Annotated in this window: 31 protein-coding genes, 1 tRNA gene and 4 pseudogenes; 22 read left to right on the forward strand and 14 right to left on the reverse strand. The window is 68.6% G+C overall.

The features are described 5' to 3' along the window. Positions 1-48: 48 nt before the first annotated feature. Positions 49-780: a PIG-L deacetylase family protein gene (locus E0D90_RS02410; RefSeq protein WP_130796416.1), complete on the forward strand. Its 732-nt coding sequence runs from the start codon at positions 49-51 to the stop codon at positions 778-780. Positions 781-906: 126 nt separating this feature from the next. Further along, on the forward strand, positions 907-1,719 hold the full coding sequence (locus E0D90_RS02415) for a cyclase family protein (protein WP_130796417.1): 813 nt from the start codon (positions 907-909) through the stop codon (positions 1,717-1,719). A 28-nt stretch (positions 1,720-1,747) separates the two neighbouring features. Here the strand turns inward: E0D90_RS02415 and E0D90_RS02420 are convergent, their stop codons facing one another. Beyond that, complete coding sequence (locus E0D90_RS02420; protein WP_227869939.1) at positions 1,748-2,302, reverse strand: hypothetical protein; 555 nt, start codon at positions 2,300-2,302, stop codon at positions 1,748-1,750. A 101-nt stretch (positions 2,303-2,403) separates the two neighbouring features. Next, positions 2,404-3,180 (reverse strand): helix-turn-helix domain-containing protein, encoded by a 777-nt coding sequence (locus E0D90_RS02425; protein WP_130796418.1) that lies wholly within the window; start codon positions 3,178-3,180, stop codon positions 2,404-2,406. A gap of 255 nt (positions 3,181-3,435) precedes the next feature. Between E0D90_RS02425 and E0D90_RS02430 the strand changes: the two genes are divergently transcribed. The 3 genes from E0D90_RS02430 (at position 3,436) to E0D90_RS02440 (ending at position 7,293) form a co-directional block, all read left to right on the forward strand. After that, positions 3,436-5,031: an alpha/beta hydrolase gene (locus tag E0D90_RS02430; RefSeq protein WP_130796419.1), complete on the forward strand. Its 1,596-nt coding sequence runs from the start codon at positions 3,436-3,438 to the stop codon at positions 5,029-5,031. Positions 5,032-5,114: 83 nt separating this feature from the next. Continuing rightward, positions 5,115-5,708, forward strand: a complete 594-nt coding sequence (locus tag E0D90_RS02435; RefSeq protein WP_157996798.1) for an HAD domain-containing protein — start codon at positions 5,115-5,117, stop codon at positions 5,706-5,708. 868 nt (positions 5,709-6,576) lie between these two features. Beyond that, positions 6,577-7,293, forward strand: coding sequence for a GIY-YIG nuclease family protein (locus E0D90_RS02440; RefSeq protein WP_130796420.1), 717 nt, complete (start codon positions 6,577-6,579; stop codon positions 7,291-7,293). A 799-nt stretch (positions 7,294-8,092) separates the two neighbouring features. Here E0D90_RS02440 and E0D90_RS02445 read toward each other — a convergent pair. The 6 genes and pseudogenes from E0D90_RS02445 to drmD all read right to left on the reverse strand — a co-directional run. After that, positions 8,093-8,749: pseudogene (locus E0D90_RS02445) on the reverse strand (transposase); the annotation flags it as partial. Between the two features lie 21 nt (positions 8,750-8,770). Continuing rightward, complete coding sequence (drmC, locus tag E0D90_RS02450; RefSeq protein ID WP_130796421.1) at positions 8,771-9,505, reverse strand: DISARM system phospholipase D-like protein DrmC; 735 nt, start codon at positions 9,503-9,505, stop codon at positions 8,771-8,773. Continuing rightward, positions 9,498-11,531, reverse strand: a complete 2,034-nt coding sequence (drmB, locus tag E0D90_RS02455; protein ID WP_130796422.1) for a DUF1998 domain-containing protein — start codon at positions 11,529-11,531, stop codon at positions 9,498-9,500. Before drmB ends, drmC begins: the two co-directional genes overlap by 8 nt. After that, complete coding sequence (gene drmA, locus E0D90_RS02460; protein ID WP_265415932.1) at positions 11,528-15,166, reverse strand: DISARM system helicase DrmA; 3,639 nt, start codon at positions 15,164-15,166, stop codon at positions 11,528-11,530. The genes drmB and drmA overlap by 4 nt, the downstream gene beginning before the upstream one ends. Positions 15,167-15,282: 116 nt before the next feature. Further along, a complete protein-coding gene (locus E0D90_RS02465; protein WP_130796424.1) occupies positions 15,283-19,329 on the reverse strand; it encodes an Eco57I restriction-modification methylase domain-containing protein in 4,047 nt (1,348 codons plus the stop codon). Beyond that, positions 19,326-22,529 (reverse strand): DISARM system SNF2-like helicase DrmD, encoded by a 3,204-nt coding sequence (gene drmD / locus E0D90_RS02470; RefSeq protein WP_130796425.1) that lies wholly within the window; start codon positions 22,527-22,529, stop codon positions 19,326-19,328. The genes E0D90_RS02465 and drmD overlap by 4 nt, the downstream gene beginning before the upstream one ends. 399 nt (positions 22,530-22,928) lie before the next feature. Here drmD and E0D90_RS02475 point away from each other — a divergent pair, with 399 nt between their 5' ends. Further along, a complete protein-coding gene (locus E0D90_RS02475) occupies positions 22,929-24,137 on the forward strand; it encodes an ISAs1 family transposase (protein WP_227869940.1) in 1,209 nt (402 codons plus the stop codon). A gap of 104 nt (positions 24,138-24,241) precedes the next feature. Here the strand turns inward: E0D90_RS02475 and E0D90_RS02480 are convergent, their stop codons facing one another. After that, a complete protein-coding gene (locus E0D90_RS02480) occupies positions 24,242-25,000 on the reverse strand; it encodes a DNA-methyltransferase (RefSeq protein ID WP_130796426.1) in 759 nt (252 codons plus the stop codon). A gap of 545 nt (positions 25,001-25,545) precedes the next feature. On the opposite strand from E0D90_RS02480, the gene E0D90_RS02485 reads away from it, so the two are divergent. The 12 genes and pseudogenes from E0D90_RS02485 to E0D90_RS28680 form a co-directional block, all read left to right on the forward strand. Continuing rightward, complete coding sequence (locus E0D90_RS02485) at positions 25,546-26,676, forward strand: C40 family peptidase (RefSeq protein ID WP_130796427.1); 1,131 nt, start codon at positions 25,546-25,548, stop codon at positions 26,674-26,676. Between the two features lie 83 nt (positions 26,677-26,759). Continuing rightward, a complete protein-coding gene (locus E0D90_RS02490; RefSeq protein ID WP_130796428.1) occupies positions 26,760-27,068 on the forward strand; it encodes a DUF6112 family protein in 309 nt (102 codons plus the stop codon). After that, the gene (locus E0D90_RS02495; RefSeq protein ID WP_130796429.1) at positions 27,068-27,769 is read left to right on the forward strand and encodes a prolipoprotein diacylglyceryl transferase; all 702 of its coding nucleotides are present in this window, start codon (positions 27,068-27,070) and stop codon (positions 27,767-27,769) included. The genes E0D90_RS02490 and E0D90_RS02495 overlap by 1 nt, the downstream gene beginning before the upstream one ends. 31 nt (positions 27,770-27,800) lie before the next feature. Beyond that, a complete protein-coding gene (locus E0D90_RS02500; RefSeq protein WP_130796430.1) occupies positions 27,801-29,198 on the forward strand; it encodes an SCO6881 family protein in 1,398 nt (465 codons plus the stop codon). A gap of 118 nt (positions 29,199-29,316) precedes the next feature. Beyond that, positions 29,317-30,780: an SCO6880 family protein gene (locus E0D90_RS02505; RefSeq protein WP_130796431.1), complete on the forward strand. Its 1,464-nt coding sequence runs from the start codon at positions 29,317-29,319 to the stop codon at positions 30,778-30,780. A 50-nt stretch (positions 30,781-30,830) separates the two neighbouring features. Beyond that, positions 30,831-31,241 (forward strand): DUF6238 family protein, encoded by a 411-nt coding sequence (locus E0D90_RS02510; protein ID WP_130796432.1) that lies wholly within the window; start codon positions 30,831-30,833, stop codon positions 31,239-31,241. 18 nt (positions 31,242-31,259) lie between these two features. Continuing rightward, positions 31,260-32,816 (forward strand): putative type IV secretion/conjugal transfer ATPase, encoded by a 1,557-nt coding sequence (locus E0D90_RS02515; protein ID WP_227869941.1) that lies wholly within the window; start codon positions 31,260-31,262, stop codon positions 32,814-32,816. A 57-nt stretch (positions 32,817-32,873) separates the two neighbouring features. Next, on the forward strand, positions 32,874-33,536 hold the full coding sequence (locus E0D90_RS02520; protein ID WP_130796433.1) for a hypothetical protein: 663 nt from the start codon (positions 32,874-32,876) through the stop codon (positions 33,534-33,536). After that, positions 33,511-33,933: a hypothetical protein gene (locus E0D90_RS02525; protein ID WP_130796434.1), complete on the forward strand. Its 423-nt coding sequence runs from the start codon at positions 33,511-33,513 to the stop codon at positions 33,931-33,933. The genes E0D90_RS02520 and E0D90_RS02525 overlap by 26 nt, the downstream gene beginning before the upstream one ends. A gap of 76 nt (positions 33,934-34,009) precedes the next feature. Beyond that, entirely contained in the window at positions 34,010-34,231 is a 222-nt protein-coding gene (locus tag E0D90_RS02530; protein WP_103502148.1) for a hypothetical protein, read from the forward strand. 194 nt (positions 34,232-34,425) lie between these two features. Next, positions 34,426-35,295, forward strand: a pseudogene (locus tag E0D90_RS02535) (AAA family ATPase); the annotation flags it as partial. 585 nt (positions 35,296-35,880) lie between these two features. Beyond that, positions 35,881-36,117 (forward strand): annotated as a pseudogene (locus E0D90_RS28680) (tyrosine-type recombinase/integrase); the annotation flags it as partial. Positions 36,118-36,119: 2 nt separating this feature from the next. Here the strand turns inward: E0D90_RS28680 and E0D90_RS28685 are convergent. Together E0D90_RS28685 and E0D90_RS27590 are read right to left on the reverse strand one after the other, a co-directional pair. Then, entirely contained in the window at positions 36,120-36,512 is a 393-nt protein-coding gene (locus E0D90_RS28685) for a DUF6615 family protein (protein ID WP_498072956.1), read from the reverse strand. Positions 36,513-36,548: 36 nt separating this feature from the next. After that, positions 36,549-36,671, reverse strand: a pseudogene (locus E0D90_RS27590) (IS5 family transposase); the annotation flags it as partial. 476 nt (positions 36,672-37,147) lie between these two features. Between E0D90_RS27590 and E0D90_RS02555 the strand changes: the two are divergent. Genes E0D90_RS02555 through E0D90_RS02570 form a run of 4 tightly spaced genes read left to right on the forward strand, consistent with a single transcriptional unit; the run spans position 37,148 to position 41,697 of the window. Continuing rightward, on the forward strand, positions 37,148-38,842 hold the full coding sequence (locus tag E0D90_RS02555; RefSeq protein WP_157996799.1) for a KAP family P-loop NTPase fold protein: 1,695 nt from the start codon (positions 37,148-37,150) through the stop codon (positions 38,840-38,842). Beyond that, positions 38,842-39,681: a hypothetical protein gene (locus E0D90_RS02560; protein ID WP_130796437.1), complete on the forward strand. Its 840-nt coding sequence runs from the start codon at positions 38,842-38,844 to the stop codon at positions 39,679-39,681. The genes E0D90_RS02555 and E0D90_RS02560 overlap by 1 nt, the downstream gene beginning before the upstream one ends. Continuing rightward, a complete protein-coding gene (locus E0D90_RS02565; RefSeq protein ID WP_130796438.1) occupies positions 39,678-40,949 on the forward strand; it encodes a queuosine biosynthesis protein queC in 1,272 nt (423 codons plus the stop codon). The genes E0D90_RS02560 and E0D90_RS02565 overlap by 4 nt, the downstream gene beginning before the upstream one ends. Next, positions 40,933-41,697 (forward strand): TatD family hydrolase, encoded by a 765-nt coding sequence (locus tag E0D90_RS02570; protein ID WP_130796439.1) that lies wholly within the window; start codon positions 40,933-40,935, stop codon positions 41,695-41,697. The genes E0D90_RS02565 and E0D90_RS02570 overlap by 17 nt, the downstream gene beginning before the upstream one ends. Before the next feature lie 55 nt (positions 41,698-41,752). Here the strand turns inward: E0D90_RS02570 and E0D90_RS02575 are convergent, their stop codons facing one another. From E0D90_RS02575 to E0D90_RS02585, 3 genes are all read right to left on the reverse strand, one after another. Continuing rightward, on the reverse strand, positions 41,753-42,421 hold the full coding sequence (locus E0D90_RS02575) for a pentapeptide repeat-containing protein (protein ID WP_157996800.1): 669 nt from the start codon (positions 42,419-42,421) through the stop codon (positions 41,753-41,755). Positions 42,422-43,139: 718 nt separating this feature from the next. Next, the gene (locus E0D90_RS02580; protein WP_130796441.1) at positions 43,140-43,775 is read right to left on the reverse strand and encodes a hypothetical protein; all 636 of its coding nucleotides are present in this window, start codon (positions 43,773-43,775) and stop codon (positions 43,140-43,142) included. Positions 43,776-44,030: 255 nt separating this feature from the next. Continuing rightward, positions 44,031-44,104, reverse strand: a tRNA-Thr gene (locus E0D90_RS02585). Between the last annotated feature and the right edge of the window lie 49 nt (positions 44,105-44,153).

Consider the following 44,153-nt stretch of genomic DNA (forward strand, 5'->3'; position numbering starts at 1 on the left):
CGCCCCACCCCCGAACCTGCGACGCCCGAACCCACCACGCCCGGAACGGTGGTCCTCTCACCGCACTTCGACGACGCGGTGCTCTCGCTGGCCGGGCTGCTGCCCCGGCTTCCCGGGCCGGTCACCGTGGTCACCGTGTACGGCGGACCGCCACCCCCGCAGGCGACGGCGTCCTGGTGGGACTCCGCCTGCGGCTTCGCCGACCCGGCCGAGGCGCACACCGCGCGCGACGCGGAGGACACCCGAGCCTGCGCGCTCCTCGGCGCCGCACGCGTGCCGCTGGCCCACCCCGACGGGCCCTACGGCGACGGCCCCGACGTCACCCGGCTCGGCCAACTGACTGCGTACCTCGCAGCGTTGCCCAGCGGCACGACGGTGCTTGTCCCGGTCGGCACCAACCAGCCCGACCACCGAGCCGTCCGCGAACGCGCCCTCGCCGACCTCGCCGACCTTCCGTCCCTGACCACCCTCCTCTACGCCGACCTCCCCTACACCGGCCACCTCCCGGAGTGGGCCACCACCGACGCCGAAGCGGCGCTCGCCCGCAGCGAGAAGTGGGGCACCGCCTTCCAGGAGGTCCAGGGCCGCTTCGACATCGCGCCGCTCCACCGGCTGCACGTCACCGGCGCCGACTGGTCCCGCAAGCGTGAAGCCGTGCTCTGCTACGGATCACAGCTGGCCCCGGTAGCCCTGGACCACGGCCCGTTCCTCGCCACCTCCGGGCCCCTGACCACCGAACGAGTCTGGTCCCTGACCCCGAAACCGGCCACGGCGCCGTAGCGCTCGGCGCCCGAGTCCTGTCGGCGCGCCACCGGGCTCCCGGCGGCGGAATCGGCCACCGTGGACCACTGCGACCGCCACCCCACGCGCGCGACGCCGAGACACGACAGGAACAGGGCCGACGCCATGGACAGCACCAGCACCAGCAGTAGCAGCACGAGAAGCACCAGCAGCAGCGCCCGTCCCGAGCCCCGACTGTGGACCGCCTACCGCGAACTGGCCGCGACCACCGTCCGCACCGACCTCACCCACGCCTTCCACCCCGGACAGCCCCACTACCCCGGCTTCCCCGACGAACAGCGCGCGGCCACCTTCGACATGGACCAGGGCGACCCGTTCACCACGCACCGGTACAGCCTGGTCGGCCAGTGGGGAACGCACGTCGACCCGCCCTCGCACTTCGTCCCCGGTGCCCGCACCCTGGACCGCATCCCGGTGACGGAGATGATCCTCCCGCTGGTGGTGCTGGACATCACGGAGAGGGTGGCCGACGACCCGGACGCCGTGCCGACGCTCGACGACATCGCCACCTGGGAGGCGCGGAACGGCCGTGTGCCACACGGGTCGTTCGTGGCGCTGCGTACCGGCTGGGGCCGGCGCTGGCCCGACCCCGTCGCCATGGCCAACCGGGACGCGGCCGGTGTCTCCCACACTCCCGGCTGGTCGGGCGAGGTGCTCCGCCACCTCATCGAGGAGGCCGGCGTCACGGCCGTCGGCCACGAACAGACCGACACCGACCCCGGAACGGCCACCTCCGCCGGAGACCTCAGCCTGGAGCGCTACATCCTGGGGCGCGACCGCTGGCAGATCGAGCTGCTCGGCAACCTCCACCTCGTCCCGGAGGCGGGCGCCCTCGTCGTCGCCACCTGGCCCAAGCCGGAGGGTGGTTCGGGGTTCCCGGCGCGGGTGTTCGCCCTGCACCAGCCCGATGCCGACTGAAGCGGGCGAGCGTCCTCGCGCAGACCCGCTACGCCTCCGTGCGGTCCGTGTCGGCCGTGCGGTCCGTGCGGTCCGTGTCGCCCGTGCCGTCGATGTCGTCCCTGTCGTCCCGGGTGGTCCACGGCAGCGGGGGCCGGCGCTTGTCCGACCCCGACCCCTGGCCGGGACGGCTGTTCCACATCAGCAGCAGGTCACGCGCGTGGAAGAGAGCCCGCGGGTACCACTGTTGACCGTCGACGGTGGGCGGAAGGGTGTCCGGCCGGTCGTCCTTGATCTGCGACACGCTCCGGCCGTCCACCCCGATCAGCCGGGCGAAGCCCCCCAGCGTGACGTCACGGTCCAGGTCCTCCTCGCTCAACTCGACGGGGCTGGGTCGCCGGGGACGGAACGGTTCCAGCCCGGCCGGGTCGTACAGCGCTGAGCCGCCGCCACCGCCCTTGGCCGTCACCCCGCGTCGCGGACGCACCGGCGCCGGGAAGCCCGGATAGTGGCGTGGCATCACGTGCACCACATAGCGGTGGCTGTAGCCCACCTCTGCGGCCCATTCCTTCAACGACACCAGACGCAGCGCCGGTTCGGACACGACCCGCTCCCCTCTCCCCGGTGCCGCGCCTTCCGCGCCGCGCCACTCCCGCTTGGAGGTGGTACCCCGTGAGCGCGGCCGGGCAACCGCGTCGAGACGCGTCAGCCGGGCCCCTCCCCGTCCCCGCTTCCGTCCCCGCTCCTGGCGTCGTCCGAGCCGGATTCCGCGGCCAGCGCGAGGTGTACGCGGTAGAGGACGTCGAGCTGCGCGGGGTTGTACAGATCGACGATGGCCTTGCCGATGACGCGCTCGGCGAAGGCCGTGCCACGCAGCGCGTGTGCCCCGGGATCCCCGAGCCAGGGGTGCCGGGCCATCAGGGCCCGGATGTACGGCGTCAGGACCGTCGCCAGCTGCTGGCGCGCCTCCTCGTCCGCGTCGGCCGGCAGAGCGTCGAACTCCGCGTCGCCCGGGCCGCGGCGGAAGTCCAGCAGCATCTCGTGCAGCTCCCGCATCCGTTCCGGGGCGAACAGCCGCGAGTAGACCAGGATGAGCGACCGGTCGGCGTCCGACAGGTCGCCGGCGACCTGGCTGAACCCCGGCGGCAGGTCGGTCGGCGCCCGATGGCGGAGGATCATCGCGAGTTCGGCCCGGACCCGTTGCAGCCGTTCGATGCTCGCGGCCAGCTCGGCGTCCAGCACGCGCAGCGCCTCCTCCGGATGCTCGTCGGCGTCCCCCATGGCGGCGATCCCGGACAGCGGCACACCGAGGTCCACCAGCCGCTTGATCCGCAGCAGCCGGACCAGGTGATCGACGCCGTAGCGCTTGTACCCGTTGGGTGCCCGCTCCGGCTCCTCCAGCAGGCCGACCTCGTGGTAGTGCCGGACGGCCTTGAGCGTCGTGCCCGCGAGTTCGGCGACCTCGCGCGTGCTCCACGTCACGGTCGGCTCCTTGTCACGGTAGGGCGTACGGGGGCGCCGGGGCGTTCGGCCGTCGTGGGTGGCCGCCGGGCGCCCGTGCGGTGCGGACTCCACTGCAGACCGTGCCCCAAGGGCATGGTCAAGGCCACCACCGCGGCTGTGACCCATGCCACACGCGGGGGTCGTTGAGTGTGCCCCTGGGGCCGAGTGTCTCCTGGTCGCCCGCCGACGAACCGTGGACCAGGGCGCGCCGCGCCCCGAGGAGCGAGGAGCACCATGCCGACCCGTACCACCCGTCCCCGTGCGCTGGCCCTCATCGCGGCCGTGCCCCTGCTGCTGACCGTGGCCTGCGGCGGTGAGTCGCCCTCCCCGGACAGCGAGAGCCAGGACCGTGCCGGGGCCGAGAGCGACATACCGGCCGAGCTGCAGCGCTTCTACGACCAGGAGCTGTCGTTCGAGGGATGTGCCGACTACGCCACCACCGGGGACGAGGAGGCCATCCTCACCTCCGACGAATCGTTCGAATGTGCCCGGATGGAAGTGCCGCTCGACTACGAACTCCCCGACGGCGACACGGCACAGATCGCGCTGATGCGCGTACCGGCGCGAGGCGAGCCCATCGGTTCGCTGGTGCTCAACGGAGGCGGACCGGGCGGCTCCGGGCTCGTCCAGGCCGCGGTCACCGGACCGGCACTCGCCGAGAGCCCGATGACCGAACGCTTCGACCTCGTGGGCTTCGACCCGCGCGGAGTCGGAGCCTCCGTGCCGGCCGTCGACTGCTACTCCGACGCCGAGGCCGAAAGCGGCGACAGCACCCTGTCGTACCTGGGCACCGTCGTCGAGTGGACCGAGGAGGACACCCGCCGCCTCGCCGAGCGCTGCGCCGAGGGCACCGGCGGCGACGAGGCGCTGGCGAGCCTCGGCACGCGCGACGTCGCCCGCGACATGGACATGCTGCGCGCCCTCCTCGGAGACGACGGCCTCAGCTACCTCGGGCAGAGCTACGGCACCCGGCTCGGTGCCGTCTACGCCGAGATGTTCCCCGACCGGGTGCGCGCCATGGTCCTCGACGGCGCCGTCGACCCGCGACAGGACACCGCCGGACTCCGCGTGGGCGCCTACAGTGCGTTCCAACGTTCCTTCGAGCAGATGGCGGAGTTCTGCGCCGCCGACTCCGACTGCCCGCTCGGCACCGAACCGGACCGCGCCACCGAGGAGTTCCAGAACCTGATCCGCCCGCTGCTGGAGGAGACCGTGCCCGCCGGCGACGACGGAGAACTCGACTTCGACACGGCCACCGGCGGAGTCGTCGTCGGCCTCTACTCGGAGGAAGCCTGGCCGGCCGTCATCCAGGGCATCGCCGAACTCAAGAACGACGGCCGGGGCGACACACTCCGAGCGCTGGTCAACTCCTTCGGCGGACGCGCCGCCGACGGCAGGTGGAACAACTTCTCCGAGGCCAACTTCGCCATCAACTGCATGGACGAGGACCGCAAGACGCCCGCCGAAGCCGCCGACCTGCGCGCCGCCGTCTTCGACGCGGCGCCCTTCATGGACCCCGGAACCGACCTGAGCGACGGCAGCCGTGACGGCTGCGAGTTCTGGCCCGCCGAGCCCACGCTCGGCTACCCGTACGCGGACGGCGTCGAAGGACTGCCCCAGACCCTGACCGTCTCCATCACCGGCGACCCCAGCACCCCGTACGAGAGCGGCACCAGCCTCGCCGACGCGCTCGGCGGCACCATGCTCACCGTCGAGGGCGAACAGCACACGATCGTCGCGACCGGCACCAACGCGTGCGTCGACGAGATCGCCTCCGCCTACCTGATCGACCTGAAGACACCGGAGGACGACGCCGTCTGCCAGCTGTGACGTGCTGGAGGCCCGGTGGTGACCCCGGGTGGGTGACCGAGTTACCCGGTCGGGGCACCAGCCGGTTCACGGGCAAGGAGTAGATGAACGACCGTCGCCACTATCGTGCAGCGGTGACCGGATCTGCCGCACAGCGTCCAGTGCTCTATCTCGATGTCGACGGGCCACTCATTCCGTTCGGACCACCGCCGCCGGAGTATCCCGACGGTCACCCGACGTACGAGACGGGTCCCGAACCACCGGGCAGCGACTCCAACCCACTTCTCACCAGGATCAATCCCGACCACGGCCCCCGACTGGCCGCGCTACCGTGCGATCTGGTCTGGGCCACGACATGGACGGCCGACGCGAACACGTACATCGCGCCACGAATCGGCCTGCCGCGACTGCCAGTGGTCGCATGGCCGGAGCCCTCGGAAGAGGACGAGCGAGCCGAACGGGCCGGACTGCACTGGAAGACCCGCACGCTCGTCGTCCGGGCAGCGAGGCACCCCTTCGTCTGGGTCGACGACGAGATCACGGACACCGATCGCGCCTGGGTCTCCGCACACCACCAGGGCCAAGCCCTCCTCCACCGTGTCGACCCACGACGCGGCCTCACGGACGCCGACTACATCGCGCTCAACGACTGGTTGCACCAGGTTCGGGGGACAGCCGACCCGCAGAGCACAGCCTGAAGCTGCCCGAGCACCAGGTCCACCCACTCGCGACGCCGTCTCATCCGCACCTTCCACGCCGGGCGACGGCGACCCGACTTCCGACCTCCGGCCCCGTCCTGGTCGTGGGGAGGTACCGGCATGCTCACGGGAGTGGTGCGCGGACCCGCTGAAGCCCGCCCTTGTCCAAGCGCGCGAGAAAGGCCAGGTCAGACAGTGTCTGACCTGGCCTTTTCAACGAGCCGCCTAAGGGAATCGAACCCTTGACCTACGCATTACGAGCACGGAAGCGATCGTGCCGGGCCGTTCTCCTGCTATGCACCAGATCCCGTTTTCCCAGATCAGAGCTCATGCCGTCGTCCCGCTGCTCACCTCTCATGCTGCACCGTCCAACGGCGTCCGCGCTCCCCTTGCGCTCCCCTGGCCGCCGCCCATGAGGCGTCGGCGTCAGACGACGGTCTGCGTCTCGAGCACGAATCCGGCTTGTCGGCCTCGAACAAGACAGTTAGCCTTTTCCAACCTCCCGGGCTGGGCGACTAGGAGCTGTCCTGCCGATCTTGGGGGCCCGCCACGCCTGGCACGCACGATCACGGCGTTGCCGGATCTTGCGAGTGCGGACAAGTACGAGCTGCGATCTGGCGCCTTGCGATTGCACGCGCCAGAGGCCGCGGGCTGGACCTCATGTGAGATCACTCCGGGCACCCAGTGTCGCAGATCATCCGCGAACGCACAGCTCAGTGGGGTGCAACCTCGGTTACCCCATGCCCGACGTCTGTCAGCCGTGGCCACCCTCGCACGGCTCGGAGACGGCCCAGGCGCCACGCAGTCTCAGTCCCGTTTGATCTTGCACAACTGTGACGATGTCTGCGCGACGTGCTAAGAACGCGTCATGGCAGCAGACGAAGCCAACAAGGCGGGATACGTATACATCCTGGTCAATTCCTCACTTCCAGGACTCGTGAAAATCGGGTTGACTAGAGGAACGACAAAGCGACGCGCCGCCGAACTGTCCCATCACACCGGAATTCCAACACCATTCGTGATTGCCTATGAGCAGTTGGTTGCCGACTGCTCAGCCGTAGAAAAGTCGCTGCACGAAAGATTTGCCAACTCTAGAGAGAGTGCACGCAGGGAATTCTTTCGCATAACCCCGAAAGAAGCCATTGACGGTCTCCAGAGGGCGGCACGATTCTCACCATTCGTCGATGACGAAGATGTGACACGAATCGACGTCCTGCCGATCTTTGATGCTCGCTGTCGCCGCTGGTTGCGAAGTGATCTCGTGGGTCTGAGCTACCTGCAAACACCCACACTCTGCGCCTTGGAGACGACCACGCAGGAAGATTTCAGGTGTAGCAACTTTACAATTGAGCGCATGGATTTGGACTTTATTTGCTATCACGAAGACGGCCTATTCAAGCCCGTTATTGAACCGGAAGAAAATGCACGCCGTCTGGTCGCGCTGGACAGCTATACTTTGATCATGTGCTTCGATTTCATCGACAGGGAGGTAGGGGGTTGGCTAGATGAGCGGTATCACAAGGATGGCGATGCCCCCTACTCGGCGCGAGCGTCCGACGCAACGTGGCAAATTCGGAGCAGTTGACGACGCATTTACCTTTTCTCAGTGAGAGTGATTTTTGCTGCTGGTTGAGGACGAGTGCGGCACGGGCTATGTACCGGCACGTTTGTCATTCGGGCGCAGGCGTAACCCCACCAGTGTCGTAGATCACCTAGCCGACACAGGTGAGCTGGGTAGGGCCTCGGTCACCCCTTGCCGTCATCTGTCACCGTTGCCAGTCTCGCACGGCCCGCAGACGGCCCAGAGCCTATTGATGAGAAACCCTTCCAGTTCTCACTTTCAAGCTGCTGACCTGCGGCGACGATCTGGCAGTGATGAGAGCAGGAGAGTTTCTCATCAAATAGACTTCACTTCGCTTGTCGATAACCGTCCGTCGTTTGTTTGGCCAACTTCGAGACAAAGACAGGTCGTTGCGTCGTGCTTGCAGGATGGGTGACCTGAACGAGGCTGACGACTTGTCGCGGCAGGTGTCGATACCCGAGTGCGCGAGGATCGCAGGCGGACTGCGGCCGAGCGGGAGAAACGGGCACGGTGACGATGGTCGATACATCGGGCACGTGACCCGTGAACCGGTCTAGATAGCAAGCCCCGGGCCGCTGGCCTGGGGGTTTGACGTGGAGCGGGCGACGAGAATCGAATGCATATATGGCAGATGGACCTGGTCGGCGGGGTTCCGCTGGCCGACGGCCGGGCACGCCGCAAGAGGTCCGTGATCCTTCCTCTCACCGTAGCCAGGAGTCTCCACAGGGGACGTTCCCAGCGCCTATGGGGAGTGTCTAATCAACGGGTCTGGCCCGTAGTCGGTGGTGACGCTGTGTATCTGTCAGTGCAGGAGTATGCGGTGGCGGAGGAGGTCGAATCCGGCGCGGCCGTGCATCTGCCTCATGATCCGTTTCGTTCGGGTGTTTACTCCTTCGGTGCGGCCGTTGTGGTAGGGCAGGGTGAAGCCGGCGTTCACGGCGGCGCGGTCGAGTTCGATGCCGTTGGCGAAGCTGTGCAGGTGAGGCAGGGCCGCGGCGCGGGCGGCACTGATCCATTTGGTGAGTGTGCGGTCGTTGCCCTCGGCCGGGGCCAGCAGTGTGGCGAAGTCGCGCACGAGGTCGGAGAGTTCGGTCATCTCCGGGCATGCTGAGGTGATCTTCTCCAGCAGTGAGGTCTGTTTCGGCCGTAGGTTCTGCGGGGCGGTCAGGAGGAGCCGTGCGGCCCGGCGCGGCGTGGTCACGGGGCGGTCTCGTTCGGCGCGGCCCTGGTTGAGGTACTTGTGCAGGTTGTTGAGGCTGCCGGTGTAGCCGAGTTCCTTGATCTCGTGGAAGAGGTGAAGGACGGGGACGCCCGGTTGTTCGTTACGGCGTCGGTGCAGGTGTTCGCGATAGGGGTCGAGGAGCGAGGGTCGGTAGGCCGGTGCGATGCGCAGGCCGCTGGGCTCGGGCATGCGCGCGTAGCGCTTGACGGTGTTCAGGGCCAGGCCGAGGCGGCGGGAGCCGGACTCAGCTGGGTTCCGTCAGGAGAGCTGTTCGTATATCGCGCCTTCTGCCGCTCGTAGCTCGCGCTCGACGGCTTCGGTGAGGTTCGGGTTATCGATGAGGACGCCGAACTCGACGTTGTTGTGCTCTGCGCTCCGGGAGAAGTTCGCGCTGGTCACCAGTAGGAGGTGGTGATCGATGGCAAGGAACTTGGCGTGATTGCGAACGTACCTGCCATCGAATTTCTTGGTTCGCCACACCTCGGCCGGAGCCAAGTGTGCGGCCACCTCTGAGGTCGACGGGGACCAGCGTTGTTCGCTGCCGTCGGCGGCTCGGGTGTCCATGTAGACGCGGACGGCAACGCCGTCGCGCTGGGCGGCCTCCTGCAGCGACGTCCAGAGCGCCGAGCTGCGTTGGAAGTTGAAGGTCGAGCAGGTGATCGCGTGCCGTGCGCTGTCCACGAGGCGGGTCACCGAGCTGGTGAGCGGACCACTCTGGGCGAGGTGTCCGGGCATGGTCCACAGCGGTGACAGCGCGGTGGGCAGTGCCCGTGCCCCCTCGATCGCCCGCAAGACCAACACCTGCTGGTACGTCGCTCCGGCGTCTCGTCCCACCGCCTCTAGCAGCCGCCGGATCTCTGCCCGGTGGCCGACCGCGACGACCTTGAGCGCGGCGGTCAGGGTGTCGCCGTCGGCCAGGCGGTCCGCGATGCCTTTGGCCTCGGTCCCGGTCAGGAGCTGACCGAGCTTCCGTGGCGCGCCCGCGTCACTCATGGGGCTGGAAGAAGCCGAGGTCGCTGCCGGGTAGGTCGAGGAGGAACCGGCGGTCGAGAAAGCGGTTGGCGCGCTCGCAGGAGGTCTCCGAGGCCATAACGCAGCAGTGGCAGGCGGCGCCGTGCAGGAAGTCCTCGGGCTTCTGCGGGGTGCGCTTGGAACAGATGGGGTCTGAGGAGCAGCGTGCGGCCTTGCGCAGCGCGCTGCGGACGACCTGTTGGAGGCGCGCTGGCTCGCTGAGCTGTACGAGGCCGCCAAGGGTGCCGTCGCTGTCCGAGGCGGTGGTGCAGATGAGGAGACCGGCAGCTGGGTCGCGGCCTTCGGCGGCGGGCCATGCGTAGAGGCGTTCGCTGAGGCTGGCGGCCGAGTATCCACAGGTCAGGGCGAGTTCGCGGATGAGGATGTGTGCGAAGGTGTGGACGAGCCAGTAGCGTGGGGGCTTCAGGCGGCTGTCGGGATGGACCTGGTCGGCGGTCTCGGAGAAGCGGCGTTTGAAGTTTCTTTCGTGTGATGCGCGGTGGAGTTCCCAGAGGTCGGTGTCCAGGACGTGTTTCTCCCATGCGGCGACGGCGTTCTCGTCGAGCTGGAGGAAGATGCCCTCGCCCCGGTCCTCGGTGGCCACGGTCCAGGCGGGTCGCGACGTACGAGTCAGGGGGGCCAAGCGACGCGGGAGGTCGCCGACTCGGTCCATGTCGTCGATGCGGGTGAAGCCGACCAGGGCGTTGACTTTGCGGAGGCGTTCGACCGCGAGTACGCGGGTGATCTCTGGTTGCAGGGCGTCGCCCCTGGCGCGGGTGGTTAGGGTGAGTCCGCTCTTGGGGTCCTCGACGCGCGTGCCGACGATGTCGCGCAGCAGGTAACGCCATTCGGGAACGAGAAGGTCGACTGGGTCCCAGTCGCGCAGCTTCTCTTCGTGTTCCTCGGGGGTGTCGGTCGGTGCGGAGGCAGCCTGCAGGACGTGTTCCAGGTCGTGGTCGGACAGGCCGGTGATGTCGACGCCGCCGTCCATGCCGAGCAGGTCTCTGATCAGGTCGAGGTTATCGCGGTACTTGGCAAGCTTGTCGTCTAGCGCGGTGCGGATCCGGTCGGCCAGGTCGCTGGCCTCCTCCTCCTGGGACTCCGGCATGACGATGATCGACTGGGTGGCGGGGAACCACAGGTTGGAGGCGCCTACCAGCATCAGCTTGGTGTCCTTGCCGCAGCCCTTGGGCTCGAAGGCGTCCAGATGCGGGTGCCGTCCACGGCACTTTGGCAGCTTGTCCTTGCCTGCTTCGCCCTGGGCCTCGTTCATGGGGCGCTTCATGTCGCAGGACGCGCAGCGGATGACGGCCGAGGCGCCCTTGCCGGCGGTCCGGTCGGCCATCTTCAGGGCAGGCAGTTCTGCTTTGCTGCACGGCTGCCCGTGGTGCACCCACAGGTCGTACGGGAACTCGTCCAAGTGCCCGTCGACGCAGACCAGCAGATACCGAGCCGGGATCGCGGTACGTCGCATCGCTTTGCGAATGCGGGCGCCCGAGCGGCCCGTGCACTTGGCGTGCTCGAAGACGGCCAGGTCGGTGCGGAAGGGGTGCGTGTTGCGGTAGTCGAACTGAGCGAGCAATCCGAGCATGTCGCAACCCGTGCACCGCAACCATTGCGGGAAGACCCGGGAGGGCACTCCGAGGTCGTTGCCTTCGGCGGACCGGCTGTGCTTCTTCGGTTGCCAGGGATACGGCCGCAACTGCACGTCGGGGGAACGCAACATCATTCGGACCACATCACGGAGGCGCGGGGCATGGATCTGCGGGGGCGCTGAGTCGCGGCGCGTCCAGATGCGGTCCCAGTCGTCCAGGCCAGTGGGCATGATCGTGAACTGCGGCAGGTCCATGATCGCGCCGGGACCGTAGGTGTACAGCAGGGAGGAGGGGCGAGCCGAGCCGACCTTGGCGCGGTTGTGCTTGGTCGCCTTTTCTGCCTCCTGGTCCAGATCGCCCAGCGGGTCGACGGCGCGGGCGACGTCGTAGACGAAGCGCGTCTCGTCACTCACGAGTGGTCCTCCGGCATCTTCCACTGAGGGGCATGGTCGGGTGCGCGGTACACCAGCCGTTCCTTGATCGGGCTCACCAGGAGGTTGATCTCCGGCTGCACCTCGCGCATCGAGTTCGCCACGATGAACGGCGGAGCGTCGCGGGTGTCGCTGCCCGCCTTGGCGTTCTCCGCGCTCATCATCAGCGCGTCGTGCCGACCGTCGTCCAGAACCCTCTCGTACACCAGCGACTTGCGGTCCTCCATGAGGCTCTTGCGTCGCTTGCCCCACTGGTCGAGCCGATTCTCCAGCCGCAGGCGGGCGCGGTTGGCCGCGTCCTCGTCACCGGCCCGCGCGATCCGGCGCACGAGGGCATCAAGGAGCTCACTGGCGAAGTGCTGCTCGGCCTCGATATGGGCTGCCCCACCCTCCGGGGACAGCCCTTGCCCGTGGCTCGCCTTTGCGGCCTGCAGGACACGGGCGGCGCTGACCAGCACGCCGTCCAGGCCGCGCTCCAGGGAGGTCACCGAGAACGGGGTCACCGACAGGGCTTCCACCTGGGCGTAGAAGGTCTCGTGGTAGTGGCGGAACTGCTCGAAGTGGGAGAGGTCCCTGGGCCGCGCCCAGTTCCCGAGCGCGACCACCAGACCGGGACGGTCCGCGGTCCGGCCGACACGGGAGGACGCCTGAATGTACTCGGCGGTGTTCTTCGGTTGTCCGACGACGAGCATCAGGCCGAGGCGGGGCACGTCCACGCCCACCTGGAGCATGGAGGTGGCCAGGACCACGTCGTACGGATTGGCCTCACGCGTGGGCTCGGGCCTTTTCGCCTCCCGCAGCGCGCGCCGGTTGCCCTTGCCCGCGGTGGAGTCGAAGACCGGGTCGAACGCCGTCGCCATCTGGTCCAAGGTCGCGGTGATCTCCGCGCTGGCCACGCGCGAGGTCAGCTCGGCGACGTGCAGCGAACCGTAGTCGGTGCCGGTGCGGCGGGGAAGCTTCGACCAGGGGCGGCCCTTGGCGAGCGCGGTCTGGATATCGTCGCTCATGTATCGCGCCATGCCCGCGAGTTCACGGGTGGCGCTGAAGTAGCCGACCAGGCTCAGGTATGGGTCGGCCACGCGGCCGGAGCGGTCGAGAAGCAGTTGCCCGCCGGCCAGGAGCACCTCGGCGACCCGGATCTCCGCCGTGGTCAAGCGCACCCCGGTCGTGCTGATCCCGACGTACCGGCGTCCCGGGTTCTTCTCCGAGACTGGGATCTCCTTGGAGAAGTAGGTGTTCCCGGCGTCCAGGACCTGCGGCGGGAAGATGGTGACGTCGCGCCCGTACAGCGCACGCACCTGGTCCGACGCGTTGCGGGCGGTGGCCGTGGAGGCGACAAGCAGCGGACGCACCGGGCGCCCGTCCTTCGTCCGCCAGTCGGTCATCACGTCGATGGCCACCTCGAACAGGCCCACCGTCGTGCCGAGTGCCCCGGTGATCAGGTGCAACTCGTCCTGGATGACCAGGTCCGGGGGCCGCAGCCGCGTGGCACGGTGAACGGAGGCCGCCGGCCAGCCGTCCTTCTTGGGATGCCTGCTGCCATCCTTGATGTCGCACTGCTGATAGTCGGGATGCACGAAGCCGTGCCGGTCGCAGCGCCGCGAGACATGCCCGAACAGCGAGGCCGCCTCGCCCTCCCGCGCCAGGCGGGCGAACTTGTCCACGGTGGCGATGACGAATGCCGGCGCGAGCCGGTAGATCTCCTCGTCCACCGTGAGCACCGGCAGGCCGTCCGGGACCGCACCGCCGTCGGCGAACGGGCAGTCGGCCAGCTCATCCCCGCAGTACACATACACCCGGCGTAGCGCGGGCTCCGTCCGCACATCGCGCGCTTCGACCCGCGTCCCGCACCACGGGCAGCGCTGGATCTGCAGCACCGTCAGCCGATGGCCACGGCCCCCGTGGGCTTTCTGCAACTGCTCGGCGGCCTCGTCGTACCGCTTCGGGCTCACATCGGTGCCGACCCACAGCCCGATCCGGAACGGCTCATCCCCCCACGTCGCCACGTCATCGCGCCGCGCCAGCTCCGCCGCGCACACCAAGGCGGTGGCGCGCTGGAACTGCTGGGCGGTGAGCAGGCGCAGCGTGTACCGCATGAGGACGGCGACCCCGGCCTGCCCGTCCAGCGGACCGTCGAAGGCATCCACGATGCCTTGGCGGCGACGGATCGCAAACGTGTAGGCGGCCAGACCCAGATACGCTTCCGTCTTGCCACCACCGGTCGGGAAGAACAGCAGCTGCGCCTTGGCCAGATCCCCCGAGCGCTTCTCGGCCGCCGGGTCGGACAGCAACGGCAACTGCATGAGCACAAAGGCGAGCTGGAAAGTACGCCAGGAATGCGCCCGATCCTTCTTGTCCTCGAGAATCGCCTCGCGAGCCTCGTCGATGCTCTCCTCCGGCCGACTCGCCCGCCGCTCCGCGACCTGGGACTGCACACGCTGATCGGCCATCACCCGGTTCATGAACCGGAAGCAGCGCAACGCCTCCTCGTCCCCTAGGAGATGCTCCAGACCCTCCTCAAGCTGGCGTTGCACCCGGCGCGCCTCGGTGACTGCGTCCAGACCCTCGGACCGCAGATGCTCGGGGAGTGCCTTGGCCCGCTGCTCCTCGCCGTTCAGCCAGGCCGTGTAGCCAGCGACGATTGGCTCAAGACCCGTACGCAGTTCGTCGGGCGACACCTCCTGGAGCTTGCGCATGTCCAGCAGGGCCGCCCTGATCTCCTCGGCGGCCGTCTGCGGCGTCTCACTCACCGGCAGCCATGTCGTCCAGACCTCACTGGCCTTGCGCGCTCCCTTGGCTACCTCCCAGTCCACCGAGCAGGTCCGGCCATGGGCGAACTCCAGACGGTTACGGTACTGAAGCCGCAGCCGCCGCAGCTCGTCGTCCGGCTCCTCACGCGTGTCCAGGAGCACGTCATTGACCGGCAGGAACGCCTCAGTGCCACCGGCCGACACCACCAGCTTGGTCTGGTACAGCCACGCCTCGACGGGGATCTTGCGAGGCGTCTCCCGGTCATTGCACAACGCCACTTCGATCAGTCGGCAGCCACGCTCGGAGTCGTCGTAACGATCCATCCGAAGCAGGACCTTGTCCTTGAGTACGATCTCGGTCGTACGGGACGGCTTCAGGTCGGCAACCTTGATCGCCTTCGGGATGGCGTGCGGGGTGCGCTGGAAACGGCGGAGAGCCAGAGCGGACGCCGCTCCCTCGCCCACTTCGGTACCCTCGCCCCGCTTCTCCTTCACCGGCTCGTACGTTCCCCACGAGGCGGTCACCGTGAACTCGTCCAGATCGTCAGGGATCTGGAATCGCAACCCCATCGACGCCGGGATCATCAGCCCACGCTTCTGCGGCTGGTCCTCGACCTCGTCCTCGTCCGAGCTCGCGCTGCTGTCGTCCACCGCGGTGAGCGGCACGCCCCGGCTCTCGGCGGCGTCCACAGCGTCGCCCACGTCGGTCGCGGCGTCGTCCGATCCAGCCTCGCCGGGGTCATCCTGGCCGCCAGTGAGGCGCACGGGCGCGATCCGGCCGATCAGGTACGCCGAGTCTGGAACGCCGTCGAGGATCTCGTCCGGACCGTTGGCCGGGCCGAGGAGCTCACGCTCCAGGATGTCCACCAGGTTCTCCCGGGCGGTCCAGGACCGGCCATCGGGTTCGAGGGCGAGGCGGTAGGCCGGTGCCTGGGGAGCGTTGGGCGTCGTTGCGGACCTGGCTCCGTCGCGCCGGGGGGTGGTCACTCGTCGCCCTCCTCTTCCTCGGTCGCCTCATTGTCGCCGGGGGCACTGACATCGCCCTGCAGGGCGGCGCGCCGGTGGTTCTCTTCGAGGAGCCGATCGAGGATCTCCACCCGGGCGGCAGGGCTCACCGTCCAGCGCTGCATCTGCCGGTAGGTGTGGAAGCCGTGCTCCAGCGGGACGTCATCCCAGCCGTAGGCAGCCATGACGGCGTGGTCGAGCTCGACGTGGATCTGGCGGAGGCGGGCGACATCGGGGTCAGGGGCGTCGGTGATGGCAGGGTCGTTGACTAGGTTGTAGAGCTTGGTAAGGCCAAGGTCGCGGCGGAGCATGATCTCGCGGCGGTCGGTGTCGAGTAGCTCGCCGATCTCGGCCAGCTGTTGGTTTCCTCCCAGGCGCGGAAAGGTTTCAAAGATAGTCGATGGCGTGTACGTCGGGTCGATCCGCATGGTGGTGCCGTATTTGATCGACCACAGCTGATGTGGACTACTCGACAAGACGGCCAGGTCCGTGAATGCTCCCTTGGCGAAGACAACCAGCTTCTCGTGGAAGACCTGTCGTGTTGACACGCGAAGAGGCATTACAGTCTTGCTGACCCGTGCGATGACCAACACTTCGTCCAAGCCAGCAGTGGCGATCGCCTCCCGCATAGCGGGTCGGCTTCGCAAGAAGCACCACCATGGTGCCTCTCTAACCGCTTTCGCCTTCTTGGCTCTCTCCGGCTTCACGGTATCAAATACGCGTTGATAGGGCAGCGCGTATTCCTGCGCCTGACGTTCCGAGCGATCATTGAAGTCAATAACCCATCGTGAGGGTGAGTTGTCAGGGCGGGAATTTAGGTCCTCCCCATTAATGTACGGGAAGAGAACATCGGCGTTTCGTGGATCTGCCTCGATCCATGCCGCAGCCTCGTCGGGATCCAATACGAAGCCCATGCCCAGTACGTAGCAGCCAATGAATGCAATTCCTGCATTCTCCGCAAGTTGAGTCGGGTCACCTGCCACCCGGCCGCCCGGTTCCAGCAGGGTTGAGACCCGCTTAACCTCAATGTCGCCTTCGGTCTCGGCGACGATCCGCGGCACCGCCGAGTTGATCTTAGTTCGGCTTCCCCATACTGCCGCGTACTCCAGGTTGGCACTTGCCGCAGGCCATGACCGGCTCTGGATCGCGCGAGTGATCGTAAATCCTTTCGACGCCAGCTGGTCGAGGCCGATCTGGCGGGTGTCGCCCTGAGCAACCGTATTCGTTGCGATTAGGCCGAGCCCACCATGGCGTGTGAGCAGCTCGTGGGCGCGGAGGAAGAAATATGCTACAAGATCTGCGAGCCCCTTCTTGTTATCCGCCAGTACGTTAACGAACCAGTCGCGGATGTTGGTTCCTACCGAACCGGTGAGCTTCTGACTACCCAGGAATGGCGGGTTCCCAATGACCGCGTCGAACCCACCACGCTCCATCACATCCGGCACCGCCAGGATCCAGTGCAACGGCTTCCACCGCTTGTAGTCCGTCGTCACCGTCGGTGTGAGCCCGGCCTCTTTGATGCCGTCAAGCATCACCCGGTCAGCCTCCCCGCCCCCAACCGGGTATGCCTTTTCCACCGCGATGCGCAGATCCTCATACGCTGCCTTCAGCTGCTTCCCCGGCTTCCCGCCCCACCGCAGCCCCGTCGCGATCACCCCGTCCGCGACGTCGGAGAGCTGTGCGGTCAGCTCCTGGTACCGGCGGAATTGCCGCCGCTTGGAGGCGGCGGACCGCTGCGGGTCGCTGTCATCGACCTCGGTGGCGAGCTGGCGACGCAGGCGGGCGGCCTGGTCCAGGATGTCGTCCACGTTGAGGGCGAAGAGGCTGAGCTGGTCGCGGGCCGCGGCGGGGTCGATGTGGAGGCGGCGCAGCTGGTCGGCGTCGGTCAGGCCGAGCAGGGAGTTGCCGTGCAGCACCTTGTCATCAACGAAGGAGAACGGAAGCTTCGGGTCCAGGGAGACCAGCCACAGCGACAGCTTGCACATTTCCACGGCCATGCCGTTGATGTCGGCGCCGTACAGGCAGGTCGCGACGACGGTCCTTATCGCATGGACGCGAAGGTCGTGCGGCGACCTCCCGTACGCTGCGTCATCGCGTTGCCAGGCTTCGACGAGCCGGTCGGCGAGGTAGCGTGCCGCGGCGACGAGGAAGGCGCCCGAGCCGCAGGCGATGTCGGCGATACGCAGATCGAGGATCTGGTCGGCTTCGATGAGCCGCCACGCGTCCTGGTCCGCGGTCTGGTGCGGTCCGGGCGAGAAGACCAGAGGCTCCAGCGCGTACCGGACGACCTCCTCGGCCAGCGAGCGGGGCGTGTAGTGCGCGCCCGCCGAGGCGCGCGAGGGGGTCTCCACCAGCAGAACGCCGCCGGGCTCGACCACCAGTGGCTGGTTGCGCAGGTCGCGGCGGATGATGCCGATGAACGGTCGGAGCCGGTCGCGCAGTTCGGGGTCGTCGGTGACGTCGCGCAGGGCGGTTTCGGTGTCGTCGAGGGTGTCGCCGGCCTTCAGCGCCTTGGTGAGGGCGGCCTTGCTGGACGGCTTCGCGGCTGGCTGGTGCTGTTTGACCCAGGCGAGGATCGCGTCGGCCAGCGCGGTCTCGGTGTGCTTGGCCTGGCGGAGTTGTTCGAGGGTGGCGAGGGGGATCTCGGGTTCGGAGCCCGCGCTGCCGGTGAGGCCGACGGTGATCTCTTCGGCGGGTTCGCAGGAGTAGCCGAGCAGGCCCTCGTAGATGTAGCCGATCTGTTCGACGTCGATGTCGCGGAAGGAGATCCGTCGTGCTTCGCCGGGCAGTTGGGCGATCTGGACGGCACGCAGGACTTCGAGCATGACGCGGTCGCTGACCGTGATAGCCAGGGTGTTCTGGGAGTTGCAGGTGGTGAGGAAGGGGTAGCGTGCTGGGTCGAAGAGGGAGCCGCCGTACTCGGGCAGACGCAGGTCCTCGAAGCTCGCGCCCCGGTACAGAGCCTGTGAGGTGGCGAGCATCCGGTGCCAGGTCAGGAAGGTGGCGTCGAGGGACTGTTCGCCCTCCTCCTTCTCGCGGGCGTCGAGGAGGTCGAGTTCGTCGCTGATGCCGTATCCCATGGCGAAGAGGCGGCTCTGGGGCAGCAGCCCGCGTTCTTCGGCGAAGAGGAGGAAGACTACGCGCATCATGACGGTGACGGCAGCTTCGTAGACCTCGCTCCTTTCCGCTGGCAGTGGGTCGGGCTCGCCTCGTCGCTGTGCGTCCAGGGCGCCTTCGGACAGGGCCTGGACGATGAGTTCGACGGCGCGGCGGACCTGGGTGCCGAGCGCTTCGGTGATTTTTTCGGCGGCGGTGACGGACTCGCCGAAGAGTTCCGTCAGCCGGTCCTGTTGCTTGCCGCCGACCAGGCGGCGGCGCTGGAGGAGTTCGATGAAGGCGTTGCGGGTCTGGGGTTCTTCGATCCAGGTCTGGGCGTCCACGATGCCGGAGGCGACCATGGTCTGCGGGCGGGCGCTGACGATGGCCCACCAGCGGCCGTCGGTGACGACGCCGATGGGGACGGTGGAGGCGCGTAGCAGCTCTTCCATGCGGTCGATGGGGCTGGCTGACCAGCCGTCGGTGAGCGGGTCGCGCAGGGAGTCGACGGGGTCGATGACCAAGACGAGGGCCCCGGTGGTGTCGCCATGGACGAGGGCTCCGCTGGCGCGCTCGGTGACGGTGTAGTCGGGTGAGCGGATCTCGGCGGCGGCCGGGGCGGGCACGGTGTAGGAGGAGCCCCAGCGCAGGCCCTGGCGCAGGACGAGGTCGACCCAGGTGTCGCGGGCTTCGCGGTACAGGTCGAGGGCGGCTTCGTCGTCCGGGTGCTCGTCCCAGTTCTCCCACGCCTTCTCGAAGGCGGGCTTGGCGTCTTTGATGGCGTTGAGTGCCCGGGAGTCGGGCTGGGGGATGCCCTGGGGGTAGACGCGTTCCAGGGCGGGGACGGCGAGGAAGGGGCCGTCGGCGTCGACGAGTTCGAGCCAGGCGCGGTGCAGTTCGGCGGCGGTCGGGGGGTAGCGGCGGCTCATGCCTTGACCATTCCGTTCTCCGCGTCTTCGGGGGTGAGGGCGAATACGACCGCGGCGGCGGACACATAGGGCTTGATGTCGCTGTAGCGCTCCTGGATCGACGCGATCTCGCGCGCCTCCTCGTCGTCCAGGCTGTCCAGGCGCTCGTTCATGTGGTGCAGGTCCCGGCGCCGCTGCTTCTGCTGGTCGTCGGTGAACAGCAACTCGTCCTCGGCGCGGATGGCTTGCTCCAGGCGGTCACGGGACTCTTGCAGGTTGAGCCGGAAGGCGCCGAAGATCTCATGGGCGCGCTTGATGTCGGAGTCCCGGCGCTGTGTGAGCGCCTCGGTGACCTTCTCCTGGCGGCTGGCGCTCTTGCGATCCATCGCGGTCAGCAGGCGTGTGCGCAGCCGGGCACCGTCTTCGTTCCACTGCTCGGCGAGGTGGGCACGGACCTTCTCGTCGGCCGGGAGGAGATCTTCGGAGTCGAGGGTTGCGTCGAGGACCTGCTCGACTTTGGCCTCGGCAAGGGTCTGGCCGCGTAGCCGGACGCCGGTGAGGAACACCTCCTCGTGCAGCCGCAGCCCGCCGCGTCCGACCAGGACGAGCCGGGAGACGGCGGCGACACAGGACTCGGGCAGCTCGGGGGCGATGACGGCGGTGACCCGATGGACCGGGGACTCCGTGCTGAACAGCGCGGAGCGCAGCGTACGGGTGGCGCGCTGCATCAGGGCGTGCCCGAGGTGGATATGGACGAGGTCGGTACGATGCTGCGCCGCCTGGTCGTCGAAGGTGACGGGACGTGGCACACCTGGCTCCAGGCGGGTGTCCAGGCCACGGAGCGCCGGCTGCCAGGAGCGGCCGAGGTTTGGGATCTCGAAGACCTGCGCATCGGTGCGGTCGTCGCCGATCTCGATGAGCGGGGGTTGAGCGGTGAGGGCAAGCGCGGTGTCCACGACCCGTCGGGCGTTGGCGGGCGTGAGATGCATGGCGGCCTTGTGCTCGCCATAGTTCTCCGACAGCTGGGTGAGCTGGCGGTTCAGCTCCATCCCGCCGGCCAGCACGCGCGTGATCACTTCGTTGCCGTCGTCCGGCGCGGTCGGCCGGGCCTTACGCGTCCTACGGGTGGGAGCGAAGTGCTCCTGCACCTCCACGTCGATGACCTGGTTGACCTTGCCGAGATCTTCGGTGGCCTGCCCGACCTTGGTCGCGATGATCCCCATGAACTTCATGTCCGCTTCGTACGTCGTGGAGCCGGAGACCGGCACGAAGTGGAAGATCTTCGGGTCCTTCGTCTGCCCGTACCGGTCGATCCGGCCGATGCGCTGTTCCAGGCGGGATGGGTTGAAGGGGATGTCGAAGTTGATGAGGCGATGGCAGTGGGTCTGCAGGTCGATTCCCTCGCCCGCGGAGTCAGTGGCGAGGAGGACGCGGACCGGGTGCTTGTCCGGGCTCTCGGTGAATCTGGCGCGGATCTTCTCCCGCTCCTCGGTCGGGGTCGAGCCCTGAATGACCTCCAGCACGTCGTCGTAACCACGCTGCCGCAGGATGCGTTCGATCCATTCGAGGGTGGCCGCGTACTCCGTGAACACCACGACCCGCTCGTTGGACCAGTGGGTGCCGTCCGGACGGCAGACCGCGTTGAGGAACTTCAGCAGTTCTTCCAGCCGGGAGTCCGGCTTGTGCTCATAGCGGCGCCCCCACTCGATGAGCGAGGTGATCTCGCTCCTGGTGGCCGCCACCAGGGGGTCCGAGCCCTTGGAATGACGCAGCGCGGTGAACTCGGGGTGCTCGGCCGCGCCCTCCTCCTCGTCCGACTGACCGCTGCCCAGCACCTCCGTGTAGTACTCGTCCTCGTCGTCCACCCGAAGCTGCCGGTCGCCGCCGTCCGCACCCTCGTAAAGCTCAAGGGTGCGGGCGAACGACCATGGGCTGGACAGGAAACGCTTCTTCAGCAGTATCGCGACGATGTCGCCGCCCGAGCCCTTACCGTTCGCTCGGGCACTTTCCGCCAGCAGGCGCTCCAGCCGCTCGAACTGCCGCTGCTCCTCCTCAGACGGCGTGAACGGGAGGGTCCCCAGCTTCCGGGCCCTGAATCCCTTGTCCGGCAGATCGGTCTTCAGCCACCTCACCATCACCTCCTTGAGCGCCTGCTCATCTATGCTCGCGCCGCGCGTGAACCGACGGCCGTCGATCATCTCCAGGAGGGCGGTGAACGACTCCGAATAGCCGTTGTGCGGCGTGGCGCTCAAGAACAGCCGGTGCTCACATGCCTCCGCGAGCTTCTTCGTCGCCGTAGTCCGCTTGCTGTCCACCGCGTAGCCGCGCTGCCCCGGTGCCGTCGTCGGGCTGGCCGGCGCCACGTGGTGTGCCTCGTCGACCACCAGCACGTCGAACGCGTACCGCCTGGCCGTCGCCGAGCTGCGCACATCGGTCAGGACGTCGCGCAGCAGACGCTGCGCGCGCAGCGACGGCAGCCACGCCATGCTCACGATTACGCGGGGGAAGAGCCGGAACGGGTTGGCGTTCAGCCCGTGGCTCCGCCGCACCTTGGCCATGAGTTCGCTGTTGACGATGACGAAGTCGAGGCCGAACTTCTCCCGCATCTCGTCCTGCCACTTCAGCGACAGGCTCGGCGGGCAGACGATCACCACGGACCGCGCACGGTGCCGCAGCAACAGCTCCTGCACGACCAGGCCGGCCTCGATGGTCTTGCCGAGGCCGACGTCGTCCGCGAGCAGCAGGTTCGTACGCGACGACTTCAGGGCCCGGCTCAGGGGTACCAGCTGGTATGCCTCCACGTTGGCCCCGCTCCGGAAAGGGGCCTGATACTTGTTGGCGTCCGCCGAGGTGACCGCACCCCAGCGGACCGCGTCGACGAAAGCGGCGAGCGTGTTCGGATCGTCGAACGTCTCGGCCCGCACAGTCTCCGGGAGGCCCTGGTTCGGTGCGACGGTGTGCCCGACCTCCAGCTCCCAGACCACCGTCAGTTCCTGCCCGAGCCGGTCCTCGTCCAGCGACTGCAGGCTGACCACATGCGTAAGCCCCGGCACGCCCTCGTCGGCGGGGCTACGGGGAAGGCCCTGCTTCTGGATGTCGGACACAGCCCAGGTGGAGCCCCGGACCTTGACGACCTGGCCCGGCTCCGGGACAGGAGGAATCGCCACCGTGTTCGGGGTGCTGCTCGCCGGTCCCTGCGGATGCTCTGTCGCGGTCGCCACCTGGGCAGGCTCCTTCACCAATGCCATTTCTGCCGGAACGTGACCATCTCGGCACAATGCATTGCGGACTGGCCGGGAGCGCCACGGAAGGATCAGTATCCCTAACCCGAGCACGGCCCGCTGCAGATCTTGGGCTTGTTGCCCAGGGAATCTTTCTGCGGCCACCGCCGGGGCGGAGGAGTTCGACATCACGTCGCGCTTCCGGTGGGTGGAGGTGCGTCTTGGCCGTGGCGGTTGCGGTCAGGGCGGTTGCAAGTTCCGGGGTCGTGCGGCTGGTCGGGGTGTGACCGGTTGGGGTGCGTAACAGAGCAGGCACGGGCTTCGTGATCATTGTGGTGTCTAAGCCCGATGATCACGAGGTGGCCCGTGCCTGCCGCTGTATCTTCTCCCATCTCTGCCGTGCTGGTGAAACTGGGACCGCTGGACACCAGCCGGATCGCCGACCTGCGCCCCTACTTCGACTCGGTGCCCGACCCGCGCGCACGGCGGGGCCGGTGGTACTCGCTGATAGCGATCCTGCTGGTGAGTGCCTGCGCGGTCGTCTCGGGAGCAAGGAGTATCGATGAACTCGCCGAGTGGGGCCAGCGTGCCTCGAACACACTCCTGACAGTGATCGGGATCCGCCGCCACCTCCTCAGATGGCGGCGCTCTCCGGCGGCGGCCACGATCGGCCGTGTGCTTGCCGCTGTTGACGGTGACGCCCTGGACCGGGCAGTGGGCGCCTACCTGGCCGACCGGCACCGTGCCGCCACCGAGCCCGCCCAGGCGCCGTCGCCCTCCGCGTCCGGGCGGCCGAGCGTGATCGCTGTCGACGGCAAAGCACTCAAGGGATCAGCCCGTCTCACCGCGACGCGCCGGCATCTGCTCTCCGCGGTCACGCACGGCATTGTCGTGACCCTCGCCCAGGTGGAGGTCGGCGCGAAGACGAACGAAACCACACACTTCCAACCGCTCCTGGCGCCGCTGGACCTGGCCGGCGCCGTTGTCACCTTCGACGCCCTGCACTCGGTCAAGGCGAACATCTCCTGGCTGGTCGAGACCAAGAAGGCCCACTACATCGCCGTGATCAAGACCAACCAGCCCACCGCCCACGCTCAACTCGCCGCCCTGCCCTGGCCGTCCATCGCAGTCCAGCACACCACCTCCGGGACGGGGCACGGACGCCGCGAGTCCCGCTCGATCAAAACCTGCGGGATCGCGGACGAACTCGGCGGCATCGCCTTCCCCCACGCCCGCCTGGCCATCCGCGTCCACCGCCGCCGCAAGCCCACCGGCAAGCGCGAGACCCGTGAGAGCGTCTACGCCGTCACCAGCCTCGACGCCCACCAGGCCGGGCCCGCCGACCTGGCCACCGCGATCCGCGGGCACTGGGGAGTGGAGAACTCCTCGCACCACATCAGGGACGTCACCTTCGCCGAGGACGCCTCCACCGTCCACACCGGGACCGCACCACGGGCCATGGCCGCCCTCCGCAACCTCGCCATCGGCGTGCTGAAAACCCTCGGAGCCGACAACATCGCCAAGACCACCCGAGCGATCCGCGACGAGCCCCAACGAGCACTCCCCATCCTGGGCATCACCAACGATCCGGACACCTACGGAACTTGATCAAGCCCTGACCTCGTAGCGTGCCGAAGGGTGGGTGGGGCGCCGGGGGACGGCGCCCCACCCACCCTTTGTGAGCTCGGGAGCGGGGGACGGGGCGGCCGGTCTCACTTCTCAGGCCCAGCGAGGTCGTAGCCGTCTTGGCTTCCCACCTGTTGCGCCGTCTGCAACAGTCGCTGTTCTGCGACGTCCGCGTAGTGGTCGGACAGCTCGATGCCGACAAAGCGCCTGCCTTCGCGCAGGGCGGCGACTCCGGTAGATCCGGAGCCGGCGAAGGGGTCGAGTACCGTGCCGCCTTCGGGGCAGACCTGGACGAGCTGCTGCATGACCTCGACGGGCTTCTGGGTGATGTGGACGCGGTCCTTGCGGGGCTGGGAGGCGCTGAAGTCGCCGGGGAGGTAGAGGTCGCGGGTGTTGTCGAGGGTGCCCTTGACGCCCCACAGGATGTACTCGGTGGACTGCTTGAAGCCGCCCTTGCGGGGGCGTGAGGCGGGCTTGATCCAGGCGATCTTGCCCTGCCAGGTCCAGCCGGCCATCTGAAGAGCGTCGCTGGTAGTGGGGCACTGGCGCCAGTCGCTGAACACCAGGGCGACGGCGTGTTCGCGGGCGGCGCGGTAGGACTCGGTGAGGATCTCGGCGAGCCAGGCGCGGTAGGAGCGCTGGTCGCGGTTCTCGCCGGGGAAGTTGGCCAGGTCGTGGGCGGCGTCGCCGCTGGTGTACTTCGCCCTCGCGGTCCGGGAGGTGCGGTCGGAGCTGGTCCGGCCCCCGGAGTTGTAGGGCGGATCGGTGATCACGCAGTCGATGCTCTCCTCGGGAAGGGACTTGAGGATCGTGAGCGCATCGCCACGGTGCAGGACATAAGACAAAGCGGTTCTTCCTTTCCGTGAGCTGCCCGCCATGGACGTAGCGAGCCACCGGCAGGACGAGTGCCTCGGGGCGGCGGGTGTGCTGGATGGTAACGGCGCATTCCGGCCGCACCAATTTCGTGGATCTTGGTTGGCGGCTCGTTTGGTGCGGCCGGGATCTGCCTCTACAGTCTGGGCGTGTTCGCAGGCCAGGGACTCAACCCGGGTTCTGTTGAACGGTGCTGAGACGTGCTTTTCCGTCCACCCGGGAGAGTCGTTGAAGCGTGCCGGAGACCGACTGGCCCGGGAATGCGAGGTGTTCTTCGTGTGGCGTGTCAGATTAGGAGCGCGGCTTGCTGCCGCGTTTCGATAAGCGGTCCGTTGATGGCGTGTTAGCAGCGCGCGGTATCGGTCCGTACTGCCCTTGACGGGGTTGCGATTCATTTCGACCGGTGTGGCGCCGGTGACCTTTTCGACGAGAACGCCGGCGCCACACTGCCTACGAGCAAGGAGCTGCTGATGCGGCATGCCCACATACCGATGTCCGCCCGCTGTGGTGGTCGGCGATGAAGAAGGTGGTGCTCGCGGCCACCGCGGTGGCCGCGAGTCCGCTGCTGTTGATCGTTCCGGTGGTCGCCATCTCCGCCGGTTCGGCCGGTGCGAACGTCGCCGCGAACTGCGAGGACAACGCCCCGGGTGTCGATGCTGCGGCGGTGGCCGAGCAGGTGGAGTCGATCCTGAACGGCGCAGACGGCGAGGGTGCCGAGGTCGGTCCGCTGCTGGATCCGCAGGAGCAGATTCCCAATGCCCGGACGATCCAGGCGACCGGTGTGGCCATGGGCGTACCGGTGCGCGGGCAGGTCGTCGCGCTGGCGACCGCGATGCAGGAGTCGTCGCTGCGCAACATCGACTATGGCGACCGGGACTCGGTGGGGTTGTTCCAGCAGCGCCCCAGCCAGGGGTGGGGCACGGTCGAGCAGATCATGGATCCGGTCTACAGCTCGCGGAAGTTCTATGAGGGTCTGTTGGCGGTGGCGGGCTGGGAGTCGCTGACGGTCACCCAGGCCGCGCAGGCGGTGCAGCGCTCGGCTTACCCGGACGCGTACGCGAAGTGGGAACCGCTGGCACGGGCGCTACAGGAAGCGATCGCCCCGACCCTCGACGACGAGGACGGCCGGGCCGGCGACGAGGACGCCGATCCGGGAGACCCCCGCACCGGTGGGTGCGAGCAGGAGGGGGACGGCTCCGGGTACGGCCCGATTCCCGAGGGCACGCTCCCGGAGGGCTACGAGGTCCCCGAGGACGCACCGGGTCCGGTTCAGGTGGCGATCCGCTGGGCGCTGGGACAGCTCGGGACGCCGTACCAGTGGGGTGGCTCGTGTACGGCCGCGCATGGCGAGGATCCGCTGGGCCGCTGCGACTGTTCCTCGTTGATGCGGCAGGCATACAAGGCCGCCGGCATCGACATCAGCCGGACGACCTACACCCAGATCAAGGACGGCAAGTCCGTCGATCTCGATGATCTCGAACCGGGCGACCTGGTGTTCAACCGCGGGACGACGGCTCAGCCGGAACACGTGGGGATGGTCATCGGCCACGGTCTGGTGATCAACGCACCGCGCACCGGAGCGGTGGTCCGGGTCGAGCCGCTGGCCGACTGGAAGCCCCAGATCTTCGCCGCGCGCCGGGTCACCTGACCGTAGCCGCGCCCCTTACCTCTTCCCCCTCTTCTGCCACCGGCGGGCTTTACCCTGCCCGCACTTCGAACTGGAGTCTTCCGTTGACGTTCCTTGAACGCGTGCAGTACCTGGCCTATGACCCAGGGGTCACGCCGGCCGAGGGCGGTCTGCCCGGCCTCAGCGTGCTGCGCACCGTCATCAACTCGTTGAATCTGTTCGCGATCATCGCCGTGGTCGGCGCCCTGGCGGTGTCCGCGCTGATCTGGGCCTGGGGCCATCACTCGGGCGGTCACCAGGCGGAGGCCAACGGGAAGAAGGGCACGGTCGTTGCCGCTGCCTGCGCTCTGCTGTTGGGGGCGGCGAACGGGATCGTGGCGTTCTTCTCCGCCCTCGGAACGCAGGTGCAGTGATGAAGAAGCACTATTCGCCTGCCGGCGTGGGCTCGCCGTCCGTCGCGGTGCGGCGGTCCCTGCTCGGGGGCGCGGTCCTGCTGGTGCTGACCGCCCTGGCCGGGCTCCTGGCCTTCCATACCCGGGACGGGGCACCGCCGGCCGGCGAAGGAAAGCCGGAAGCGTCCGCGCAGCCCGAACCGCCTGCCCCTTCGGCGTCCGAGGCGCCACCGGAAGACCCGGACCCGGGCGCGGACGCTCCGGGCAGCGGGGGGCGGTCGCGTTCGGGTGATCCGGTGGAGTTCGCGAAGGCGGCGGCCGTGGCGCTGTGGTCCTACGACACCCGTTCCGCCTCTCACAAGGAGCACCTGGCCGGGCTGAAGGAGTGGATGACCGGCGAGAGCCGGTACGCGGACTGGGCGTCGGTGAACAAGCAGCTGCCGGACGGCGCGCTATGGGAGCGGATGGCGGAGAACAAGCAGCGCGCGTCCGCCGAGGCGGCCCAGGGCCGGTTCCCGCAGGCGTTCCTGGATGCGATGGCGAGCGAGCCCGGGGCGATCACCGAGGCGTATGTCTACGTCGTCACCGTGCACGGCAAGCAGACCCTGGCCTGGACCGGCTCCGGCGCGGGTGCCGAGGCCCGCTCGGTGACCTTGGCCGTGCAGTGCCGTCCCGATCAGGCGTGTGCGCTGGCCGGCGTGCTGCCGCAGGTGCTGCCGTGACGTCCGCTGAAGCGAAGGAAGGGCGGTAGCCATGCCGGACATCTGCAACATCCCCCTGGTCGACAAAGTCTGCGACGTCGTTGACGCCATCGACTTCGTCACCGATCCGGGCGGCGCCATCACGGATGGCATCGGTGCCTGGATCGCCAGGAGCGCCGGTGAACTCGCGGCGAGTGCAGCGGAGTTGGCGGCGCGGGCGGTGGATGCCACCACCCGGGTTGATCTGACCGCGTCCTGGTTCAAGGACAACTACGAGCTGCTGCTGCCGATCGGCCTCACCTTGACGGTAGCGACGTTCATTCTCCAGCTGGTGCGGGCCGCGTGGCGCAGGGATGAGCGGGCGCTGGTGCAGGCGGCTTCGGGGACGATGATCGGGGTGCTGTTCGCGTTCAGCGCGATCGCGCTCACCACGGTCGCGCTGACGGTGGTGGACGCCCTGTCCGCCGGGCTGTTCCAGGCCGCCAACTCCTCGGTGGACGACGCGATCCGGCGGGTCGTCCAGGTCTCGCAGTACGGGGCGATGTTCGAACTCGGCTGGCTGGTCCCGACGTTCGTTGCCATCGGCGCCGCGATCGGAGCGTTCTTGTACTGGGCGGTGATGGTGGCCCGCAAGGTCGGCATCCTGATCCTGGTGAGCCTGGCCGTGTTCGCCGGGGCCGGCGGCGGCTGGGAGGTCGCACGGAAGTGGCGGCGGGGCTGGATCGAGGCGACGGCAACCCTCATTGTCAGCAAGCTGCTGATGACGATCGTCTTCCTGATCGGCGTCAGCGCTATGGGCAAGTCCGAGCCCGGCGACGGCCTGGCGGCGCTCTCCGATGCGATGGCCGGCATCGTCGTGCTCGTTCTGGTGCTGCTCTGCCCGTACATCACCTACAAGTTCGTGCACTGGGCATCGGACGGCGGCGACGGCGGCGATATGCACCGCAGCGGCGTCGCCGGGCTGGCGGTGGCCGCGGGCGCGGGCAAGACCGCCGGGATGCTCGCGTTCCAGGCACGGGCCGGCGGACGAGCCCCGCAGGGCCCGGCCACCGTCGCGGGCCAGGGCGCGGGCGGTATCGCCGCCGGGATCAAGCCGAGCAACAGCGGCCCCGCGGCCGGCGCGGCTCCGCAGGAGCCGGCGCAGACGCACTTCCGCTTCGGCGAGGACCCGAAGGCCACCGGCGACAAGGGCCGGGCGCTGATCCAGCGACCGCCGACCAGCGGTGACCGGGGCCGGCCCCTCATCCGTAGGCCAGGCCAAGGCGCCGGTGCCGGCGGTGCGGCGACGGCGGAAGGGCCCTCCGGCGGAACTCCCGCCCCACCGCCGCCACCTGCGTCGACCGCTCGGGTTGCTCCTCCGGCTCCGCGAGACGCCGGGCCGCCACCCCAGGGCGGCAGTAGTCCTGGGCCGTCGTTCGAGCGGCCACCGAACGGCGGCGCGCCAGCCTGACCAGCCCTCAGCCCTCAGCCCTCAAGGGTGGGCCGGGCAGCCGCCGCGGCCCACCCTCCGGGCGCCCTTTCCTTCTCTTCCTCTCCTGCCTTCTTCGTGTTCCTAGGACGGTTCTGCCATGCATCCCGATGTCTCCGCCGGCCCGGCTCCGGTGAAGTTTCCGACCCGTTCGCGCCGTGGGGTCCTGCTGGGGCTCTCCGCGCCTCAACTCCTTGTCGTCGCCGTGACCGGGCTGGTGCTGTTCGCGGTGCTGGTCATCTCCGGTGTGCTGGGGGCGCTGATCCTGCTCCCGGTGTGGGCGGCCGTGGCGGCGGTGGTGTTCCTGCGGTACTGCGGGCGGACGCTGGCGGACTGGACGCCGATCGCCGCCCGGTACACGGTGCGGCGCCTGCACGGTCAGCTGGTCTGGCTGGCGCGCCCGGCCACCCGGGTGCGGCGCGACGGGTTGCTGCACCTGCCCGGCACCGCCGCCTCGCTGCGGGTGGTCACCTCCCCGAACGGGCGCCTGGACGCGGTCCACGACCCGCACCGCGAGACCCTCACCGCGGTCGTGCGGGTTTCCAGCCGCGCGTTCGCGCTGCTGGATGCGCCGATGCAGGACGCGAACGTTGCCGGCTGGGGACGCACGTTGGCGGCCCTGGCCCGCACTGGCCATGTCGCGCGGGTCCAGGTGCTGGAGCGGACCGTCCCTGACTCCGGCGATGCGCTGACCCGGCACTGGCACGAGCACGGCCACCCCGACGCCCGCCTCGCCGGACCGGTCTATGCCGACCTCCTGGCAGCCGCCGGACCGGCCGCGGCCCCGCACGAGGCGTATGTCGCGATCGCGCTCGACATGCGGGCGGCCCGTCGCCTGAGCAACCAGGCTGGCGGCGGACTGACCGGTGCCTTCACCGTCCTGGCCCAGCTGACGAACACCTTCGACCAGGCCGCCCGCACAAGCGGCCTGACCCCGTCCGGCTGGCTGACCGCTCCGCAGATCGCCGCCGTGGTCCGCAGCGCGTACGACCCGGCCGCCTCCGCTGCCCTGGAGCGCTGGTCGCCGACCGGCCGTCCGCAGGCGGCACCTGCAGCGGCCGGGCCGGTCGTCCTGGTGGAGAGCGCCGACCGGATCCGCACCGATACTGCCCACCACGCCGTCTATTGGGTGGAGAACTGGCCGCGCATCGAAGCCTCGCCTGGCTTTCTGCACCAGGTGCTGTTCACCGCCGGCGTGCGCCGCACCCTCTCCCTCACCTACAGCCCGAAGGGCCTGGAGGCCGCGCTCAAGGACGTCCGCCGCCGCAAGGCCACCGTCGTCGCCGACGCCGCTGAGCGCCAGCGCAAGGGCCAGGTCGATTCCGAGGAGGACAACGTCGAGTACGCCGACGTCCGTGACCGCGAACGCCAGCTCATCGCCGGCCACGCCGACATCGGACTCCTCGGCCTGATCACCGTCTCCGCCGACACCGAGGGCGACCTGCGGGCCGCGTGCGCGACGGTGGAGACCGCCGCCGTCGCCGCCCTGATCGACCTGCGCCCGCTGACCTGGCAGCAGGCCGAAGCCTTCACCGCCGCCGCCCTCCCGCTCGCCCGCAGCTGAGACGCGCCCTTCCCGTCCGCCCGCTGGCCACTACCCGAAGGACCCGCCGCATGCCGTCCGAGCTGCACCACGCCACCGAGGCGCTGGACTTCCACCGGGCCCTGACCGTTCCCGCAGGGCCGGTGGCCGCCACCCGCACCGAGCTGGACGCCCTCCACGCCCACCTCCTCGCGCTCTACGCCCTCCTGGACGCTCACACCACCGCCCCGGTCGAAGGCGGCCACCTGCGGGCGAGCCGGGTGCGGATCTGGCAGGCCGCCGACCACCTCCACGCCGCCTACCACGCCGCACCCCACCCCGACGGTCGACCGCCCACCCGCGAAGCCTGCCGTGCCCGTCTGCCCGAAGGCGCCCCCGAACTCACCATCTGCCAAAGCCACCTGGCCACCGCCGCCCACGTCCGGCGCGACCACACCCCGGCCGACCTCCACGACCCGTTCACCGGCCTGACCCGCTACTGACCACCAGGACACCCACTCATGCACACGCCCCGCCGCGCTTCTGCCAGCCCGCTGTTCACCCCGCACAAGGCCGACCGCCGCACCGCCCGGGCCACCCGCGACCGGCTGGCCGCCGCCCGCGCCCAGGCCCAGCACGCGAACCGGCCCGCCAGGCGCCGCGCCGAACACGGCCCTGACCCGGAGCTGGTGCCCACCTACCCGGCCACCGGACGGCCCGGTCCCGCCTCGGCCCGCGGCGGGCGCCTCGATCTGCCCGAGCACCGAATGACCACCGCCGTCGCCGCCGGGGCGTACCCGTTCCTGGCCGAGGGCGGCTTGGGCGCACGGGGTATCTATGTCGGCCAGGATGTCCATTCCGAAGCTGCCTTCTGCTACGACCCGTTCCAGCTCTACGGCCAGCTGGAAGGCTTCACCAACCCCAACGCCGTGATCGCCGGCGTCATCGGTATGGGCAAGTCCGCCCTCGCCAAGAGCCTCGCCCTGCGGGCGGTGGCGTTCGGCTACAAGATCTATGTGCCGTGTGACCCCAAAGCGGAGTGGACGGTCCTCTCCCAGGCTCTGGGCGGCCAGACCATCGCGCTCGGCCCGGGACTGCCCGGGCGGTTGAACCCGTTGGACGCACCGACGAAGCCCGCCGGAATCACCGCACGTGACTGGTCGGCCGAGGTCCGCAAACGCCGCTTGTTGCTGCTGGGCAGCCTAGCCCGCACCGTTCTGGCCCGGGATCTGCTGCCGATGGAACACACCGCGCTCGATGTCGCCCTCGACGACGCTGTCACGCAAGCAACGGCGGCACACGTCCCCCCGCTGCTGGGCGACGTCGCCGCGGTCCTCGCCTCACCCGCACGCCTCGACGCCGCCTCCGGAGAACCCGCCGGACGCCTCGGCCAGGCCGCAGAAGACCTCGCCCACGCCCTGCGCCGCCTCGTCCACGGCGACCTGGCCGGACTCTTCGACGCACCCTCGACCGTGAGCTTCGACCCCTCGGCCCCGATGCTGACGATCGACCTCTCCCGCCTCGGCAGCGCCGGAGACGACACCGGCCTCGTCCTCGCCATGACCTGCGCGAGCGCCTGGATGGAAGCCGCTCTCGCCGACCCCGCAGGCGGCCGACGATGGGTGATCTACGACGAGGCATGGCGCGTGATGCGGCACCTCGCCCTGCTGGAGCGCATGCAGAGCCAGTGGAAACTCTCCCGCGGCCTCGGCATCGCCAACGTCATGATCATCCACCGGCTGTCCGACCTGCTGTCCGCAGATGACGCCGGCTCCCGTGGACGGGCGCTCGCCGAGGGCCTGCTCAGCGACTGCTCCACTCGGATCATCTACCGGCAAGAAGCCGACCAGCTCACCGCGGCCGGCGCCCTGCTCGGCCTGACAGGCGTGGAAACCCAGGCCGTCTCCGCCCTCACCAAGGGCCGCGGCCTGTGGAAGATCGCCGGCCGCTCCTTCATCTCGCAGCACCTCCTCCACCCCCTCGAACGCGATCTGTTCGATACGGACTCCCGGATGGGAACAAACCCCCACGAATCTTCCGATAGCACATTTTTCCGGCCGGACCAAACCGGCGGTTAGCGCGGAAACTCCCAGCACTCCATTCCTCTCTTCATTCTTTCGATGAGGCGGTATCTCATGACGGACAGCCCACGCATAGCCGTCGAGCATCATGACCGCTACGGCGTGACCGCTCAGCTCGCGCACGAGGACCCTGCGGCCGATCGCGCCCTGCGCCAGGCGGGATTCCGGCCGCTGGCCGGGTCGGGCCAGTACGTCCTCGCCGCCGCGGACCCAGACCAGACCCCACGTGCCCAGCGGGCCGTCCAGTCCCTTCGGGCAGCGAACTTCCAGGTCGACGCCGCCGAGGCATACGACCTCCCCACCGCGGCTACCGCCACGGGCGTTCACGGCCAGCGCGGAACAGCCGGTGGTCTTCAGCTGGAGCCCGACGTCGTATTCGGCGCCGATCCCGGCCTCGGAATTGTGGCCGCTGTGGCTGATGACCGGCCCTTCCTCGACGAGGTGCTCCGTTCCCACGGTTTCGCCTACAGCGACCGCCAGGACCTCTACCTCCTGCCGACCGGCACCCCGCACAACACCGCGGTCCGCGCGGTATCTGGCGCCAGCCAGGTGCTGCACGACGCACGGCTCGCGGTCCTCGCCGATCCACGGATCATGGTGCCGCCTTCGGTCCCGGTCCCGGACGGCATGCCGGCTCGCGAGGCCCGGGCCGGCCCAGTCGGTCACGGCGCTGACCGGCGAGCTGCACGAGGTGCGCCGCGCGACCGATGTCGCTGACCGTCTCGACCAGGTCGTCGATGAACGCCTCGGGGCGGTCGCCGACCTGGAGGAGTTCGTCGGCAACGCAGTCGCGTGGTCCGAGCGGCTCGGGACGCCGAACGGCCAGGAACTCGCCGGCCGGCTTCGTGCGACCGCCCAGCAGGTCAGCGCTCTTCGCGAGGAACTCACCGACATCCAGCTCGACTTCGCCGTCACTCTCGACATCACCCCTGCCGACGCTCCGCCGCTGACCGCCCTCCCGCACCCCCGTCAGCGGGACATCCGACCGCCCGCACACGAAGCCCGAGCACACGCAGCCCTTCTGACCTCGCCCCACCGCCCGACCGCCCCGGCACCACTGGCAGAAACGCCGTACTCGGCCCCGGCGGCTACGGCACCGCGCCGCACCCGCTGACCACCCAACACCCCACCGCTTTCCCGCTACCACCGGTAGGAGATCCGCCTTGTCCGAAGCACCAGCAGAGCCGTTCATGACGATCCGGCACGCCATCACCGGCGAGATCACCACCACCGGCTACAACGCCGCCGCCCGGCGGATCCTGCTCCAGGCCGGCTTCGAAGAGACGCCCGGCTGCGCCTGCCGAGCGACGGAACCCGGTATGGAGCCGACGCACGGGTCTGCCCGGCAGCCAGCGAGCTGCTCGTCGCCGGCCATCCCGTGCACCTGGACCGAGCCCTCGGTCGGCCGGTGAGCGCCGACGGTACGCCCGGTTGGCCCGGTCGCCGATGCCGGCACAGTCCGTGATCCCGCTCCGAGAGCGGCCAGCCTCTCCGGCGCCTCGCCAACTCCGCCCGCGCCCGCACCTGTTGAAGGGCCCTCGTTTTGACCACACCTCGAACGCCTGCCGGTCCAGCGCGCACTAAGGGCGGCGAACTACGGGCCAAGGTGGCCCGACTGCTGGCGGACCGGCCGGCGGACACGCTCACCATCGGGGGCATGGCCAGGCATCTGGGCCACTCCCATGGCGCCGTCCGTAACGCCGCCCTCACCCTGGTGCGACGCGGCGAGGCCGACCAAGGCGGAACCGGACAACCGGAGTTCCGCGCGAACGCGAAAACCGCCGCAGCTGCGCAGAGGGCTGTGATCAGCCCACCGGGCACCCACTCTCCCCGCGCCCAGGCGGCCACGGCCCGCACGACCATTCCCGCAGCAGCCACGCCCAGGCAGACCGGCCCGATCCGCCGCGCGGGGGGCCAGCTCTACCACCCCCGGGAGCTGGCCGATCTGCCCGACGTCGAGGCGCTGAATCGCCTGCGCGACGCCGATGTGCCGGTGCTGCTCTATGGCCCTCCGGGCACCGGCAAGACGAGTCTGGTCGAGGCGGCGTTCCCGGACCTGCTCACCGTCGCCGGTGACGGCGACACCACGGTCGGCGACTTGGTCGGCGAGTACACACAGGACGACGCGGGAGCCTACGTCTTCCAGTACGGTCCGCTGGTCACCGCGATGACCGAGGGCCGCGCCCTGCTGATCGACGATGCCACCTTGATCTCACCGAAGGTCCTGGCGGCGCTGTATCCCGCGATGGACGGGCGCAGGCAGATCCAGGTCAAGGCCCACAAGGGTGAGACCATCAAGGCCGAGCCGGGCTTCTACGTGGTGGCGGGCCACAATCCCGGCGTCCACGGGGCCGTGTTGACCGAGGCGCTCGCGTCCCGGTTCAGCGTGCAGATCCAGATCGGCACGGACTATGACCTCGCCCTGGCGCTGAGGGTCGATGCCCGGGTGGTCCGGGTCGCCCGACACGTGTCGCGGACGCCTGGAAGGTCTACGAGACGCAGGCCCAAGCTCGCTACCGGGACGTCGGCGAACGCCTGCCAGGGCTGCTGCGACAGGGGCATGCCGCGCTACGGGACGCCCGCTCCGAGGACGAGCCCGCTGTCCTTCGTCAGCTCATCAGCCTGTACGGGCTGCATCAGATCTGGCTGCGCCGGGTCGGCGAACCGACTCTCGCCCGGATTGCGGCTGACCGGGGCCTTTCGCTGGCCGACAACGCCGGCGACCCTGCGCTTCTTGCTGCCGCGGCCTGGAACCTCTCGTGTGTACTCACGACATCCGGTGACGTGTCCGACAGCTACGAGCTGGCCAAGCAGACTATCGCCCAGTGCAAGCCGGACGACGGCTCCTCCCCGGAGCACTGGTCGGCGTACGGCGCACTGCACCTGCAAGGTGCCGTCGCCGCCGTCCGCGCCGCCAAGGCGCCGCTTGGCTGGGACCTCTACCGAGGGGCCCACGCCGCCGCCGAGCGAGTCGGCGGCGATCTGAACCACTGGCACACCTGCTTCGGCCCGACGAACGTGGCGATGCACGAGGTCCACCTCATGGCCGAAGAGGGTGACGCAGGTCGGAGACCTTTCCGGGCGCCTCATCGCCGAAGCCGGCCTGCCGCCCATCCGCCTCCACGACCTCCGCCACGGCGCCGCAACTCTCATGCTCGCCGCCGACGTCGACATCAAGGTCGTCTCCGACACACTCGGCCACAGCGACTCCCGCATCACCCGGGACATCTACCAGTCCGTCCTCGACGACCTCGCCCGCGAAGCCGCCGAAGCCGTCGTCAAACTCGTCCCCCGCGCGCCTCAAGCCATTCGCTCTGCCATCGAACAACGCGCTGCCCGGCAGACGGTCTCCGGACTCAAGGCAGCCGAAGAATGCACCTGTTCGTGCACCTGCGGAGCGACAGGGCGGGAAGTGCCTGCGGCGTAGTGGGACCAACTGGTGCATCTGCCGCTCCGACCGGGTTCGTCTTCTACGGGTGGGCCCGGTCTCCATCTGCACGCATCGACGTGTCCGGCAGGCACGTGGGGATCGTCGAGTACGCGCTGTACGGCAAGCGCCGAGACGATCGTGCATCCCATCTGCCGCTGGTCGGCGTGGCTGTGAGCACAATCCTGCGGTGCCATGCGCTTGTCGTAGGGGACCCAGTTCCGGTGGTTGTAGAGGACGTAGAACGGAAGACATCCGGATGCCACCGTATTCTTGAAAGGTCGTTTTCTCCTGGTGTTTCGTCCTGGAATGTGAGGTTGGGTTGCGGGTGTTGAGTCGCGCCAGGAGATGGTGGCTTCGCCGGTGAGGCGGCGGGCCATCAGGTCGGTCATTGCGAGGTGGATCATGGCTTCGGAACGGGTCGGGCTAAGGCGGGCGCGCGGGGTCGAGACAGGCGTACACCGTCTCCCGCCCCAGCCATCACCTCATCGCGCGATCGAGCCCCTCCTACACCAAGAGCCTCACCGGCACGACCACCTCCCACCACGCAAAGCCCATCATTCTCAACCAAAACAGGAGAAAAGACGCGCTAGTCGGCCCCAACCAGAACCGTTTCCACAGCTCCTACTGCCCGCCTATTTCACGGCGGCCAGCAGGCCGCATCTCCGTCGACGGCGACAGATGTCAGCTGCCGCTACGACGCCTCGGGCGGTGTGTCGCTCCCTGAGACTGCATCAGCGCTGTGCTAAGCATGATGCCATCGACGAGAACGGTGCAGTAGTCGGGCACTGAGCTCTTGTGCTCGATCACCCGAGGTCGCTCCTGCGGTGACGCTTCCCTGACTGGCAGGGCCGGATGAGGGCGCGGCGGTGAGAGAGACCGAGCTGGCCGGGGGCGCATGATGAGTGAGCTGCAACTGTGGGATGACAACCCGACGACGGTCGACCTTCTGGGGTTCACCTCGATCGTTGACACCGTCGCGGCTGCTCTGCAGTCCCGCTCCCTGGACCCCGTGACCATCGGCATCAACGCTCCCTGGGGCGGAGGGAAGTCCACCGTTCTGGGCCTGCTGCAGGCCGAGCTGAGCCGCCAGAGCGGCTACCGCGTCATTCGGCTCGATCCGTGGGAGTTTGACGACCAGTTTGATGTGCGCGGCGCCGTCATCGGTGAAGTCCTACAGGACCTCCTCACGACGTACCCGGATGAAGGACTCGATGACCGGGTCAAAGACCTGTTGGAGCGCATCAGTTGGTCACGCGTCGCCTCCAGCATGGCCCGTGGCAGGCTGGTAGCGCAGACCGAAGAGCTCGTCAAAGCGCTCACGCCCCGATCGAAGGAGAACGCCAAGAGCCTGGCGGGCTTTCGCAGTGAGTTCGCCAAGCTGCTCCAGGACCTCGCTCCGCTGCAGCGGCTGGTCGTACTGGTAGACGACCTTGACCGATGCCTACCGGACGCAGTGATGGCCACGTTGGAGGCCATCAAGCTGTTCTTGTCGGTTGAGAAGGTGGCCTTCGTCCTGGCGGCTGATCAGGAGATGGTGCGGGAGTCCATCGCCGTCAGCCTCGACGCCACAGGCCGCGGCGAACAGTTTGCGCAGCGCTACCTGGAAAAAATCGTCCAACTGCCCCTGTCGCTCCCGCGTATCAGTGCGGACGAGGCCGCCGCGTTCATCACCCTCCTGCTGTCCGAACAACGCTGTCCGCAGCAAGAGCAGTACACACAGTTGATCGGACACGCGCAACAGCGACGTGCTCAGGGCCTGTCACCCGTCCTGGCCGACATGCAGAGCCTGCCGTGGGAACCCGATGCCGACACCGTAGGGCTGGCCAGCCGCCTCGCCACCGGCCTGTCAGCTCACCGCTCGGGAAGTCCCCGCAGCATCAAGCGGTTCCTCAATGCGTGGGCGCTGCGTACCAGGATCGCCGAGCGGCACGGCATCGCCATCGAGGCCTCGGTGATCGCCAAGCTCATGCTGCTGGAAGACAGCCACAGCAAGGACTTCGAGACGCTTGTTGGACTCCGGGACGCCCAGCGCAGCGAACTGCTGCAGCGCTGGCAGGCTTGGGGGCGTGGCGAGGAGCGTGACAAGCCCGGCGAGGTCAGCGAAATGAGCAAGGAGTGGGCCGCGTCTGACCCCGACCTCATCAACGCCCCGATCGGCCCGTATCTGAGCCTGGCCGCGTCACTGGTGAGTCTCACGGCCGCGGCCTCCCTGACACAGCAGCAGCTCTCCTGGGCGAGCGACCTGGCCAGCGCTTCGGACCCGCACCGCAGTGATGCCCAGACACAGATCGTGGCTGCCCCCGTCACCGACCAGCAAGCAGTTGCCCAGGCACTCATTCAGCGGGCACGCCGGGAGTCAGAAACCGATCACCTGGTTCACTCCCTCGTCCATATAGCCATCCACACAGTCGAGCTGCGGGCGCTGATCGCGCAGGGTCTGTGGGAGGTACGCAAGTACCTCCTGCCCGGCGCCGTCGTCGACATCGACACCAGCGGCGTCGAAGAGCTGCGGGCGCTGCTTCCCCAGCTGGCCGAGGCCACCGACATCGAGCCGGCGGTGCAGCAAGCGGCACAGATGGCACTGGGGCGCTGATGGGTACCTCCGGCTCCTACGGCGGCAGCGGTACGTCCGACTGGCAGGAAGCCCATGACGCCTTTGACGCCCTGCCCAGTTCTGCGCCGGCCGGCTCCGGCCCCGGGCATCCTCCCGATCCCGCGCAGGACCAGCAGCAGCCGCTCGACAATCTCCTCGACGCTCTCGGCGCGGCCCTGCAGAAGGACGACGCGGACCGCGGAAAGCCATCGGCCGCCGGGTACCCGCTCTCCGCCCTGCTTGCCTCTCCCCGAGGCAGCGGGGGAGGGGGCGCCGGCGCAGGAACCCGAACACCCACGGGCAGAGCCGGTGCAGGTTCACGACGGCAGGTCGTCAAAGGCTCCGCCCGTGGGGCCGCTGCACTTGCCGGCGCCTACGCGCTGCGCAGCGGTGACGCAGCCCGACTTCAGGAACTCGGCCTCGATCTCGCCGAGCTGCGAAGCATGGGCCCACGGGCACAGATCTCCCGCATCCTGCAGGCGGTGCTCGGCGACGCAGGCCACCCCGACGAAGCCGCCCTGAGGAAAGCCGCCACCAGATGGGTCAAGGCCGTACTCCTCGATCCCCTGCCGCCCGCACCACAGGAGGGCATGCGAGGACTCGTCACCGAGTGGATTTACGAGCTCTCCGTGGTCGAACTCGGCTCTCAGAAGGCCCGGGGGAACCTGACCGCGCAGGAGGCCATCCGTAAACAACGATGGCTGCGCTCCTGGCTAGAGCGTCGGCTCAAAGGCCTTCTCGTTCCCGATACGCGAGGCATGACTGTACAGGAATTCACCGCTACAGCAGCCAAGGTGACCGGGGAGGCACTGCGCATGCTGCGCGCACGACGCTCATGACCACTGCCATCGAAGTGCTCCCGCACGACGCCGATCAGCACGAACCCTCTGCCAGGCCCGTGCGCTGGGCCCGTACGCGCGACGACGGCCCGACCGTCGAAGTCACCGGCACCCTCGGGTGGGATCTGGACCTGATCGGGCGGGCCCCTGTGACCGCGGCAGATCTGGCCCGTATCGCGGCATCGGCATATCTCGCCGATCGCGCGGTCCGCCGTCCCCTCACGTTCGTCAGGACAATCGAGCTCACCGCCCACACGGTGAACCCCGAACCCTGGCGAGGTACTTGCGGCCAACTCGTCGAAGAGCTGCTGCGCTGGCTCACCGGTGACCTATGGCACCTGCACGCCGTACCCGCCCCGCCCACAGACCGGACACTGACTCCCCTGGAACCGGCCGACGACGTCATGCTCCTGAGCGGCGGCCTCGACTCTCTGTGCGGCGCCGTCGACCACCTGCCGGACGGCACCCAACGGATCTACCTGAGCCACTACGACGGCAGCACCGCAGTCCGCAGCGCACAGACCAAAGCCAGCTCGTGGCTGCAGAGTCGCGCCTCCCAGCCCCTGCGGCATCTCAGCACCAAGATCTGTCAGACCGGCCCCTCCGCGGAGCCCTCCTCACGCAGCCGAAGCCTGCTGTTCGCTGCCCTAGCTGCCGCGACCGCAGCCAGCGCCGCCAGCCCGCAGGTCACGGTGCCCGAGAACGGATTCACCAGCATCAACCCACCATTCACCCCAGCACGCGGCGGCGCCCTGTCTACCCGGTCCACTCATCCCGGAACCTTCAGCCGCCTCAATAGCCTTCTGGCTAGCGCAGACATCTCCGTCCAGATCGCCAACCCCTACCTACACCGAACCAAAGGCGAGCTCCTCGCACGCGCCCACGACCGCGCCGGAGACACGCTGCTCGCCGCGGCCGCCGAGACCCTCTCCTGCGGCAAACTCGACGGGGCCCGCTATCCGGGCGGTAACGCGAACCTCAACTGCGGCCTGTGCGTGGCCTGCCTGGTACGCCGCGGGTCCTTCACCACCGGCCCCTATCGCGACCACACCGCCTACCTCGTTGACCGCCTAGACGGCACATCGCACCAGCTGCTGCTCACCAACCGCCGCAGAGATGTTCACGACGTCCAGCAAGCCATCCTCAACGGCATCGAGGACACCGATATCCTTGCCGTCGGCGATCTGCCCCCCGAGACCGACTTCGACGCCGTCGTGGACCTGTGCCAGCGAGGCCTCCAGGAACTGAGCCGTGTCCCACTCCCCTGACGAACTACCTGAGCTAGACTGCCACGCCCACATCGCCCCCGACGTCACCGACTCCCAGATCGACGCACTCCACGGGGCTGTCGTGCTCGCTATGACCCGCACGCCGGCAGAGACCACCCACGCCCTGCGACGCCGGGACACCACTCTGGTCTGGGGCACTGGCGTGCACCCCGCGGTACCGGCCGCGCTCAAGGCCTTCAGCCCGCGCCAGTTCCGCACCACCCTGAAGCAGACTTGCCTCATCGGCGAAGTCGGACTCGACCGCCGCGGCAGCCTCGACACGCAGCGCTCCGTGCTCACCGAGATCCTCGACGCTGCGCGCGATGAACCGGTCGTCCTCTCCCTGCACAGCAGCGGGCGCACCGGACCTCTGATGGACCTGCTCACCAGCCGCCCGCATCCGGGCATCATCCTGCACTGGTTCCTGGGCAGCCCCGCCGAGCAGAAGCAGGCCCTTGACCTGGGCGCCTACTTCTCGGTAAACGCCGCCATGCCAGACGACGCCCTGACCGCGTTCCCCCTGGACCGTCTGCTTCCCGAGACCGACTTCCCCGCCAGCAGACGGACCACTCGAGCGACCCGCCCCGGTGTCATCGAGCCGATCGAACAACGGCTAGCCCAACTTCACGGCACGACACCCCAGCTGATCAGGCGCCGCTTCTGGCAGAACCTGCGTGAACTGACCACTCGGACGCAGGTGCTGGACCGTCTGCCGGAGCCCATCGCGGACTGGGCACTGGAAGCCTGACCCCAAACGGTTCGGCACGCGTCACGCGAGACGGCAGCATACGACCCGCCGTGGTTCACTCACTCGCGCCGACGCGATCTGCGATCTCAGGGCGGTCGGCAAGCGAATCCGGCAGACGACATCCGCGCAGAATGCCCGCCTTGAGGAGCTGCGCTTCCTCCAGCCCACGCGCGGTGGACAGGTTGGCGCGAGTGAGATCGGTGTCTGCCAGGTCGGCGCCCTTGAGGTTCGCACCGCGTAGGTCCGCCTCGGCGAGGGTGGCTCCTTTCACTAGGGCTCCCTGCAAATAGGCGCCTTGGAGCTGTGCACCCTTCAGATGGAGGCCAGCCAGGTCTACCGGCCTGTGACGGCCGCCCCGCCAAGAACGCTTCACCGTCAGTGCACGCAGCGCCTCCTGGACCTGCTCCTCCGGCTTCTTGGGCAGCTGCGCTGCATCCAGCGCCGTCGCCGCAGCGTCCGGTGCATGACGGCGCACGAAGGCATTGAGTACCCGCGCCGCATGCTCGCCCTGGTCCGGCGCGTCCTGGACGATCTGCTCCATCGCCAAGACACCCCCGATACGCACATACACCTCGTCCGAGCTCAGCCGCTCCAACGCCTTGGTGAAGCGATCAGTGACCTGACCCCGGCGACTGAGCCGAAAGGTACGCGCCGTGTAGGTGAGGGCGATACCGGCCCCGACAGCGGCGACCACCTGCACGATCGCGAGACGGAACTGGCCCACGGCTGCTGCCCGGCCAGGGGCATCCAGAGAAGACCAATCGCTGCTCGTAACCCAGCGCGTCAGACGCCGAGTGAGTGGAGTGAAGACGAGAGCCAATATGCCAGCAAGCAACGCCGCACCCATGGCTGACAGAGCGATCCACCGTGTCTTCCTCCACCACATGCGATGTTTCTACCGTGTCCGGCCGCCATGGTGCACACCGCGCGCTCGGCGCCGTGTACACCAGGACGACTTCCGCCGACCGGCACGTCACTCCGCCCGACAAGGTTGAGGTCCGCGCCGTAACTGAGCGGACCTCAGCCCCAGCCAGTAACTGCACGCGCTAGCCTGTCAACAGGCCGAGCGCATCGGCCCAAGCCGGGGCTCGCCCATGAACGGCCCCACACGGCAAAGGTGCCCGGGTCATCCCGGACCCGTTCACGGGTGAACTGGAGAGTGGCCACGCGGACACCGTGTTCCCGGCGGATGTCGTGAAGGTTGAAGTCGGTGAAGGACTCCTCGCCCGGAGGCCATCGCGCGAGGTACCCCTCCGCCAAGCGTTCGAAGGTTCGCTCGGCGCAACGGCAGAGCGTCCCCGCCGGCGTTCCCTTCGGTCCCGAAGGCCCCACCGGGAGCGCGCACCCCGGACGGAACCGGTAGTCAGCGGTGAGCCGACGGCAGCACCCGTATTTCAGTTCCATGTCGTTCCCGCTCCGGTTAGCAGCAGCCTCTGGCGGGTCTACGCGGAGCCATCAGCACGCAAGCCGCGAGCGAGCTCCGCATGACGGCGCATGACCGGCAGCGTGCCGGCATCCACTTTCTCCTGTCCGTGAATCTCCCCGCACGGGCAGACACTCCAGCCGTCAGCCTCGATCCGGTCTGCAATGGCGTCCACCAAGTCCGCCAATTCGTCGAGGACGCCGACCGGGATGTCGGCGGCGCCGTCGATGTGGCGACGGACCAGTGCGGCGCCGATCTCGGTGGCGAGGTCCAGGAGGTGTGCCGCGGCGGGGCCGTCGCCGTTGAGTCCGGCGTACTTGCCTGCTTGCGAGGCGGCGGTGACCAGGTGGCCGAGGTGCTTGACGGAGACGCTGACCATCCGGTCGTCGATGCGCACCGGCCGTACCGCGTGCGGCGGGGTTGTCCCCGGACCGTCCTCGCAGGCGCCGATGATGACGTCGGAGACCGCTTCGGGAGTGACCAGCGCGACGGCCTCGCTCTCGTCCATGCCGATCCGCTGCGCCGCCGTGTGGACGAGGTGCATCGCGACGCCTCGCACGGCCTCCGTCTCTACTTCGACCCCGTGGGTCAGCAGGAGGGCGGTCGCCTGGGTGACCAGGGTCCGGAAGGGGAGTGAGGCTATGGCTTCTACCACGACCGCAAGCCTACGGGGTCCATGTTGTCGGAGTCCGACAAGCGGCGCGCGAATGGTCCTCGGACGAAGCGAGGACGCGGCGCGCGCGTTAGCGGTGGGGTGTGCGCACCCTCCTGCACCCGCGCTGGTCCGATGCGCTCCCCTTGCGCTCCCCTTGGATTTCGCGGCATGGACGGGACCGGCCCGATAAGTGGCCGTCAGCCCCGAAACATGAGAAAGGCCAGGTCAGACGGAGTCTGACCTGGCCTTTGGGGGAGCCGCCTGGGGGAGTCGAACCCCCGACCTACGCATTACGAGTGCGTCGCTCTGGCCGACTGAGCTAAGGCGGCGTGTTGCGCGGGCAAGTCTACACAGGTCCGGGGGTGGTCTGTGCAGGGT

The sequence above is a fragment of the Streptomyces otsuchiensis genome, from assembly GCF_004305975.1.
Lineage (GTDB): Bacteria > Actinomycetota > Actinomycetes > Streptomycetales > Streptomycetaceae > Streptomyces > Streptomyces otsuchiensis.

Excerpts from the sequence above, each read along its gene's own strand:
- E0D90_RS02415 (WP_130796417.1), top strand. The coding sequence starts at position 907 with ATGGACAGCACCAGCACCAGCAGTAGCAGCACGAGAAGCACCAGCAGC.
- E0D90_RS02430 (WP_130796419.1), top strand. The coding sequence starts at position 3,436 with ATGCCGACCCGTACCACCCGTCCCCGTGCGCTGGCCCTCATCGCGGCC.
- E0D90_RS02435 (WP_157996798.1), top strand. The coding sequence starts at position 5,115 with ATGAACGACCGTCGCCACTATCGTGCAGCGGTGACCGGATCTGCCGCA.
- E0D90_RS02440 (WP_130796420.1), top strand. The coding sequence starts at position 6,577 with ATGGCAGCAGACGAAGCCAACAAGGCGGGATACGTATACATCCTGGTC.
- drmC (WP_130796421.1), bottom strand. The coding sequence starts at position 9,505 with ATGAGTGACGCGGGCGCGCCACGGAAGCTCGGTCAGCTCCTGACCGGG.
- E0D90_RS02465 (WP_130796424.1), bottom strand. The coding sequence starts at position 19,329 with ATGAGCCGCCGCTACCCCCCGACCGCCGCCGAACTGCACCGCGCCTGG.
- E0D90_RS02485 (WP_130796427.1), top strand. The coding sequence starts at position 25,546 with ATGAAGAAGGTGGTGCTCGCGGCCACCGCGGTGGCCGCGAGTCCGCTG.
- E0D90_RS02495 (WP_130796429.1), top strand. The coding sequence starts at position 27,068 with ATGAAGAAGCACTATTCGCCTGCCGGCGTGGGCTCGCCGTCCGTCGCG.
- E0D90_RS02500 (WP_130796430.1), top strand. The coding sequence starts at position 27,801 with ATGCCGGACATCTGCAACATCCCCCTGGTCGACAAAGTCTGCGACGTC.
- E0D90_RS02505 (WP_130796431.1), top strand. The coding sequence starts at position 29,317 with ATGCATCCCGATGTCTCCGCCGGCCCGGCTCCGGTGAAGTTTCCGACC.
- E0D90_RS02510 (WP_130796432.1), top strand. The coding sequence starts at position 30,831 with ATGCCGTCCGAGCTGCACCACGCCACCGAGGCGCTGGACTTCCACCGG.
- E0D90_RS02515 (WP_227869941.1), top strand. The coding sequence starts at position 31,260 with ATGCACACGCCCCGCCGCGCTTCTGCCAGCCCGCTGTTCACCCCGCAC.
- E0D90_RS02520 (WP_130796433.1), top strand. The coding sequence starts at position 32,874 with ATGACGGACAGCCCACGCATAGCCGTCGAGCATCATGACCGCTACGGC.
- E0D90_RS02530 (WP_103502148.1), top strand. The coding sequence starts at position 34,010 with ATGACGATCCGGCACGCCATCACCGGCGAGATCACCACCACCGGCTAC.
- E0D90_RS02555 (WP_157996799.1), top strand. The coding sequence starts at position 37,148 with ATGAGTGAGCTGCAACTGTGGGATGACAACCCGACGACGGTCGACCTT.
- E0D90_RS02560 (WP_130796437.1), top strand. The coding sequence starts at position 38,842 with ATGGGTACCTCCGGCTCCTACGGCGGCAGCGGTACGTCCGACTGGCAG.
- E0D90_RS02565 (WP_130796438.1), top strand. The coding sequence starts at position 39,678 with ATGACCACTGCCATCGAAGTGCTCCCGCACGACGCCGATCAGCACGAA.